This is a genomic window from Micromonospora chersina, assembly GCF_900091475.1.
Classification (GTDB): Bacteria; Actinomycetota; Actinomycetes; order Mycobacteriales; family Micromonosporaceae; genus Micromonospora; species Micromonospora chersina.
Genome location: NZ_FMIB01000002.1, coordinates 508059 through 564017 on the forward strand (window position 1 = coordinate 508059; position 55959 = coordinate 564017).

The 55959-nt window shown below is 72.9% G+C and carries 53 protein-coding genes (2 of these 53 running past the window's edge); 26 read left to right on the forward strand and 27 right to left on the reverse strand.

The features are described from left to right. Nucleotides 1–211: the 3' end of an SDR family NAD(P)-dependent oxidoreductase gene (locus GA0070603_RS02180; protein ID WP_091306283.1), read on the forward strand. The gene continues 656 nt to the left of window position 1, outside the view; only the last 211 of its 867 coding nucleotides appear in the window; the start codon falls outside the window, past its left edge; it ends in the stop codon at nt 209–211. An 86-nt stretch (nt 212–297) separates the two neighbouring features. Here the strand turns inward: GA0070603_RS02180 and GA0070603_RS02185 are convergent, their stop codons facing one another. The 5 genes from GA0070603_RS02185 to GA0070603_RS02205 are packed head-to-tail and all read right to left on the reverse strand — an operon-like array spanning nt 298 to nt 4113. Continuing rightward, the gene (locus GA0070603_RS02185) at nt 298–1536 is read right to left on the reverse strand and encodes a styrene monooxygenase/indole monooxygenase family protein (RefSeq protein WP_091306286.1); all 1239 of its coding nucleotides are present in this window, start codon (nt 1534–1536) and stop codon (nt 298–300) included. Nucleotides 1537–1555: 19 nt separating this feature from the next. After that, a complete protein-coding gene (locus GA0070603_RS02190) occupies nt 1556–2161 on the reverse strand; it encodes a GTP-binding protein (RefSeq protein ID WP_208862782.1) in 606 nt (201 codons plus the stop codon). Then, nucleotides 2139–2480, reverse strand: coding sequence for a DUF742 domain-containing protein (locus GA0070603_RS02195; RefSeq protein ID WP_091306288.1), 342 nt, complete (start codon nt 2478–2480; stop codon nt 2139–2141). Before GA0070603_RS02195 ends, GA0070603_RS02190 begins: the two co-directional genes overlap by 23 nt. A 20-nt stretch (nt 2481–2500) precedes the next feature. After that, nucleotides 2501–2950, reverse strand: coding sequence for a roadblock/LC7 domain-containing protein (locus GA0070603_RS02200; RefSeq protein WP_091306291.1), 450 nt, complete (start codon nt 2948–2950; stop codon nt 2501–2503). Beyond that, nucleotides 2950–4113: a sensor histidine kinase gene (locus tag GA0070603_RS02205; RefSeq protein WP_139131787.1), complete on the reverse strand. Its 1164-nt coding sequence runs from the start codon at nt 4111–4113 to the stop codon at nt 2950–2952. Before GA0070603_RS02205 ends, GA0070603_RS02200 begins: the two co-directional genes overlap by 1 nt. 285 nt (nt 4114–4398) lie before the next feature. On the opposite strand from GA0070603_RS02205, the gene GA0070603_RS02210 reads away from it, so the two are divergent. Together GA0070603_RS02210 and GA0070603_RS02215 are read left to right on the forward strand one after the other, a co-directional pair. Further along, complete coding sequence (locus GA0070603_RS02210) at nt 4399–5025, forward strand: SGNH/GDSL hydrolase family protein (protein ID WP_091306297.1); 627 nt, start codon at nt 4399–4401, stop codon at nt 5023–5025. Nucleotides 5026–5062: 37 nt separating this feature from the next. Continuing rightward, a complete protein-coding gene (locus GA0070603_RS02215) occupies nt 5063–5443 on the forward strand; it encodes a VOC family protein (RefSeq protein ID WP_091306300.1) in 381 nt (126 codons plus the stop codon). A 43-nt stretch (nt 5444–5486) separates the two neighbouring features. Here GA0070603_RS02215 and GA0070603_RS02220 read toward each other — a convergent pair whose 3' ends face one another. After that, nucleotides 5487–8966 carry a glycosyl hydrolase gene (locus GA0070603_RS02220; RefSeq protein ID WP_244282356.1) on the reverse strand — a complete coding sequence of 1160 codons (3480 nt, stop codon included), beginning with the start codon at nt 8964–8966 and terminating at the stop codon, nt 5487–5489. Nucleotides 8967–9229: 263 nt separating this feature from the next. Here GA0070603_RS02220 and GA0070603_RS02225 point away from each other — a divergent pair, with 263 nt between their 5' ends. Further along, complete coding sequence (locus GA0070603_RS02225) at nt 9230–11014, forward strand: N-acetylglutaminylglutamine amidotransferase (RefSeq protein WP_091306302.1); 1785 nt, start codon at nt 9230–9232, stop codon at nt 11012–11014. A 45-nt stretch (nt 11015–11059) separates the two neighbouring features. Further along, nucleotides 11060–11335, forward strand: a complete 276-nt coding sequence (locus GA0070603_RS02230; protein WP_091306305.1) for a YegP family protein — start codon at nt 11060–11062, stop codon at nt 11333–11335. An 11-nt stretch (nt 11336–11346) separates the two neighbouring features. Here GA0070603_RS02230 and GA0070603_RS02235 read toward each other — a convergent pair whose 3' ends face one another. Further along, nucleotides 11347–12456 (reverse strand): carboxylate-amine ligase, encoded by a 1110-nt coding sequence (locus GA0070603_RS02235; protein ID WP_091306308.1) that lies wholly within the window; start codon nt 12454–12456, stop codon nt 11347–11349. Nucleotides 12457–12640: 184 nt separating this feature from the next. Next, nucleotides 12641–12964 carry a hypothetical protein gene (locus GA0070603_RS02240; RefSeq protein WP_091306310.1) on the reverse strand — a complete coding sequence of 108 codons (324 nt, stop codon included), beginning with the start codon at nt 12962–12964 and terminating at the stop codon, nt 12641–12643. Between the two features lie 119 nt (nt 12965–13083). On the opposite strand from GA0070603_RS02240, the gene GA0070603_RS02245 reads away from it, so the two are divergent. From GA0070603_RS02245 to GA0070603_RS02255, 3 genes are all read left to right on the forward strand, one after another. Then, nucleotides 13084–13704 carry an L-threonylcarbamoyladenylate synthase gene (locus tag GA0070603_RS02245; protein WP_091306313.1) on the forward strand — a complete coding sequence of 207 codons (621 nt, stop codon included), beginning with the start codon at nt 13084–13086 and terminating at the stop codon, nt 13702–13704. Between the two features lie 77 nt (nt 13705–13781). Next, the gene (locus GA0070603_RS02250; protein ID WP_167544470.1) at nt 13782–15356 is read left to right on the forward strand and encodes a Na+/H+ antiporter; all 1575 of its coding nucleotides are present in this window, start codon (nt 13782–13784) and stop codon (nt 15354–15356) included. 106 nt (nt 15357–15462) lie between these two features. After that, nucleotides 15463–16302, forward strand: coding sequence for a S1 family peptidase (locus tag GA0070603_RS02255; RefSeq protein ID WP_091306315.1), 840 nt, complete (start codon nt 15463–15465; stop codon nt 16300–16302). A 47-nt stretch (nt 16303–16349) separates the two neighbouring features. Here the strand turns inward: GA0070603_RS02255 and GA0070603_RS02260 are convergent, their stop codons facing one another. The 3 genes from GA0070603_RS02260 to GA0070603_RS02270 form a co-directional block, all read right to left on the reverse strand. Next, nucleotides 16350–16709 carry a hypothetical protein gene (locus tag GA0070603_RS02260; RefSeq protein WP_091306317.1) on the reverse strand — a complete coding sequence of 120 codons (360 nt, stop codon included), beginning with the start codon at nt 16707–16709 and terminating at the stop codon, nt 16350–16352. A 129-nt stretch (nt 16710–16838) separates the two neighbouring features. Continuing rightward, nucleotides 16839–17171 carry a putative quinol monooxygenase gene (locus tag GA0070603_RS02265; RefSeq protein ID WP_091306319.1) on the reverse strand — a complete coding sequence of 111 codons (333 nt, stop codon included), beginning with the start codon at nt 17169–17171 and terminating at the stop codon, nt 16839–16841. Nucleotides 17172–17227: 56 nt separating this feature from the next. Next, entirely contained in the window at nt 17228–18298 is a 1071-nt protein-coding gene (locus GA0070603_RS02270; protein ID WP_244282357.1) for a hypothetical protein, read from the reverse strand. Between the two features lie 295 nt (nt 18299–18593). Between GA0070603_RS02270 and GA0070603_RS02275 the strand changes: the two genes are divergently transcribed. After that, complete coding sequence (locus tag GA0070603_RS02275) at nt 18594–19667, forward strand: DUF6081 family protein (RefSeq protein ID WP_139131788.1); 1074 nt, start codon at nt 18594–18596, stop codon at nt 19665–19667. Between the two features lie 62 nt (nt 19668–19729). Next, nucleotides 19730–20035: a DUF1330 domain-containing protein gene (locus GA0070603_RS02280; RefSeq protein ID WP_091306322.1), complete on the forward strand. Its 306-nt coding sequence runs from the start codon at nt 19730–19732 to the stop codon at nt 20033–20035. A 9-nt stretch (nt 20036–20044) separates the two neighbouring features. On the opposite strand, the gene GA0070603_RS02285 is transcribed toward GA0070603_RS02280, so the two are convergent. The 3 genes from GA0070603_RS02285 to GA0070603_RS02295 form a co-directional block, all read right to left on the reverse strand. Then, nucleotides 20045–20788 (reverse strand): N-acetyltransferase, encoded by a 744-nt coding sequence (locus GA0070603_RS02285; protein WP_244282358.1) that lies wholly within the window; start codon nt 20786–20788, stop codon nt 20045–20047. A 104-nt stretch (nt 20789–20892) separates the two neighbouring features. Then, entirely contained in the window at nt 20893–24036 is a 3144-nt protein-coding gene (locus GA0070603_RS02290; protein ID WP_091306324.1) for a GH92 family glycosyl hydrolase, read from the reverse strand. A gap of 105 nt (nt 24037–24141) precedes the next feature. Beyond that, on the reverse strand, nt 24142–25179 hold the full coding sequence (locus GA0070603_RS02295) for a LacI family DNA-binding transcriptional regulator (protein ID WP_091306326.1): 1038 nt from the start codon (nt 25177–25179) through the stop codon (nt 24142–24144). A gap of 362 nt (nt 25180–25541) precedes the next feature. On the opposite strand from GA0070603_RS02295, the gene mmsA reads away from it, so the two are divergent. Genes mmsA through GA0070603_RS02310 form a run of 3 tightly spaced genes read left to right on the forward strand, consistent with a single transcriptional unit; the run spans nt 25542 to nt 29545 of the window. Next, a complete protein-coding gene (gene mmsA / locus GA0070603_RS02300; RefSeq protein WP_091306328.1) occupies nt 25542–27089 on the forward strand; it encodes a multiple monosaccharide ABC transporter ATP-binding protein in 1548 nt (515 codons plus the stop codon). Continuing rightward, complete coding sequence (mmsB, locus tag GA0070603_RS02305) at nt 27086–28384, forward strand: multiple monosaccharide ABC transporter permease (RefSeq protein WP_091306330.1); 1299 nt, start codon at nt 27086–27088, stop codon at nt 28382–28384. The genes mmsA and mmsB overlap by 4 nt, the downstream gene beginning before the upstream one ends. A 54-nt stretch (nt 28385–28438) precedes the next feature. After that, on the forward strand, nt 28439–29545 hold the full coding sequence (locus GA0070603_RS02310; RefSeq protein WP_091306331.1) for a substrate-binding domain-containing protein: 1107 nt from the start codon (nt 28439–28441) through the stop codon (nt 29543–29545). A 99-nt stretch (nt 29546–29644) separates the two neighbouring features. On the opposite strand, the gene GA0070603_RS02315 is transcribed toward GA0070603_RS02310, so the two are convergent. After that, complete coding sequence (locus tag GA0070603_RS02315; protein ID WP_091306333.1) at nt 29645–35104, reverse strand: ATP-binding protein; 5460 nt, start codon at nt 35102–35104, stop codon at nt 29645–29647. A 163-nt stretch (nt 35105–35267) separates the two neighbouring features. Continuing rightward, nucleotides 35268–36020, reverse strand: coding sequence for a GAF and ANTAR domain-containing protein (locus tag GA0070603_RS02320; RefSeq protein WP_167544471.1), 753 nt, complete (start codon nt 36018–36020; stop codon nt 35268–35270). A 257-nt stretch (nt 36021–36277) separates the two neighbouring features. Here GA0070603_RS02320 and GA0070603_RS02325 point away from each other — a divergent pair, with 257 nt between their 5' ends. Next, nucleotides 36278–36640 (forward strand): STAS domain-containing protein, encoded by a 363-nt coding sequence (locus tag GA0070603_RS02325; protein ID WP_091306337.1) that lies wholly within the window; start codon nt 36278–36280, stop codon nt 36638–36640. A gap of 144 nt (nt 36641–36784) precedes the next feature. Here the strand turns inward: GA0070603_RS02325 and GA0070603_RS02330 are convergent, their stop codons facing one another. The 8 genes from GA0070603_RS02330 to GA0070603_RS02365 are packed head-to-tail and all read right to left on the reverse strand — an operon-like array spanning nt 36785 to nt 44108. Continuing rightward, nucleotides 36785–38029 (reverse strand): MalY/PatB family protein, encoded by a 1245-nt coding sequence (locus tag GA0070603_RS02330; protein ID WP_091321419.1) that lies wholly within the window; start codon nt 38027–38029, stop codon nt 36785–36787. Between the two features lie 10 nt (nt 38030–38039). Then, nucleotides 38040–39290, reverse strand: a complete 1251-nt coding sequence (locus GA0070603_RS02335) for an acyl-CoA dehydrogenase family protein (RefSeq protein ID WP_091306339.1) — start codon at nt 39288–39290, stop codon at nt 38040–38042. Further along, nucleotides 39290–40318, reverse strand: coding sequence for a phosphotransferase family protein (locus GA0070603_RS02340; RefSeq protein ID WP_091306341.1), 1029 nt, complete (start codon nt 40316–40318; stop codon nt 39290–39292). The genes GA0070603_RS02335 and GA0070603_RS02340 overlap by 1 nt, the downstream gene beginning before the upstream one ends. Beyond that, nucleotides 40315–40767, reverse strand: coding sequence for a MaoC family dehydratase (locus GA0070603_RS02345; RefSeq protein WP_091306343.1), 453 nt, complete (start codon nt 40765–40767; stop codon nt 40315–40317). The genes GA0070603_RS02340 and GA0070603_RS02345 overlap by 4 nt, the downstream gene beginning before the upstream one ends. Nucleotides 40768–40784: 17 nt before the next feature. Then, the gene (gene fabG / locus GA0070603_RS02350) at nt 40785–41540 is read right to left on the reverse strand and encodes a 3-oxoacyl-ACP reductase FabG (protein ID WP_091306345.1); all 756 of its coding nucleotides are present in this window, start codon (nt 41538–41540) and stop codon (nt 40785–40787) included. Further along, complete coding sequence (locus tag GA0070603_RS02355; RefSeq protein WP_091306346.1) at nt 41537–42559, reverse strand: NADPH:quinone oxidoreductase family protein; 1023 nt, start codon at nt 42557–42559, stop codon at nt 41537–41539. The genes fabG and GA0070603_RS02355 overlap by 4 nt, the downstream gene beginning before the upstream one ends. Then, entirely contained in the window at nt 42556–43338 is a 783-nt protein-coding gene (locus GA0070603_RS02360) for an SDR family NAD(P)-dependent oxidoreductase (protein ID WP_091306348.1), read from the reverse strand. The genes GA0070603_RS02355 and GA0070603_RS02360 overlap by 4 nt, the downstream gene beginning before the upstream one ends. Then, a complete protein-coding gene (locus GA0070603_RS02365) occupies nt 43338–44108 on the reverse strand; it encodes an SDR family oxidoreductase (RefSeq protein WP_244282359.1) in 771 nt (256 codons plus the stop codon). The genes GA0070603_RS02360 and GA0070603_RS02365 overlap by 1 nt, the downstream gene beginning before the upstream one ends. A gap of 138 nt (nt 44109–44246) precedes the next feature. Here GA0070603_RS02365 and GA0070603_RS02370 point away from each other — a divergent pair, with 138 nt between their 5' ends. After that, on the forward strand, nt 44247–44846 hold the full coding sequence (locus GA0070603_RS02370; RefSeq protein ID WP_208862783.1) for a TetR-type transcription factor C-terminal domain-containing protein: 600 nt from the start codon (nt 44247–44249) through the stop codon (nt 44844–44846). Nucleotides 44847–44853: 7 nt separating this feature from the next. On the opposite strand, the gene GA0070603_RS02375 is transcribed toward GA0070603_RS02370, so the two are convergent. Beyond that, nucleotides 44854–45669 carry a hypothetical protein gene (locus tag GA0070603_RS02375; protein ID WP_139131789.1) on the reverse strand — a complete coding sequence of 272 codons (816 nt, stop codon included), beginning with the start codon at nt 45667–45669 and terminating at the stop codon, nt 44854–44856. A gap of 102 nt (nt 45670–45771) precedes the next feature. On the opposite strand from GA0070603_RS02375, the gene GA0070603_RS02380 reads away from it, so the two are divergent. Together GA0070603_RS02380 and GA0070603_RS02385 are read left to right on the forward strand one after the other, a co-directional pair. Continuing rightward, nucleotides 45772–46077 (forward strand): hypothetical protein, encoded by a 306-nt coding sequence (locus GA0070603_RS02380; protein WP_208862784.1) that lies wholly within the window; start codon nt 45772–45774, stop codon nt 46075–46077. Beyond that, entirely contained in the window at nt 46071–46373 is a 303-nt protein-coding gene (locus tag GA0070603_RS02385) for a hypothetical protein (protein WP_091306352.1), read from the forward strand. Before GA0070603_RS02380 ends, GA0070603_RS02385 begins: the two co-directional genes overlap by 7 nt. A 22-nt stretch (nt 46374–46395) precedes the next feature. On the opposite strand, the gene GA0070603_RS02390 is transcribed toward GA0070603_RS02385, so the two are convergent. Both GA0070603_RS02390 and GA0070603_RS02395 read right to left on the reverse strand, forming a co-directional pair. Beyond that, nucleotides 46396–48024 carry an acyl-CoA dehydrogenase family protein gene (locus GA0070603_RS02390; RefSeq protein ID WP_091306354.1) on the reverse strand — a complete coding sequence of 543 codons (1629 nt, stop codon included), beginning with the start codon at nt 48022–48024 and terminating at the stop codon, nt 46396–46398. Then, nucleotides 48021–48596, reverse strand: coding sequence for a TetR/AcrR family transcriptional regulator (locus tag GA0070603_RS02395; protein ID WP_244282360.1), 576 nt, complete (start codon nt 48594–48596; stop codon nt 48021–48023). Before GA0070603_RS02395 ends, GA0070603_RS02390 begins: the two co-directional genes overlap by 4 nt. A gap of 237 nt (nt 48597–48833) precedes the next feature. Between GA0070603_RS02395 and GA0070603_RS02400 the strand changes: the two genes are divergently transcribed. The 9 genes from GA0070603_RS02400 to GA0070603_RS02440 form a co-directional block, all read left to right on the forward strand. After that, entirely contained in the window at nt 48834–49652 is an 819-nt protein-coding gene (locus tag GA0070603_RS02400) for a basic amino acid ABC transporter substrate-binding protein (protein ID WP_091306358.1), read from the forward strand. Nucleotides 49653–49720: 68 nt separating this feature from the next. After that, on the forward strand, nt 49721–50515 hold the full coding sequence (locus GA0070603_RS02405; RefSeq protein WP_091306361.1) for an amino acid ABC transporter permease: 795 nt from the start codon (nt 49721–49723) through the stop codon (nt 50513–50515). Between the two features lie 4 nt (nt 50516–50519). Continuing rightward, nucleotides 50520–51314: an amino acid ABC transporter ATP-binding protein gene (locus GA0070603_RS02410; protein WP_091306363.1), complete on the forward strand. Its 795-nt coding sequence runs from the start codon at nt 50520–50522 to the stop codon at nt 51312–51314. 28 nt (nt 51315–51342) lie between these two features. Continuing rightward, entirely contained in the window at nt 51343–51765 is a 423-nt protein-coding gene (locus GA0070603_RS02415) for an acyl-CoA thioesterase (protein WP_091306366.1), read from the forward strand. Further along, nucleotides 51765–52052 carry a DUF1905 domain-containing protein gene (locus tag GA0070603_RS02420; RefSeq protein ID WP_091306369.1) on the forward strand — a complete coding sequence of 96 codons (288 nt, stop codon included), beginning with the start codon at nt 51765–51767 and terminating at the stop codon, nt 52050–52052. Before GA0070603_RS02415 ends, GA0070603_RS02420 begins: the two co-directional genes overlap by 1 nt. A 23-nt stretch (nt 52053–52075) precedes the next feature. After that, entirely contained in the window at nt 52076–52843 is a 768-nt protein-coding gene (locus tag GA0070603_RS02425) for an SIR2 family NAD-dependent protein deacylase (RefSeq protein ID WP_091306372.1), read from the forward strand. A 173-nt stretch (nt 52844–53016) separates the two neighbouring features. Further along, complete coding sequence (locus GA0070603_RS02430; RefSeq protein WP_244282361.1) at nt 53017–54171, forward strand: low temperature requirement protein A; 1155 nt, start codon at nt 53017–53019, stop codon at nt 54169–54171. 94 nt (nt 54172–54265) lie between these two features. Continuing rightward, entirely contained in the window at nt 54266–55618 is a 1353-nt protein-coding gene (locus tag GA0070603_RS02435; RefSeq protein ID WP_091306378.1) for an extracellular solute-binding protein, read from the forward strand. Nucleotides 55619–55626: 8 nt separating this feature from the next. After that, nucleotides 55627–55959 carry the beginning of a carbohydrate ABC transporter permease gene (locus GA0070603_RS02440; protein ID WP_091306381.1) on the forward strand. Its footprint extends 618 nt past the window's final position, so 333 of the gene's 951 nt are visible here — the first part of the coding sequence; it begins with the start codon at nt 55627–55629; its stop codon lies off the right edge, out of view.

Sequence of the window (55959 nt, forward strand, 5' to 3'; positions counted from 1 at the left end):
CGAGGGCGGGAAGACGCCGTCCGGGGACCCCGCCGCCGACGAGCGGAGCGCCGTGGAGGCGCTACGGGCGAAGACCCCGCTCGGCGTGCCGTGGGTCCGGCCGGAGGACGTCGCGCCGCTCGTGGTGTTCCTCGCCTCGGACGCCGCCCGGATGGTCAGCGGCACCTCCTTCGCCGCCACGGCCGGCGACAGCGCCCATGTGACGGCCTGACCGGCACCTCGGCGCCCGCTCCACGGGGCCGAGGCGGCCGGGTCGGGAGCCACCAGAGGGCGGCGGCTCCCGACCGTCGGGGGGCATCAGCCGGCGACCGAGGCCAGGTAGCGCTCGGCGGCGTCCGGGGTGAGGAACCAGTCCCGGAAGTCGTTCGGGTCGCTGAACCCGTTGGCGAACCGACGGGCCACCACCGGGTTGCCGGCGGCCGCGCCGAGCAGCTGCTGCACGTGCGGCGGCAGCGGTTGCAGCATGGCGTTCGTCCAGCCGGTGACGGCCTCCCCGGTCTCCGCCCAGAACCGCTCGAACGTCCGCGTCATCCAGTCCCGGTCGAACGGCCGGTCGCCGTGCTCCAGGATCGACCCCAGGTACGCGGACGCGCACTTCGCCGCGGTGTTGCTGCCCTGGCCGGTGATCGGGTCGTTGGCCACCACCACGTCGGCCATGCCGAGCACCAGCCCGCCCGAGGGCAGCTCCGCCACCGGTCGGCGCACCGTCGGGGTGTACCGCCCGGCCAGGGTGGCCCGCCCGTCGGTCAGCTCCACGTCGACGCACCGCTCGTAGATCCACGGGGTGTAGCGGCGGGCCAGGTCCAGGGTGAGCTTCAGGTGCTCGGCCGGGTCGCGCCGCTCGGTCCACAGGTCCAGCGGCCCGCCGGGCACCGCCTCCCAGAACAGGATCTCGCAGGGACCGGAGTGGGTCAGCGCGGGGATGACGAACAGCTCGCCGAGCCCGGGCACCGCGTTGAAGCTGACGTGCGGCACGGGCAGCAGCGGGTCCGGGGTCATCCCGTGCACGTACGCCACGGCCAGCCCGCGCTGCGGCGCCTCGTACACGGAGCGGGCCGGGTCGCGGTCGAAGACGCCGACCAGGTCGCCCTTGCCGGCGGCCACCACGGTCAGGTCGTAGCGGCCGAGCCGGGCCAGCCCGTCCAGGTCGCTGGTGGTGACCGTCTGGTAGAGCACCGTCCCGCCGCGCACCTCGAACAGCTCCAGCCAGTCGGCCATCTTGACCCGCTGGTCGGTGCTCTGCGCCGGCTCGTCCAGCGGGCACGCGATGCGCAGCGCCCGCTCGCCGGGCGGCGCGGAGAGCGAGACGTGCAGCCCTTCGATCCGGGGCGACCGGTCCTTCCACAGGTCCAGCCCGTACCGGCGTTCGGTGGCGAGCGCGGTGCCGAACATGGCCTGGGTGCTCATCACCCACCCCCGGCGGATCTCGTCGGGCGTCCGGGCGGACATCACGGTGACGTCGTACCCCTCCGACTGCAGGCTGAGGGCGAGCTGGAGCCCGGACTGTCCGGCCCCGACGATCAGGATTCTGCGCATGGTTCCTCCAGGGGTTGAGCTACCGCGCCGCGAGCGCGCCCGCGGTGGGCCGGGGGGTGCGGGACATGGCGTGTTCCACGACCGTCAGCAGCGCCCGCGCCACCGACGACGGGTCGCGGGCGTCGCAGGCGGTCAGGGGTACGCGGGCCGGCAGCGCGAGCGCGGCGCGGACGTCCTCGAGCGGGTGGTGCAGCACCCCGTCGAAGAGGTTCACGCAGACCACGAAGGGCACGTCGCTGTCCTGCTCGAAGTAGTTGACGGCCGGGAAGGAGGCGGCCAGGTCGCGGGTGTCGGCGAGCACCAGGGCGCCGACGGCGCCCCGGCACAGGTCGTCCCACATCGGCCAGAACCGGGGCTGGCCCGGCGTGCCGAACAGGTAGAGCACCAGGTCGGGGCCGATGGTGAGCCGGCCGAAGTCCATGGCCACGGTGGTGGTCGTCTTGTCGATGCCGGGGTCCAGCCGGTCGACGGTCTCGCTGGCCGCCGTCATCCACGCCTCGGTGTTGACGGGCGGGATCTCGGAGATGGCGCCGACGCAGGTGGTCTTGCCGACCCCGAAGCCGCCGGCGATGACGATCTTCGCCGAGGTCAGCAGCGGGCTGTCAGGCAAGCTTGCGGAGGCCATCGCGCAGTCTCTCCAGGAGGCGGAAGTCGACGTTGTCGTGGTCGGTGTGGACCAGCAGCCGGTCGGTGGCGGCCAGGTCGTCGACGACGACCCGGGTCACCCCCAGCGAGATCCCGCACACCGCGGAGAGCTCGGCCACCGAGCGCGCCGTCCGGCGGGCCTGCTCGTACAGGGAGCGGGCCTCGGGCAGCAGGCCGGCGGCGAACACGGCGTCGTAGTACGGGACCGACACCAGCGTGTGCACGAGCAGCGGCCGCCGGGTGCGGGTGCGGCCGGCGGTCAGCACGTACGGCCGGACCTTCCAGTACCTGAGCTGCATGATCCTCGTCCTCCGGCCGGTCAGCGGGCCTGGGTGGCGGTCATGCGGTGCAACTCGTGCCGGACGGCCGGGGTGAGGGCGTGCCACACGGCGCCGACGAACTGCGTCATCCGGTACGACACGACCCGCAGGTCGCAGCCGGGCGCGGCGGCCACCGCGAGGCCCGCGGACTCGCCCACCCGCATGAACAGCAGGTGCCCGCGGGGCAGCCGGACGGTCAGGTACTCGGCGGCGCCCAGGTCCAGCAGGGCGGCGCTGCGGTCGGCCATGCTGAGCAGTCCGGCGGTCAGCGCGGCGAGCTGGTCGCCCAGGTCGCGGCCGACGCCCCGCGAGGCGGCCAGTTGCAGGCCATCCAGCGACACCAGCATGGCGTGGCTGACCCCGGGCACGTCCTCGACGAACTGCCGGATCAGCCAGGCGCAGTCGGGCGTCCCGTTGCCCGCGCCGGTTCCCGGGTACGCGTGGGTCATCACTGCCGTCCTTCTCCGTCGGTGGGGGTGCGGGCGTCGCTGACGCCGGCCGCGAAGGCGGCCGTCTCGTCGGGCCACGCCTCGGGTGGGGAGCCCGTGCCGGTGTCGGCGGCGGGTCGGGGCGCCGGGACCCGGTCGCGGACGCTCTCGGGCACCCGCCGGGGCAGCCCGGTGGTGGGCGGCCCGGCGGTGGGCGGCGGCTCGCCGGCCGGCGCGTCGAGGGTGGCCAGCCGGACGGTCGGGGTGTCGGCGCCGTGGTGGGGCGTGGCCATCGGCGTGCTCCAGGGATCGGTTCGGTGCCCGGCCGGCGGCCAGGCCGGCGGCGGCGCGGGCGCCGCGGCGGCCGGGCCGGGGGCGGGGATCTCGCAGAGCAGCGCGCCGGGGACGGCCACGGTCGCGGTGGTCCCGCCGGCGGGCCGGGTGGTGAGGGCGACCCGCAGCCGGTGGGCGACGGCCAGGTGGGCGACCACGGCGAGCCCGAGGTGGGCCGCGGGGTCGAGGGCGACCGGGGTGGCGGGCCGGCCGCTGAGCAGGGCGTTGAGCTGGGTCAGGTGGTCGGGGTGCAGCCCCACCCCGGCGTCCTCGACCCGCAGCAGGACGCCGCCGTCCTCGGTGACGAACGCCGACACGGTCACCGGGGCGGTGGGCGGGGAGAACCGGGTGGCGTTGTCCAGCAGTTCGGTGAGCACCCGGATCACGTCGTCGGCGGCGAACTCGACCACTGCCAGTTCGACCACGTGTCCGACCCGGATGCGCGGGTAGTGCTCGACCGCCGAGGCGGCGGCCCGGACCACGTCCACGAGGGGGACGGTCTGCGGGTCGGCGTCCTCGACCCGGCGGCCCAGCAGCACCTGGAGGTTCTCCGCGTGCCGCCGGATCCGGGTGTTCGCGTGGTCGATGCGGTAGAGCCGCTCCAGCCGTTCCGGGTCCTGCTCGTCGGCCTCGACGGCCTCCAGGTGGGCGCCCATCTGGTACGCCGAGGCGAGGATCCGGAGGGCGAACTGCTCGCAGATCGCGGGCCACGGGCCGGGTCCGCGCTCCTCCGGCGGTGGTGCTTCCGGTGTCTCAGGTGGAGCGACGTCCCACCGGGCGACAGTCGGATCCAACCAGCGTGCCGCCCGCTGCCGCCAGGTGCTCCGCCGGCTGATGTCGGTGCTTCTCACGAAAAAACCGGCCTGTCCGTGATCTTCGGCTCTGGCATGGTGCAGCAGTCAACCACCGGGTGTGCGCCGATTGCAACGGTGCAGACCAACTTGGGAAGGTTTTCACACACCGGTCGCCGCGCTGCCACAGTTGGGTCATCGGTCCCCGGCCGCGAAACGCAACAGCCGGACGGCGGATTTTTCCCGGCGGGTCGGCCGTGAGTCGGCCGGGTGCCCGGTGCGATTCGCGGCAGCGGCGTGCGGCATGATCATGGAGAAGGCGTCGAGCGGGCGGGGGACGGGCGGATGACGGTGGAGGTGCCGCGCGGCGGCCGGGTGCTCTTCATCGGCGACAGCATCACCGACGCCGGCCGGGACCGGTCCTGCGCCGACGACCTCGGCACCGGGTACGCCATGATGGCCTCCGCCTGGTTCACCGCCCGCCACCCCCACCACGGGGCCACCTTCCTGAACCGGGGGATCAGCGGCGACCGGGTACGCGACCTGCGGGACCGCTGGGCGGCCGACTGCCTGGCCCTCGCCCCGCAGGTGGTGTCGGTGCTCATCGGCATCAACGACACCTGGCGGCGTTACACCCGCGACGATCCGACAAGCGCCGCCGACTTCGCCCGCGACTACCGGCACGTGCTGGAGGCCACCCGGCCGCTCGACGCCCGGCTGGTGCTCGTCGAGCCGTTCGTGGTTCCGCTCGACGACGCGCAGCACGCGTGGCGGGAGGACCTCGACCCGAAGGTCGCGGTGGTCCGCGAGCTCGCCGCCGAGTTCGGCGCGACGCTGGTGGCGGTGGACGAGCTGTTCCAGGCCGCCGATGTGGACGGGCGGGTGTGGACCCGCGACGGGGTGCACCCCACCCCGTTCGGCCACGCGCTGATCGCCCAGGCGTGGCTGCGGGCGGTGACCCCGTCGGCCTGAGCCCGCCATCGACGACGATCGTGGTTAAGCTCGACCGATGCACCGTTCCCGGCTGTACGCCCTGATCCTCGACGCCCCCCGCGACGCCGCCGCGCCGGCGGTCGAGTTCTGGTCCGCGGCGCTGGGCGCGCGGACCCGCACCGTCCCGGACGAGCCGCAGTTCACCGGCCTGGCCGACGTGGTGCCCGGGCTGGTCACCGCCGTCCAGTCGGTGGACGACGCGCCCCGGCACCACCTGGACATCGAGACCGACGACGTGGCCGCCGAGGTGGACCGGCTGGTCCGCCTCGGCGCCACGCCGGTCTCCCGGTGGCTCGACTGCCACGTGCTGCGGGCGCCGGGCGGTCACCTGCTCTGCGTGATCCCGGTGGCCAGCGACCCCGAGCTGTTCGCCGCGACCGCCACCCGGTGGGACTGACGCGGCGCCCCGGCCGCCGTGGGCCGGGGCGCCGCCGGAGCCGTCAGGCGGTGTACGGCAGGGTGAGCTTCGAGCGGTTGCCGGTGCCCAGGGTGGTGGCGCCGCCGCCGATGGCGTTCCACACCTCCACCTTCACCGTGCCGCCCGCCAGGTTGCCGAGCGTGCCCACGCCCGAGTAGAGCCCGCGGGCCTCGGTGTAGTGCTCCCACCCGGTGACGGGGTCGGTGGCGAAGTACTGGTACGTCTCCACCCGGTCGAAGGTGCCGTCGCCGGTCAGGTCGTAGGAGACCCGTGCCTGTGTGCCGTTCCCGACGGTCGTGCCGGCGTCGAGGAACAGGTCGAAGCGGGTCTGCCCGCCGGCGTAGGCCGCGGTGACCCCGGTGGCCGTGAAGACCAGCGGGTTGTGCGGGCTGCCGACCCAGCTGCCGTTGGCCGCGGGCACCGGCACGCTGGCCGCGGCGCCCGCCGCGCCGCTCAGCGTCTGACCGGTCAGGTACAGGTCCGCGGCGAAGCCGCCCGGCGGCGGCGTGGTCGGGGCGGTTCCGGTGTACGGGAGCACGAGCTGGGAGGAGTTGCCGACGCCCAGCGTGGTGGCCCCGCTGCCGATGGCGTTCCAGACCTCGACCTTCACGGTGCCGCCCGCGAGGTTGCCGAGCGTCCCGGTGGCCGACTTCAGGCCCTGGGTCTGCCGGTAGTGCTCGACCCCCGTCACGGGGTCGGTGGCGTAGTAGGAGTAGGTCTCCACCCGGTCGGCGGTACCGTCGCCGGTCAGGTCGTACGAGACCCGGGCCTGCACGCCGTTGCCGACCGCGGTGCCGGCGTCCACGGCCAGGTCGAACACGGTCGACCCGCCGTTGTACGCCCCGGTCAGACCGGTGGCGGTGAACACCTGCGGGTTGGTCGGGACGCCGTCGTGGTTGCCGTTCGCGGCGGCCACCGACACCGTGCCGGCCGCGCCGGCCGTGCCGCCGAGCGCCCCGCCCGGAAGTAGGTACTGGGTCGGCGAGAACGACGGGGGCGGGGTGGTGGGCGACGGGCTGGGGCTGGTCGGCGAGGGACTGGGGCTGGTCGGCGACGGCGTGGGCGTGGGTGAACCCGTCGGCGGCGGGCCGGTGGGGACGACGACGCCGCCGGTGGCGTTGCCGCCGCTCCAGGTGAGCGCGCCCGAGGTGGCGGTCCGGCCGGCCGGGACGGCGAGCGTCGTGCCGTCGGAGAAGGTGACGGTCAACGGCTGGGCGGTGATGTTCGACGCCACGTACGTGCGGGCGGTGCCCTTCCTGAAGACCTTGGCGAGGGGGTGGTTCGCGGTGACCGTCGGGTCCACGGTGCCCAGTGCGGCCAGGTTGCGGATCCAGTGGAAGGTGTGTGCCTTGCTCTCCCCTTCCTCGCTGGCGAACGTGCTGCTGGCGCGGAAATTCTGCAGCGCCTGGTCCCCGTCGCCGAGGGCCAGGAACTCCCAGAGGATGTCCTGCCACACCGTCGGCGGGCCGCCCTTGTTGGTGACCAGCTCGTTGTAGTTGGCCTTCACGTAGGCGGGGTCGTTCCCGAGGTAGAAGTGGCCGCCGGTGATCGGCAGCATGTTGATGCCCTGGATCATCTCCGGTGCGGCGGAGAACCAGGTGGAGTAGGAACCGCCGTCGCCCCACACCATGCCGACGGTCCGGTGGCCGAAGCCGGCCGGGAAGTTCTCGTCGCGCACGTCGAACCAGTACTCGGCGATGGCCGCGGCCTGCGTGGTCCAGATGAAGACCCCGGCGTCGCGGACGGCGGTGTCACCGGTCGCCTGTCCCCACTGGATCAGGGCGTTGGCGAAGTTCATCCCCTCGGAGGAGGACTCCTGGTTGTTGCCGGCGAAGAAGGGGGCGAGGCCGGAGGCCCAGTCGTGGCCGGCGTAGATGTCGAAGTCGCGCAGGTAGGGGAAGCGGCTGTCGGCGCGGTCGTAGTTGTTCGCGTCGCGGATGAGCAGGTCCACCATGCCGCCGTAACGGGTGTCGTCGGCCCAGGCCGGGTCGAACTTGGCGACGGTGGCGGCGGCGGCCACGAAGTAGCCGTAGTGGAAGTGGTGGTCGTTGAGGTCCTCGTCGGAGCCGTACGAGGCGGGGTAGCCGATCAGCGTGCCCCAGTTCCGGTCGTAGTGGAAGAGCTGGCCGGTCTCGCCGGCGCTCGCGGTGAGCCAGTTGGTGAGCCGGGCCCTCATTGCGGCGACCGCCGCGTCGCGGACCGTGGTGAGACCGAGCTGGTCGGCGATCTCCGCGATCCGGGCGGCCCGCCCGAGACCCTTGCCGGCCCAGTAGGTGTCCTTGCCGCTGATCCCCTCCGGGTTGGCGAGTTCGGCGTTGAGGTAGTTGGTGACCGTGGTGAGGTCGGCGCCGGACGAGTCCCCGACGGCCGGCACCTCCGGCAGCACGCCGGTGTATCTCATGCTGGTGGTGAACGAGGAGACGCCGGTGAGGACCCGCATGGCGCCGCGCGCCGAGACGTACGTCGGGGTGATCGGGGTGGCGCCGGTCAGGCTGCGCCACTGGTGCGGGTAGAGCGCCACCACCGACCGGGTCTCGGTGCCCTCGCGCGGGGTGGTGGTGACGGCGTACGTGGTGCGCACGGTGGCCGTCGCCGGGTCGTACGCGTAGGTCATCTTCGTGCCGGTGACGTGCGCGTGGGCGTAGCGGCCGTACTCGGTGGCGAGGGCGGCCCGGTCGCCTCCGCCGGGCAGCACGGCCACCGAGAAGTAGCCCTTGCCGGCCAGGGCGGAGCTGATGCCGGCGCCGCTGACGCTCCAGGTCGCGCCGGTTGGCGCGTACGCCACGTAGTCGTGGCCGCGGACCGTGAAGCCGATGGTCGAGCCGGAGTTGGTCCACACCGTGGGCGTGGCCGCGGCGGTGAGCTGGGCTGCGCCGCCGCTGACGGTGTAGTAGCTGAACGGCAGGCCGTGCCCGATCGTGGCACGCATGGTCCGCGTGCCGTCGCTCCAGTCGGCGGTGACCGTCCAGTCCGTCCAGCCGGCGGCCTTGACGACCGGCGCGGCGAGCCCGGCCACCCCGACCCGGACGTCCTCGGTGTACGGGAAGTGGTACTCGCCGACCCCGGTGGCGGTGCCGCTGATCGCCGGCGTGGTCGTGTACGACAGCCCGAGCCCGTTGTTCTCCGCGTGGTAGGCCAACGGGTGGGCCTGCATGTTCTCGCTGGTGGCGCAGTTGTTGCGCTTCCAGATCAGCGACGACCACCAGTCGTTGGTCGGGATCGCACCCTTAGGGGCGTCGGCGGTCGTGAACAGTCGGGGGTTGGTGCTGATGTCGCCGCAGCCCCTGGGCAGGACGGCGCCGGGCGGCAGCGTCTCGGTGTAGCTGCCCGCGCCGACCGTGCCGGCGGTGGCGGTGCCGCCGCCGGCCACCACGACGCCGAGCACGCCGGCCGCGAGGACGGACGCGGCGGCGAGGGCGAGCGCACGCCGGCCGCCGGTGCGCCAGGTGGGGGTCGCCAGTGGAGGATCACCGGGCGAGAGGTCCCGGAGGGGGAGTGTCATGGGGGTTCCCTTCACCATGGGGGAGTGGAGGTGCGGGTGTGGTCCGGCCGGTCGTGAGAGCGCTCTCTTGAGGAGCGAGGTTAGGTTCCGGTTACGCGCTCGTCAATGTTTCGTGACGAAAGAGAGCGCTCTCCGAAACCGTCGGGTCCATGCCGGCGAACCACTCGGAAGCCGCGTGACCAGGACGATCAGGTTTCCCGTACGCCGCCGCGGGTAGTCGCGGCCCGCCGACCGGTACCGAGCGACGGGGGTGGCCGCCGACCATGTGCGGCATCAGTGGGGAGGCCCGCTTCGACGGGTCGCGGCCGGACACCGCCGCCGTCGAGCGGATGACCGGGGCCATGCGCTCCCGCGGCCCGGACGGCGAGGGGCTGCGCCCCGCGGGCTGGGTGACGCTGGGGCACCGCCGGCTGACCGTGATCGACCTGTCGGACGCGGCGGCGCAGCCGATGACCCGCGAGGACCTGGGGCTGACGCTCGTCTTCAACGGCTGCGTCTACAACTACCCGGAGCTGCGCGAGGAGCTGATCTCGGCCGGTCACACCTTCCGCTCCACCGGGGACACCGAGGTGATCCTCGTGGCGTACGCCCAGTGGGGCGAACGCTTCGTCGAGCACCTCGTCGGGATGTTCGCGGTGGCCCTGGTCGACCACCGGCGCGACCGCCTCGTGCTGGCCCGCGACCGGCTCGGCATCAAGCCCCTCTACCTGGCCGAGTCGCCCGCCCGGCTGCGGTTCGCCTCCACGCTGCCCGCGCTGCTGCGGGCCGGCGAGGTGGACACCGACATCGACCCGGTGGCCCTGCACCACTACCTGTCCTGGCACTCGATCGTGCCGGCGCCGCGCACCGTCCTGCGCGGGGTGCGCAAGCTGCCGCCGGCCACCCTGCGGATCGTCGAGGCCGACGGCCGGTCCCGCGAGCGTGTCTACTGGCAGCCCGACTACGTCCGCGACCCCGCGCACGCCGGTCTGACCGCCGAGGACTGGACGGCGGCTGTCGGGGACGCGCTGCGGACGGCCGTGCGGCGGCGGCTGGTGGCCGACGTGCCCGTCGGGGTGCTGCTCTCGGGTGGCCTCGACTCCAGCATGATCGTGGCGCTGCTCGCCGAGGCCGGCCAGCACCACCTCCAGACCTTCAGCATCGGCTTCAGCGGCCGCGACGGCGAGGCCGGCGACGAGTTCCACTACTCGGATCTCGTGGCGGCCGCCTTCGACACCGACCACCAGCGGATCCGGCTCGGCGACGAGGACCTCGTCCCCGCCGTCCGCCGCGCCGTGACGGCCATGACCGAGCCGATGGGCAGCCACGACGTGGTCGCGTTCCACCTGCTCTCCGAGCAGGTCGCCCGGCACGTCAAGGTGGCCCAGTCCGGCCAGGGCGCGGACGAGGTCTTCGCCGGCTACGGCTACCACCAGCCGCTGGTGGACGTGGCCCGGGACGCGGTGGCCGACGCCTTCGCCGAGGCCTTCTTCGACCGTACGCACGACGAACTGGCCCGGGTGGTCGGCCCGGCCCACGCCTGCCCGCGGGACGCCAGCCGGGAGGTGCTGGCGGCACACCTGGCCGCACCCGGCGCCGAGACGGCGCTGGACGCCGTGCTGCGCCTGGACACCCACCTGATGCTGCCCGACGACCCGGTCAAACGCGTCGACAGCATGAGCATGGCCTGGGGGCTGGAGGTGCGTACGCCCTTCCTGGACCAGGACCTCGTCACCCTCGCCGCCGCCTGCCCGCCGGAGCACAAGACCGCCCAGGGCGGCAAGGGCGTGCTCAAGGAGGTCGCCCGGTCGGTGCTGCCGGCCGAGGTGATCGACCGGCCCAAGGGCTACTTTCCGGTCCCGGCGCTGCGCAACGTCGACGGCCCGGTCCGCGACCTGGTCGCCGAGGCCCTCGCCGCGCCGGCCGCCCGGCGGCGGGGGCTGTTCCGGCCGGAGTACGTGGCGGAACTGCTCGCCGAGCCCGACCGCGCGCGGGCCGCCGCCGGCAGCAACAAGCTCTGGCAGCTCGGGCTGCTGGAGCTGTGGTTGCAGGCGCACGGCATCGACTGAGGCGGGCCGGGGTGTCGCCGCCCGCCGCCCGGGTAAGGGGCGGGGGTGAAGTTCCTCATCGCCGCCGTCGACACCGGCGGCTACCGGTTCACGCTGGTGGGCGACGACGGCCAGGTCATCGCCACCGGCCGGGAGTACGCCGACAAGGCCACCGCCCTCGCCGTCGTGGCGGACCTGATGCGCGAGGTCGGCGGCGCCGCCATCGAGGACCGGACCGAGTCGACCGAGCCGGCCGGGCCGACCGCCGCGCCGCCCAGCCGGACGGTCGACGGCGAACCCGACCTGGCCCGGATCGGGCGGTCCGGCATCCCGCCCGTCTGACCGCCGGCCGCTCAGGCGTCGAGGGTGCGGGCGGCGAGCTCGTCCAGGACCGCCCCGACGTCCCCGCCGGTGTCCGCCAGGATCCGCCGCTGCCGGGTCGCCCCGCTGCCGTCGCGGCGCAGCCGGTCGAGCTGGTGGTGCACCACGTCCAGGTCCCCGTAGCTTTTCAGCGCGGGTGTCACGGCGGCGACCATGTCGTCGATCAGTTCCCAGGCCGGCCGGGACCCGCCCGCGCGCAGGTCGACCAGGTCCCCGTCCACGCCGTCGTGCGCGGCGCGCCAGTGCGCGGCGGCTACCAGGCAGTCCCGGATCCGCGGCGCGGCCCGGCCGGCGCGCACGTCCTCCGCCGTCGTGGCGACCAGGGCCCGCAGCAGGGCGGCCACCAGCACCGTGTCGTCGACGGTCGGGCAGACGTCGCCCACCCGGATCTCCACCGTCGGGTAGGCGACGGACGGGCGGGCGTACCAGTAGACCATCTGGGCGTCCAGCATGATGCCGGCGTCGACGAGATCCCGGACCGTGCGGTCGTAGTCGGCCGCGGAGTCGAAGTGCGGGGTCGGCCCGACGCTGGGCCAGCGGTCGAACTGGATCGCGCGCCAGCTCGCGTGACCGGTGTCCCGCCCGTCGTGCAGCGGCGAGTTGGTGGTGAGCGCCTGCACCACCGGCAGCCAGGCCCGCAGGTGGTTGCAGACCTGCACGGCGAGTTCGCGGTCGGGCACCCCGACGTGGACGTGACAGCCGCAGACCGCGGGGTCGTGCGCCACCGGCCCGAACCGGTGCGACATGGCCCGGTAGCGGTCCTTGTCCGGCACCGACCGGTGCGGCTCGCACACCGGCGTCGCCGCCACCGCCACCAGCCGCGCTCCCGCCGCCTCGGCCGCCTCGGCCGCCGCCCGGCGGAGCGTCACCAGGTGCTCCCGCAGCTCGGCCAGCTCGGTGCAGATGGGCGTCACCATCTCGACCATGCTGTGCCGGAACTCCTGCCGGCTCTGCTCCCGGCTCGGGCCGGCGAGCGCGGCGAGCACCCGGTCGGCCACGGGCAGGCTCTGCCCGGTCACCGGATCCAGGAGCAGGTACTCCTCCTCGACGCCGAGCGTGCGGACCGCCGGGACGGGCGCCACGGGCTCACCTCCGGGGTGCGGCGGGCGCACGGCGCGGCGGCGGTCGGACGCGTGCCGGCATGCCGCGCGGGCAGGTCGGCGACGGACGCACCGCCGGGCGCGCCGGCCGCCTCACCTCGACGGTACGGCGCATCCCAACGTGCCGGTGGATGTTTCCCGGGCAGTCCCCGGTCGGGTGGCGCGGTCAGGCGGCGCTGACGGCGAGTGCCTCCGACCGGGCGGCCGGCACCAGGTCGGTGGACCAGCCGGTCAGCGGGTCGCCGTGGTCCGGCTCCCCGGTCGTGGCGGCGGCCGGCGGCGCGGGACGCGGAGCCCGGGCGGCGCGCAGCCCCTCCTGGGCGTTGTTCCAGGCGGCGCAGGGCCAGGCCGCGCCGACGCAGCTCGGGCTGGTGCAGACCCGGTCCTCGTCGGGCTGGTGTGCGTCGGCCACCGCGGTGGACAGGCCCCACAGCAGCGGGTCGGTCACCTCGGCCGGACGGTCGGCGCGGTCTGTGCTGGCTTCGGACATGGAAAGGTCCCCCCTCATTCGAGCCGCCCCTCTGTTTCCAGAACGCCCGTACGCCAAACCTGGTCACGCGAGATCTTTACCGCTCGCCTCCGCCCGGCCCGCGGAATAGGCTCGTCGACGTGGCGAGGTACTACGACGTGCACCCGGACAATCCCCAACCGCGGGTGCTCCGGCAGCTCGTGGACCTGCTCCGCGACGACGGCGTGATCGCCTACCCGACGGACTCCTGCTACGCCCTGGGCTGCCGGCTGGGCAACCGGGCCGGCGTCGAGCGGATCCGGGAGATCCGCCGGCTCGACGCGCGGCACCCGTTCACCCTGGTGTGCGCCGACTTCGCCCAGCTCGGCCAGTTCGTCAAGCTCAGCAACGCGGTCTTCCGCCAGGTCAAGGCCGCGATCCCGGGCAGCTGGACGTTCATCCTGCCGGCCACCGCCGAGGTGCCCCGGCGCCTCCAGGACCCGCGGCGGCGGGTCGTCGGGGTCCGCGTACCGAAGCACACGGTGACCCAGGCGTTGCTTGCCGAACTCGGCGAGCCGCTGCTGTCCAGCACCCTGCTGCTCCCCGGCGAGGAGGAGCCGCTGACCCAGGGCTGGGAGATCAAGGAACGGCTCGACCACCTGGTCGACGCCGTGGTCGACGCGGGGGACTGCGGCCTGGAGCCGACCACAGTGGTCGACCTGTCCGGGCCGGAACCGGAGATCCTGCGCCGCGGCGCCGCCGACCCGTCCCGCTTCGAGTAGCGATCGGCCGTTCCACCCCGCCGCGCCGCGCCCGTGCGGCACCGTGGGAGCCGGCGGACGGGTGACGGGGGTACGGCATGAGCGCACTCGTGCTGATCGCGGTGCTCGGCGCCACCGTGCTCATCGGCACCACCATCGGCGGGCGGTACAGCGTCGCGCCGCCCGTGCTGCTCATCGCCATGGGGGCGGGGCTCGGCCTGCTGCCGCCGTTCGACAACGTGATCCTCGAGCCCGAGGTGGTGCTGCTGCTCTTCCTCCCGGCGATCCTCTACCGGGAGAGCCTGGCCATCAGCCTCCGGGAGATCCGGGCCAACCTCGTGGTGATCGCGCTGCTCGCCGTCGCGCTGGTGATCATCACGATGGTCGCCGTGGCGTACGTGGCCCAGGCCCTCGGCGTCGAGCCGGCCGCCGCCTGGGTGCTCGGCGCGGTCCTCGCGCCCACCGACGCCGCCGCGGTGGCCGGCCTGGCCAAGCGGATGCCCCGCGGCATCCTCACCACGCTGCGCACGGAGAGCCTGGTCAACGACGGCACGGCGCTGGTGCTCTTCTCGGTGGCCGTCGGGGTGATCGCCGGCGGGGCGGTGCCCAACGCGCTGGAGCTGGGCGGCCAGTTCGTCGGCAAGGCGCTCGGGGGGATCCTCTCCGGCCTGGTCGTCGGGGCCGCGGTCGTCCTGATCCGCAAGCACGTCGACGACCCGATGCGCGAGGGCGGGCTGAGCATCCTCACCCCGTTCGTCGCCTTCCTGCTGGCCGACGCCGTGCACGCCAGCGGCGTGCTCGGGGTCGTGGTCGCCGGCCTCGTGCTCTCCTACGCGGGGCCCCGGGTGATCCGGGCCCGCTCGCGGGTCACCGCGTACGCGTTCTGGGACCTGTCCACCTTCATGATCAACGGCAGCCTCTTCGTGCTGCTGGGCATGCAGGTGCCCCGGTCGCTGCGCAGCATCACCAGCCACTCGCCGCTGGAGTCGTTGGGCATCGCGGTGCTGATCGTCCTGGTCGTGACCGCCACCCGGATGATCTGGGTGCACCTGTCGGTGGCCGGGTTGCAGGGCCTGGACCGACGGGAGTCCCGCCGCGCCCGCCGCTTCGACGCCCGGGTCCGCACCGCCGCCGGGTGGGCCGGGTTCCGGGGCGCGGTCTCCCTCGCCGCCGCGCTGGCCGTTCCGGTCACCACGCACGCCGGGACCCCGGTGTACGAGCGCGACCTGATCATCTTCGTCACCGTGGTGGTGATCGTGCTGATCATGCTGGTGCAGGGCACCACCCTGCCGGCCGTCGTCAAGTGGGCCCGCCTCATGGGGGACCGGGAGCGGGAGGACGAGGTGCGGAGGGCCCGGATCCGGGCCACCGAGGCGGCGCTGGACGCGCTGCCCCAGGTCGCCGCCGAACTCGGCGCGTCGCCGGACACCGTCGACCGGCTCCGCACCGACTACCAGGACCACCTGGACGACGTCCGGTCCCCCCGCAGTGAGGCGGCCGACGAGGAGGCCGAGATGGCCCGGCGGTTGCGCCTGGGCGTGCTGGACCGCAAGCGGCAGGAGGTCACCCGGCTGCGCAACCGGAACGAGATCGACGACGTCGTGCTGCGGCAACTCCAGGCCGCCATCGACATCGAGGAGATCCGGCTGCTCGGCCCGGAGCCGGAGGACTGATCGTCGGGGGCTCGGGTGTCCGGTGCCGGACGCCGGGTTGAACCGGGGGCGACCGGGGCGGATGCTGGACAGGCATCGATCCTCGACGATGGAGGAGGCATCCCGGATGCGCCGATCGCTCGCCGTCCTCGCCCTGACCGCCCTGCTCGCCGGCGTCCCGACCGCCGCGCGGGCCGCCACCGCACCGGAACCCGGGCCCGCGGGCCTCGCCGCGGTGCGTACCCCCGGCACCGCCTGGGGTGTCGATCCCGCCGCCGGCCGGCTCACCCTCACCGTCGACGACACGGTCACCGGCGCCGACCTGGCCGCGCTGCGGCGCGCCGCCACCCGCGCCGGCGCGGTGCTCCGCCACGAACCCGGCCGGCTGCGCACCCTGATCGCCGGCGGCCAGGCCATCTACGGCGGGGCCGGTCGCTGCTCGCTCGGCGCGAACGTGCGCAGTGGCAGCACCTACTACTTCGTCACGGCCGGGCACTGCACCAACCTGGCCGGCACCTGGTACGCCGACAGCGCCCGCACCACGGTGCTCGGCAGCCGGACCGGCACCAGCTTCCCCGGCAACGACTACGGCGTGGTCCGCTACACGGGGACGGTGGCCCACCCCAGCGCCGTGTACACCTACCCCGGCCAGGTCACCCTCTACGGCGCCGGCAACGCGTACGTCGGCCAGGCGGTCTGCCGCAGCGGCGCCACCACAGGGGTGCGGTGCGGCTCGGTCACCGGCCTCAACCAGACCGTCAACTACGCCGAGGGCACCGTGTACGGGCTGATCCGCACCAACATCTGCGCCGAACCGGGGGACAGCGGCGGCCCGCTCTACGTGGCGTCGACCGGCACGGTGCTCGGGATCCTCTCCGGCGGCAGCGGCAACTGCACCAGCGGTGGCACCAGCTACTACCAGCCGATCACCGAGATCCTCGCCGCGTACGGCCTCACCCTCCCGTGACGGGGCCGGGCGGGGGCGCGGCAGGCGTCCCCGCCCGATCCGTGGGGTCAGCCGGCGCAGTTGTCGTTGCGCGCGGGCTGGGTGAGCTTCTCCTGGGTGCCGAACTTCGCGTACAGCCGCAGGTAGCACGGCAGCTCGACGTCGCCGTAGTAGCTGACGGTCTGGTTGTCGTAGTGCGTCGTGCCGCTCTCGGCGACCTGCCAGCCGCCGCCGTCGCCCGACTGGATCTCCCAGTAGACGTCGCCGGAGCAGCCCTCCAGGCCCCGCGCCCAGGCGATCATGTTGGCCCCGTTGTAGATCTCGGACTGCACCAGGGTGCAGCCCGCCGCCTGCGCCGGTGCGGCGCCGACGAACAGCCCCGCCGTCAGCAACGCCCCCGCACCGACCGCCGACATCAGCTTGCGCATGGTCCGAACCCTCCAAGGTGGATAGTGGATCACTTCTCCGGAGGGTAGCCGCAGATGCAAACAAGCTTCAATGCCTAACCCGGCGTCCGTTGGAAAGTTTCAGGAGGGACGCCGGGGCCGGCCCGCCCGTCAGCTGCCCGCGGGGACGGCCATCTCGCCGAGCCGCGACCAGTCCTCGCCCGGCACTGTCGTGTTGACGATCCGGGGCGTCTCGGCCAGGTGCGGCGGGAGCGTGCGCTGCGCCTCGCGGAAGTGCGCCGACTGCACGTGCGCCGCGCCGGCCTCGTCGTCCCGGAACGCCTCGACCAGCACGTACTCCGTCGGGTCGTCGAGGCTGCGGGACCAGTCGAACCAGAGGCAGCCGGCCTCGGCCCGGGTGGCCTCGGTGAACTCGGCGGCGATCTGCGGCCAGCGGTCGGCGTCCTCGGGCCGGACCCGGAACTTCGCGGTAATGAAGATCATGCGCTTCAGGCTACCCAGGCCGGCGGCGCGCGGCAGCGGCTCGCCGTCGCCCCCGCTCAGCTCTTCGTGACCGGGGTGAGCAGCTCGGACGCCCGGCGATCGGCGAAGGCGGTGACCGCCTGCTGCCCGGCGCCGAAGACGATGGCGACGCCCAGCAGGGCGGCGGTGCTGTTCACCGTGGTCTCCACCAGACCACCGATCACCAGCATGATCCCGACGACCGCGACCAGCGGGCCGATGGCCAGCTTCAGCAGGCCCTGCTGGAACGGGAGCTTGTAGGGCAGGCCGCCGGAGCGCGAATTGATCATCGAGGGCAGGGCGCTGATGAACGCCCCGAGCGCCCCGGCGATGAGCACGAAGAAGAGCAGCCGCCAGGCCGGCACGCCGGCAGCGTCGGTCGGCGGCTTGAGCAGCTGCACGTCACGGCTGCGCCACTGCGCCAGCACCATCAGCGCCTCGGCGACCAGCGCGAAGACGGACAGCCCCAGCATGCGGTTGCGCAACCGGCGCACCGACTCGTGGAACTCGTCCGACGCCGAGTGGTACTGCTGCAGCAGCGCCCGCACCTTGGCCTGGAACAGCGCCGGCGCCCCGACGTCGGTCGACGCGTCGAAGGCGGTCAGCACCTTGTCGTCGGCCTTCAGGAACTGCGCGGCCGCGGCCTGGTACGCCGGCAGTAGGCCGAGCAGCTCCGCCGGCGTCCGCAGCTCCACCATGGCGCGCTCCACCGCGTGGATGCTCTGCCAGGCGTACTCCAGCCTGCCGCCGCGCAGCCACTCGACCACGCCGCTGCGGCCGAGGACGGCCTCCACGCCGGACAGCTGGGCGCGCAGCGCGGCGACCCGGGCGGCGTTCCCGGCGCCGCGGGCCGCCAGAAAGCTCAGCTGCTGATGCAGGTCGTCGAGCTTGGTGCGCACCCGCACCTGCCACACCGCGGCGGGCACGCTGCCGCCTCCGCCGCCCCCACCACCTCCGCCGCTCCCGTACCCGGTTCCTGCGCCCCCGGCCCCGGCCGCCGGGTCGGGCGCTGCCGGGTCGGGGGCTGCCGGGTGGGGCGCTGCCGGGTCGGGCGTCGCCGGGGTGGGCGTGCCGGCCGCGCCCTCGGGCTGGGTCGCTCGGTCCACCATGGTGACTCCCCCCACCGGCGCGGCTCACCCGCTGCCCTCTGTTCCAGTATCCGCAGGCCAGAGGCGGTATGGCCAGGGCGGATCGGGCAGTTGACAGCTCCCGTGCCGCAGCCGTTCCCGACCCGACGGTCCACCGTGGCGCGGCCCGGCGTCGGCCCGGCGGCGCCGCCCCGGTAGGACGGCCCGCCGTCCGGGCCGCCGGGCTGCGCCATGCGGTGGATGCCCGTCCGGCATCGATCTCGCACGATGGTTCGAGGTGGAGCGGACGCGCCGCCACGGCCCCGGGGAGGACGACGTGCGCGGACAGGACGGGCTCCGCCGGCTGCTGGGGGCCGCGACGGCCGTGGTCGTGGTCGGCTGCCCGGGAACGGCCTCGCCGGCCACGGCGGCGCCGGGGTCGCGCCCGAGCGTGGTGCGCTACGACTCGGCCGACCTGGCCGAGTACGAGCGGAAGTGGTCGAACATCTACGGCCCGCTGGACGGGGCGACCCGCAGCCTCGACGGCGGGGTGCTCACCGTCAGCGACGTGCCGTTCAAGACCGGGGTGGACTACAGCGTCTACGACCATCTCAAGTACATGGCCGTCAGCAACCGGACCTTCCCGGCGCCGCGCCAGGGCTCGGTCGAGTTCTCCGTGGACATCACCGCCCGCACGCCCGGCGCGACGGGCGGGCACGTGGTGCACGGCCGGTACGGCCCACCCGGTTCCGCCACGCTCGCCGACCCGACCGCGCGCCTCTACGCCAGCCCGGTGCTGGAGGGGCAGCAGGCGGCCGTGGTGCTCAACATGATCGACTTCTGCACCGGGCAGCTCTTCGACTGGTTCGTCTCCGGCACCCGCGCCTTCCCGCTGATCGAGCGGCTGCCGAGCACCGTCACCGGCAACACCACCAACCCGGACTGTCCGGGCGCCACGGAGGTCGGCCTGGATCGGGCGTACACGCAGATCGTCCGGGAGGTACCGATCACGCCGGGCGTGCCGCACCGGGCGGCGATCCGCTACCGGCAGGCCGGCGGGCACGCCAGCGTGACGTACCTGCTCGACGGCGTCGTGGTCGCGCGGGTCGACCGGGTGGGCGTGCCGCTGGACCGGCAGGGCGTCCCCTACACCGGCAGCTATCCGTCGCTCGGCGCCGGCGAGCCGCTGGCCGGCAGGATCCGGTCGTTCAGCATGGCGCACGGCCTGTTCAGCCTGCTCGACGCGTTCCCGTTCCAGTACGGGTGCACCCCGCCGGACGCCACCGGGCCCGGCGCCTGCGACCCCCGGTACGCGCCCTGGAGCGTGTCCATCGCGCCCGCCGAGCGGGCCTTCGGCCAGGGGGCGATCGGCTCGTTCCGCGACTTCACCGTCCGCACCGTCGGCCGGTAGGCCGCCCGGTGCTGCCGGGCCGGGGGACACCGGGGACGCCTACCGGTCCGTAACCTGGGCCGGTGACCGTCTACGCCCTCGCGCAGATCACCATCCACGACCGGGAACGCTACGACCGGTACGTGGCCGCCTTCCTGCCCGTCCTGGCGCGGCACGGTGGCCGGCTGCTCGCCGCCGACGGGTCCCCGCAGGTGGTCGAGGGGAGCTGGCCGCACGAGAAGGCGGTGCTCATGTCCTTCGACAACCGCGAGGACTTCGAGCGCTGGTCCACCTCGCCGGAATACCGGGAGATCTCCCGGGACCGGGAGGCGGCCACCGAGGGAGTCGTCATCCTGCTCGACGGGATCGGCCACGCCTGGCCGGCCTGACCGCCGGCGCTACAGCCGGTGCCGCACCCAGACGTTCGGCTCGACGTAGGCGGCGTGGTCGTGCGCCACGTCGACGAGCACCGGCGCCAGCGCGCCCGGCACGTGCACCGGCCCGCTGGTGTCGAACGGCAGCCCGGTCCACCGCCGCCAGTCGGCGAGGGTGCCGGTGACCGCCATCGACCGGGGCGCGACCCGCTCGATCACCCCGCCGGCCCGCACGTGCACCCGCAGCCACGGGTCGACCGGCAGGCCGTCGGGGCGGACCCGCGCCGCGTACTCGGTCATCGGCACCTCGGGGAGGGCGGCCTTGCCGTTCGGGCGCACCGGCGCGACCAGGGTGTCGAAGCCGTGGCGGGCCGCCGCCTCGCGCATCGCCGCGAGCATCAGCCCGGACACGCCGCCGCCGCGCCGGTCCGGCCGCACGCAGATCTCCAGCGCGGAGACCAGGTTCGGGGTCGCGCCGGTGAGGCGGTTGACGGTGGCCCGCTGGATCATCCGGTCCCACCCGCCGTCGGGCAGCTCGTCCTCCGTCCAGCGCAGTGGCACGGCGTACGCGCGGGCGACGGCGCGGCCCGGCTCGGCCGGGTCGACCGCGGCGAAGACGAACTCCGGGTAGAGGTCGTGGGCGACGCTGTAGTACACCGAGCCCATCGGGTCCCAGATCATGAACTGCGGCCAGGCGCCGTCGAAGTCGCGGTCGAGCAGCGGGGCCAGGTCGGGGCGCTGCGCGAGGCTCACGATGTCCAGGGTCACGCCGGGCAGGGTAGAGGCAGCCGACCGGTCCGCCCCACCCGTTTTCGCGCGACCGTGGCCGGCGCCACGCCCGGCGCCGGCCACGGTACGAGCCGCGGGCTCGGTCAGACGCCGAACACCTCGACCTCGTAGAGGCGGGCGGCCGGGTCGGTGGTCTGGGTGGGGGTGAGCACCTTGACCAGCACGTAGCGGCCGTCGACGGCCATCGGATGGTTGCTCACGCCCGCGGTGTTGCCGCGGACCTGGGCGACGGTCGTCCATGCCGATCCGTCGGCGGAGACCTGCAGGTCGAAGTCCCGCGTGTTCCAGGCGGGATCCTCCCCGCCGGCGGCGGCGTGGTGGACGGTGATCGACTCGATCCGGTGGGCGGAGCCCAGGTCGATGCGGAGGAACCTGGTCCCGCCGACCGAGCACCACTTGTCGGAGTTGCCGCCGGAGGTGCTGCCGTTGACGGCCTTCTCCGGCCCCTCCGCGCTCGCGCACTGCGAGTCGGCGGTGGCGGGCCGGTTCAGCGCCAGGTTCGTCGCGCCTGCGGTGCCGTACACCTCGAACTCGTCGATCCGGGCGGCCGCGTTGCCGTTGTTGGTGGCCGTGGTGATGCTGAGCCGGACGTACCGGGCCGTCACGGCGGGGATGGGGTGGTAGGTACGGCTCGCGCGGTTGCCGGAGACCGTGGCGCGGGTCGTCCACGCGCTGCCGTCGGTGCTGGTCTGGATGGTGAAGTCGCCGGTGTTCCAGCCGGTGGTCTCCCCGCCGAGCCCGGCGTGCTTGACCACGAAGGAGCGGACGGTCTGGTTCGCGCCGAGGTCGACCTGGAGGAACTTGGTGCCCGCGGCGAGCGAGCACCACTTGCTGGCGCTGCCGAGCCGCGCGTCGAACGCCTTCTCCGGACCCTCGGTGGTGTTGCACGCGGCCGAGCCGCTGGCCGGCCTGCCGGCGGCCAGGTTGGTGCCCAGGTCCGGTGCGGCGGCCGGGGGCGTCGAGCCGTCGCCGAACGACGGCGGCACATCGGCGGGATCGGTGCCCCACGCGGACGGCGTGCCGCCCATCGTGTACGACAGGGTGGCCCCGCCCGCGAGGTCGCCGTAGCGCAGCCAGGTGCGCCGGCTGGTCGACCCGTTGACGGCGAGGCTCTGCACGTACTGGTTGCCCTGGCCGGCGTTGGTGGCGGTGATCTGGACGTCACCCGCCGGCCGGTCGACGAGGATCGACGGGAAGACCGGGCCGTGCAGGGCGAGGGTGTCCGCGCCCGGGGTGGGTGGGTACATGCCGAGCGCGGACCAGACGTACCAGGCGGAGGTGGCTCCCAGGTCGTCGTTGCCGGGCAGGCCGCCGGGGCCGGTGGTGAACGACTCGTTCATGATCCGCCGGACCGCGGCGCTGGTGCCGGCGGGCGCCGCGGCGAAGTGGTAGGCCCAGGGGACGCCGTGCTCCGGCTCGTTGCCGATGTAGAAGTACGGCTGCGACTGGCCGCCGTTGGTCTGGGTGAAGTGGTGGTCGAGCCGTTGGACGGCGGTCTGCCGCCCGCCCATCAGGTCGATCAGGGCGGCGAGGTTGTACGGGACCATCCAGGTGTACTGCGAGGCGTTGCCCTCGACGTAGTTCGACTGGCTGGCGGGGTCGAGCGGCCACGGCCAGGTGCCGTCGGCGTTGCGCGGGTGGATGTAGCCCGACTCGGTGTTGAACGTGTTGCGCCACCACTGCGCTCGGGCCATGTGATTGTCGTACGTGGCGGTGTCACCCAGGGCGAGGGCGAACCGGGCCACGGCGAAGTCGCTGGCGGAATACTCCAGCGAGTCGGACGGGTCGCCGTCGATGTACTGGCGTTGCACGTAGCCGCTCTGCCGGCCCCGGATCGGGCTGCCCTGCATGGTGCCGCCGGAGGAACTCTTCTTCATCAGGGCGAGGGCCGCCGCCGTGTCGAAGGTCCGCACGCCGAACTGGTACATGCTGTCGACGATGATCGGGCCGGGGTCGCCGGTCATGACGAACGCCTCGTTGGTGTTGTGCGACCACTTCGGCAGCAGGCCGCCCTGCTGCCCGTCGAGCACCATGGACCGGGCGATGTCGGTCGCCTCGGCGGGCGCCAGGAAGGCGATCAGCGCCGCCCACGAGCGGTAGATGTCCCAGCCGGAGTAGTTCTGGTAGACCGAGTGGCCGGCCGTGTGGATGGCGTTGTCGAAGCCGCGGTACTGCCCGTCGACGTCGTTGGCCAGGTTGGGGTTGATGAACACCCGGTACAGCGCGGTGTAGAACTTCTGCAGGTCGGCGGCGGAGCCACCGCTGACCTGCACCCGATTGAGGATCGCGTTCCACTGCGCGTCGGCGTTGGCGCGGACGGTGTCGAAGGCGAAGCCGGACTGTTCGGCGGCGAGGTTGGCCTGCGCGCCCGCCTGGCTGACGAAGGAGATGCCGACCTTGACCTGCACCACCGGGTTGGCGGAGGTGTCGAAGGTCAGGTACCCGCCGGAGTTGGTGCCGCTGGCGCTCGTGGAGCCGGTGGTGACGGTGCCGCCGAGCCAGGTGCCGACACCGCTCGGGGCGCGGTCGAACTCCATCCGGTAGAAGATCTGGTAAGTCTTGCTGTTGCCGCAGAAGCCGCCGCCGGTGACGCTGCCGGTCACCGTGGAGCCGTTGATCTGGATCGAACCGGCGCGGCTGCCGGTGGCACTGCGGCTGGTGTTGATGAGTACCCGGGCGGTGCTGGTCGCGGGATAGGTCAGGCGCAGGATGGCGCTGCGTCTGGTGGCCGACGCCTCGACCCGGGTGTTGCCGTAGTTGGCGAGCACGGCACGGTAGAAGCCGGGGGCAGCCTGTTCCTGTGTCTTGTCCTGACTGGCGCGGTAGGACGTCCACGAGGTGCCGGGGGACGCGCCGAGCGCACCGGTGACGGGCAGGATCCCGAGGTCCTCGTTGTTGGCGCAGCCGGCGCCGTTGAAGTGGGTGAGGCTGAACTCCTCGATCTGGGTGTCGCTGAAGCGGTAGCCGGACGGTGAGGCGGTGGGGGTGTCCGGGCTCAGCTGCACCATGCCGAAGGGCTGCACCGGGCCGGGGACGGTGCTGCCGCCGGCACCGCCGCCGACGGGGTTCGGCGCGTTGCTGTCGTCGGTGCCGATGAACGGGTTGACGTACGGGGTGAGGTTGAGCGGCGCCGCCGTGGCGGGCGAGGCGACCGCGACGAGTGCGGACGCGGCGGTGACGGCGGTGGCCGCCAGGGAGAGCAGACGGGACGGGCCTGACCGGAGCATGAGGCGGTCCTCCTTCGAGGCGCGGACGACACCGGTGACATCGTTGTCATCGACGGATGTCAAGGTCCTGTGTAGAGCCTCGAAGAGGTGTGTGTCAATGGAAGGCTAGGAGGCTTGAGTCCCCGCCGAGGTCGGCGGCCGTTCGCCGGATCCGCGGGCCAGCAGCCGGGTCGGGATCACCACCTGCCGGGCCGGGCCGCGGTGGCCGTCGATCCGGTCGAGCAGCAGCCGTGCCGCCTGCCGACCCATGTCCTCCGGGTCGTGTGCGACGACGCTCACCCCCAGGATGTCGCCGAGATCCACCTCGTCGAAGCCGACAAGCGCCGGGGGAGCGGGGTGACCCCGCAGGGCCCGCAGGGCGCCGAGGGTGATCCGGTTGTTCATCGTGAACAGGGCGGTCGGAGCGGGCGTGCGGTCCAGCAGGTCGCGCACGGCCCGTTCGGCGGCGACGACGTCGTGCGCGTTCTCCACCAGGTAGTCCGCCCAGTTCTCGACGCCGGCCGCGCGCATGGCCTCGGCGAAGCCGTCCAGCCGGTCGCGGTGGGTGCTGAGCCGGGACAGGTCCCCGACCACGCCGATCCGCCGGTGGCCGAGCGTGCCCAGGTGGGCGCCGGCCAGCCGGGCGCCGTGGCGGTTGTCCAGCAGCACGGTGTCGGCGGCCAGGTCGACCGGTGGCCGGTCCACGAACACGAACGGGATGCCGTGGCGGTGTTCCGCCGCGAAGTGGGCGTGCTCGGTCGCGGTCGAGGCGATCACCAGCCCGCGGACCCGTCGCTCCAGCAGCGCGTCGGCGAGCCGCCGCTCCCACTCCGGGTCCTCGTCGGTGCTGGCGGTGATCAGTTGCAGGCCCCGCATGCGCAGCTCGCGCTCCAGCCCACCGGCCAGCCGCGAGTAGAACGGGTTCGCCAGGTCACCGATGAGCAGGCCGACAAGCGTGGAGGTGCTGGCGCCGCGCCGTAGTTCGCGGGCCACCCCGTTCAGCCGGTAGCCGAGCTGGTCGGCGGCCTCGCGCACTCGCGAGCGGGTGTCGGCGGCCACCCGGGGCTCGCCGCCCAGGGCCCGGGAAGCCGTCTTCACCGACACCCCGGACAGCGCCGCGACCTGCGCGAGGCTCGGTCGACCAGCCTTCGGGTCAGCGGTCATGGCCGCGATTATGACACCCGCACGGGGTCCGGTCGCCGGCTCGGGCGGGTGGCCCGCCGCACCCGTTCAGCAGGCGATCCGGGCCACGAGGGCGGTTCGCGAAACAGCGGTATACGATGCGCGTCAACGATGTCATTAGTTGATCAGTAGCACCACCTCGGCGCTTGTCGGCAAGCGCCGCGCGCGTCGCAAAGGTCACTGAGCGTGGCGGTCGATATTACCGACTTGTTACGAAAAAGAGTGACTTGAGCACTTGCGGAACAAGCCCCGGCGAGATTGGGTTGCCGACGACAACGAAACGTGAGCGAAGGTCATAACCCATCGCGGGAGGCGGCCATGACGTTGGCAAGGTGGTGGGAGCGATGAGCGATCTGCCCGTCCTCCTGGAGATGCGCTCCATCACCAAGGAGTTCCCCGGCGTCAAGGCCCTGGCCGACGTCAACCTGGTGGTCCGTGCCGGTGAGATCCACGCCATCGTGGGCGAGAACGGCGCCGGCAAGTCGACGCTGATGAAGGTGCTCAGCGGCGTCTACCCGTACGGCAGCTACGACGGCCAGATCGTCTACCAGGGCGCGGAGACCCGCTTCTCGGACATCCGGGCGAGCGAGAACGCCGGGATCGTGATCATCCACCAGGAGCTCGCGCTCATCCCGGACATGTCGATCACCGAGAACATCTTCCTCGGCAACGAGCCCCGCAAGCGGGGGGCGATCGACTGGAAGGCCGCCAACCGGATGGCGCTGGACCTGATGGCCCGGGTCGGCCTGCGCGAGGACCCGGACACCCTGATCAAGGACATCGGTGTCGGCAAGCAGCAGCTCGTGGAGATCGCCAAGGCGTTCGCCAAGGACGTCAAGCTGCTGATCCTGGACGAGCCGACGGCCGCGCTCAACGAGGCCGACTCGCAGCACCTGCTCGACCTGCTGCGCGGCTTCCGCTCGCGCGGCATCACCTCGATCATGATCTCGCACAAGCTGAACGAGATCGAGGCGATCGCCGACCGGATCACGGTCATCCGGGATGGCCGGACCGTCGAGACGCTGGACGTCAAGGCGGACGGCGTCGACGAGGACCGGATCGTGCGGGGCATGGTCGGCCGCGAGCTGAGCAGCCGGTTCCCGGACCACACCCCGAAGATCGGCGAGGTCTTCTTCGAGGTCCGGAACTGGAACGTCCGGCACCCGATCTCCGCCGAGCGGCAGGTCTGCAAGGACGAGAGCTTCACCGTACGGCGCGGCGAGATCGTGGGCTTCGCCGGCCTCATGGGCGCCGGCCGCACCGAGCTGGCCATGAGCGTCTTCGGCCGCTCCTACGGGGTGTACGAGTCGGGCACGATCATCAAGGACGGCAAGGAGATCGTCCTGAAGTCGGTGGCGGACGCGATCGCCCACGGGCTGGCGTACGTCAGCGAGGACCGCAAGGCGCTCGGCCTGAACCTCCTCGACGACATCAAGACCTCCACGGTGGCCGCCAAGCTGTCGAAGATCTCGCGCCACGGCGTCCTGGACGAGGTGGCCGAGTACAAGGCGGCCGAGGCCTACCGGCGGGACCTGCGCACCAAGGCGCCGACGGTCGACGAGGGCGTCTCCAAGCTCTCGGGCGGCAACCAGCAGAAGGTCGTTCTGGCGAAGTGGATGTTCACCGACCCGGACCTCCTGATCCTCGACGAGCCGACCCGCGGCATCGACGTGGGCGCCAAGTACGAGATCTACGGCATCATCCAGCGGCTCGCCGACCAGGGGAAGGGCGTCGTCGTCATCTCCTCGGAGCTGCCCGAGCTGATCGGGCTCTGCGACCGCATCTACACCGTGTTCGAAGGCGCCATCACCGGCGAGATCGCCCGGCAGGACGCGGACCCGGAAACCCTCATGAAGCAGATGACCTCGACGAAGAAGATGCAGACACGATGAGCCGAATCAAGGACCTGCAGAAGAACCTCTTCGGAGGGACCACGTCCAACGCCCGCCAGTTCGGGATGATCTTCACCCTGGTGGCGATCGTCGTCCTGTTCCAGATCCTCACGGACGGCCTGACCCTGCGGTCGGACAACCTGATCGCGCTGTTCAACCAGAACTCGTACATCCTCATCCTGGCCATCGGCATGCTCATGGTGATCGTCGCCGGGCACATCGACCTCTCGGTCGGCTCGATCGCCGCCTTCACCGGCATCCTGGTGGCCAAGTCGATGGCGGAGTGGTCGCTGCCCTGGCCCGCCGCCATCCTGTTCGGCCTGGTGATCGGCGCGATCATCGGCGCCTGGCAGGGGTTCTGGGTCGCCTACGTCGGGGTGCCGGCGTTCATCGTCACCCTGGCCGGCATGCTGCTCTTCCGGGGCGGCAACCAGTTCATCGGCAACGCGAACACCATCTCGGTGCCGGAGGGCTTCCGGGTGATCGGCTCGGGCTTCCTGCCCGAGGTCGGCCCGAACACCGGCTACAACAACCTGACGCTCCTGCTCGGCCTCGCCGCGTGTGTGGCAGTGGTGTGGCGGGAGTTCCAGGCCCGCAAGACCCGCCGGGAGATGGACGCCGAGCCGGCCCCGATGTGGATCTCGGTGCTCCGGATGGCCGTCATGGTCGGCGTCATCGTCTTCGCGTCGCTGCGGTTCGCCAGCGGCCGGGTCGGCACGAGCTTCCCGGTCTCCGGCATCATCCTGGTGGCGCTGGTCCTGGCCTACTCCTTCTACACCCGGAACACCGCCGGCGGCCGGCACATCTACGCCGTCGGTGGCAACTCCCGCGCCGCGGAACTGTCCGGTGTGAAGCTCAAGCGGGTCAACTTCTTCGTCATGATGAACATGGCCGTCCTGGCCTCCCTGGCCGGCATGATCTTCGTGGCCCGCTCCGCGGCCTCCGGGCCGCAGGACGGCAACGGCTGGGAGCTGGACGCGATCGCCGCGGTCTTCATCGGTGGCGCCGCCGTCGCCGGCGGCATCGGCACCATCAGCGGCTCGATCGTCGGCGGTCTGGTCATGGCCGTGCTGAACAACGGCCTCCAGCTGCTCGGCGTCGGCACCGACCGGGTCCAGATCATCAAGGGCCTCGTGCTGCTGCTGGCCGTCGCGCTCGACGTCTACAACAAGAAGCAGGGCAAGTTCTCCGTCATCGGCAGCCTCACCCGCTCGTTCCGCCGGGACACGCCCGCCCCGCCCACGGCACCGCCCGGCGCTGACCGGGAAACCGCCCGCACGGCCGTGCCGAGCTGACGTTCCACCCCGCCTCACACCCCGTAACACCTCTCCAGAAGGGCACCACCAGCCATGCGTAAACTGATCGGCAAGTCGATGGCCATCGGCGCCATCGCCGCGCTGGCCCTCACCGCCACCGCCTGCGGCTCCGGCCGCGACGGCGACACCGGCGGCTCGAAGGGCGACACCAAGGGCTTCGCGGCCGACTCCCTGATCGGCGTCGCCCTGCCGTCGAAGACCTCGGAGAACTGGGTCCTCGCCGGTGACCTGTTCACCAACGGCCTCAAGGAGGCCGGCTTCAAGAGCGACGTCCAGTACGCCGGCGCGTCGACCACCGTCGCGGACCAGCAGGCCCAGATCACCGCCATGGTGACCAAGGGCGCCAAGGTCATCGTCATCGGCGCGACCGACGCCGCGCAGCTGTCGACCCAGGTCGCCGCGGCGCACGCCGCCGGCGCGAAGGTGATCGCGTACGACCGCCTGATCACCAACACCCCGGACCTCGACTACTACGTCGCGTTCGACAACTTCAAGGTCGGCCAGCTCCAGGGCCAGGCCCTGCTGGACGGCATGAAGGCCAAGAAGCCGAACGGCCCGTACAACATCGAGCTGTTCTCCGGCTCGCCGGACGACAACAACGCCGGTGTCTTCTTCAACGGCGCCATGAGCGTGCTCAAGCCGGAGATCGACAAGGGCAACGTGGTCGTCGCCTCGAAGCAGACCGACGTCAAGCAGACCGCCATCCAGGGCTGGAAGGCCGAGGGTGCCCAGGCCCGCATGGACCAGCTGCTGACCTCGACGTACGGCAACAAGGAGCTGGACGGCGTCCTCTCCCCGAACGACACCCTGGCCCGCGCGATCATCACGTCGATCAAGGGTGCCGGCAAGAAGATCCCGGTCGTCACCGGCCAGGACTCCGAGGTCGAGTCGGTCAAGTCGATCATGGCTGGCGAGCAGTACATGACGATCAACAAGGACACCCGGAACCTGGTCAAGCAGACCATCGCGATGGTGAAGGCCCTGCAGGCCGGTAACACCCCCGAGGTGAACGACACCAAGTCGTACAACAACGGCGTCAAGGTCGTGGACACCTACCTGCTCCCGCCGGTGGCGGTCACCAAGGCCAACGCGGCCGAGGCGTACGCCAACGACCCGAAGCTGGCCCCGCTCACCAAGTAATCCCCTCGCACCACGGAAGGGCCCCGGAGTTCGCTCCGGGGCCCTTCCTCGTGCTCGTGCGGCGCGGCCCGGGGCGAGCGCCCCCGGCCGCGCCGGGCGTCACCGCAGGCGCGCCTCGATGGCCTCGATGACCCGGGGGCGGAGTTCCGCCGCGCGGACGACCGCGTCGACGGACCCGACCTCGACGGCGCGCTGGATGCTGTGCACCCGGTCGAACTCCGTGGCCACCTCGCCCAGCTTCTCCGCCCGCACCGACGAGCGCAGCTCGTCCAGCTCCGCGGTGAGCGCGGCGCGGTCGGCGCCGGTCGCGGCCGCCACGCGGGCCTCCAGGTCACGCACTCGGGGGTCGGCCGCCGTGCGGGCGTTGACGTCGCCCGAGAAGACCACCGCCGCGGCCGGGGCCCCGCCGAGCACCGAGGCGAACGAGCCCTCCAGCGCCAGCACTGTCATGTCGGGGTTCAGCGCCTTCGAGAACACCACGAACGCGCCGCCGTGGTAGCGCGAGATCACGCAGAACACGATGGGCCCGCGGAAGTTCACGATGGCGCGGCCGATCTCGGCCCCGTACTCCAGTTGCAGCTTGCGCATGGACTCGGGCGAGCCGTCGAAGCCGGACAGGTTCGCCAGCACCACCAGCGGCCGGTTGCCGCTGGCCGCGTTGATCGCCCGCGCGGCCTTCTTCGACGAGCGCGGGAACAGGGTGCCGGCCGTGTACGTGTCCGGGCCGTCGGTGGGCGGGAAGCCGCGGCGCGGCACCGACCGGGACTCGATGCCGAGCAGGCACACCGGGATGCCGCCGAGGTGCACGTCCTGCACCACCGCGGTCTCCGCGTCGGCCATGCCGGCCCAGCGCTCCAGCACCGGGTGATCCTGGTCGGCGAGGGCCCGCATCACGGTCCGGATGTCGAACGGCTTCTTCCGGTCCGGGTTCGCCGTGGCGGAGAAGATCTCGCCGACCGTGGTGAAGTCGCTGCCCGCCACGGTGTGCGGGAAGTCCGAGATGTCCCGGTCGACGGGGTCGGTCGTCACCGCCCGCCGCGGCGCCGACTCGCCCGGCGCCACGTACGTGTGGTCGTAGTGCGCCATCAGCACGTCGCGCGCGGCGGGCAGGTTCGGCGCCCAGTACTGGGCCTGCCCGTTCGGGCCCATCACCCGGTCGTAGCCGCCGATGCCGAAGTTGTCCTCGGCCGACACGCCGCCGGAGAAGTCGAGCGACTGCTTGCCCGTGAGCACCATGGCCGAGTCCGGCGTCATCACCAGAACGCCCCTGGTGTGCATGAGCATCGTCGCCTCGGCGTTCCAGTACGGCTGCGCGCCGACGTTGATGCCGGCCACGACGATGTTGATCTCCCCGCCGTCCTGGGTGAACTCGACGATCCGCTTGAGCGCGGCCGCCACCCAGTCCATGTTCTCCGTGCCGGAGGTCATGGAGATCCGGGCGCCGGCGGACAGCGCGTACCACTCCAGCGGCACGCCCATCCGCTCGGCCAGGTCCAGCGCGGCGATCACCCGCCGGCACTCCGGCTCGGACAGCGCGCCGAGCGACTTCGTGGGGTCGCCGAGCAGCACGACCCGGGTGACGCCCTGCGGGTGCCGCGGGGTCGGCGTGGTGACGACCCCCGCGACGATCGCCGCGGTGTTGCGCCCCCTCGGCCGGTCGACCGGCACCAGCGCGTGCTTCTCGTCGAGGTCGTGCTCGACGAAGTCGCCGAGCAGGCCGGTCAGCTCGTACGGGTACACCGTGTTGCGGCTGCTCGCGCGCAGCACCTTCAGCCGGTAGTCGTCCAGCGGCTCGACCGGCTCGGTCGGCGGCTCACCGACGCTCAGCTCGGCGCCGCCGGTGGCGGTGAAGGAGATCCGGACGGCGATCTTGGTCAGCTCGCCGGTCCGGCGGTCGCGCTGCCGCGCGATGAACAGGATCTCCTCCAGCCCGGCCCCCGCGGTCGTCGGCCGCACCCGCCCGGCGATCATCTCCATCTCCTCGCGGGTGAGCTCGCTCGGGGGCCAGACGTAGATCACGATGCGGTTGGTCTGGAAGCGTGACTTCGACGGCCGCCGCGACTGCGCGCGACGGATCGAGTCGAGGCAGGCGGCGACCGTGTCCTCGGTCGTCGGCAGCGCGACCAGCCGTCCGTCCTGCTCGCGCAGCTCGGTCAGGTCGCGCACCTGCGCGAACGCCACGAGGCGCTGGTCCGACGGGTTCTCCCGGGCGACGCACTGGAAGAGGTAGACCTCCTCGTCCGCCGACGGCAGCCGGGTCAGGTCGAACTTGCTGAGCCGCTCCAGCTGCATCCGCTGCGCGATGTACGGGTGCAGGCCGCGGATCAGCCGGTCCTCGACCATCCCGGTGTCCGACGCCCGGAAGGTGAAGTGGTGGTGCATGACCGCGCCGGCGCGGCCCGCGACGGTGGCGGTGACCCGGCGGACCTGCCGCGGCAGCGGGTGCGCGGCGACGACCTCGTCCAGCGCGGCCGCCATGGCGTCGAAGCCCTCCGGCTGGTCCTCCCACGCCAGGTAGATGTCCGCGTCGACGGCGTCCGTGCCGCCCGCCAGCTCCGCGAGCCCGCGCAGCGCGCCGCCGAGCGCGTCGAAGCGCACCGCGGCGGAGACCACAGTCGAGTCCGCGCGCTCGGCGACCACGAACGTGCAGCCCGCGACCTCGCGGGTGTGGACGTCGGTGAGCCCCTTGTTGCCGTAGTAGCGCCGGGTCAGCACCTCCAGCATGACCGCGTTGTCCAGGTGGTCGCGCACGAGCCGCTGGCCGAGCAGCCGTACGAGGGGCTCGGTGCTGCGGACCATGGCCGCGATCCGGTCGGCGCGGTCCGGCGCGTCCGGGTGCGCGTCGAGGTGGCGCAGGTGCCGGCGGACCTCGGCGTAGACGCGGGCGCGGTTGCGGCGCAGCAGCGGCTGGGCGAACCAGGCGAACACCACGCCCCGCGCGAGGTCGGCGACCACCGGGAAGCGGACCTGCGTCGCGGCCACCAGCCGCTCCAGCGCGAGGCCGGCCGGCTCCCGCAGCGTCTCGTCCGGCGGCGGCTCCCGCAGCCACGACCGCAGCAGCGTCGCGACGACAGTGGCGTCGGCGGACGCGCGCTGTTGGGCCAGGAAGATCCGGAAGACGGCGGCTTCCAGGGCGGGGGAGCGCTCCAGGTCGGTGACCCCGTAGTGGCCGAGGGCCTTGCCGAGCTTGGCCTGGAACGCGGCCGGCAGCCCGGCCCGCTCGATGTCGAGGCTCTGGAGGTAGGTGTGGAAGTACTCGCGGGCGCTGGGGACGTGGCCGTCGCCGTCCTCGCCCGTCGGCCGGTTGCGGCTCAGCTCGGCAAGGTCGGCGAAGACGTTTACCAGCTCCAGTTCCGCGGCCAACGGCCGGTGGCCGTCCTCGGTGGCCGCCTGGCGGGCGGCGAGGTAGTCGTCGAGCACCCGGCGGTCGTCGTGCGGGTCGACGTCGAAGCCCAGCAGCAGGCCGCGCAGGTCCTCCTGGCCGCGGGCGGCGCGCTGCCGCGCCGGGACATCGGCCGGCCCGGCGGGCAGGTCCAGCTCGACGGCGGTCGCGGCCGGGTCGTCGGCGGTCTCCGCGCCGGAGTCGGCGAGCGGCTCCAGCCGCAGCAGCGGCGCGCCGGCCTCCACCTGGGTGCCCACAGCGACGGCGCACTCCTTGAGCCGCGCCCGGAACGGCGCCCGCAGCACCGTCTCCATCTTCATGGCCTCCAGCACCAGCACCGGCGCGCCCGCCTCGACCTCGGCGCCGATCGCGAGCGGCGTGGCGACGACGAGCGCCGGCATGGGGGAGCGGAGCACGCCGCCCTCGTCGCGGCTGACCCGGTGCGTGACGCCGTCCACCTCGACCAGGTGGGTCGGCCCGTACGTGTCGGTGAGCACGCGGTACCGCACGCCGTTGACCACGATCTGCCCGGTGTGCCGGTCGAAGCGGTCCAGCTCGACGTCGGCCGTGCGGACACCGTCGCCCGCCTCGATGCCGACCCGGAACCGGTGCGCGCCGACCCGTGCCACGCGCATGCGGTAGCTGACGCCGCGCAGCTTGAGGTCCAGTGGCCGGCCACTGGAGTGCTGCACCTGCGGGCGGCCACCGGACGCCGTCGCCAGCAGCCGCTGCCGCTCGACGCGCTCCTCCTCCTCGTACGCCTCGATGGCGGCGGTCGCCAGCGCGACGGCGGAGTGCCGGTGCGCGACGAGCCGGCCCTCGCCGCGGACCCGGTCGATCCAGCCGGTGTCCGCGCTGGCGTCGATCACCTCGGGCTGGTCGAGCAGGTCGAGCACGAAGCTCTTGTTCGTGGCGCCGCCCTCGATGACCACCGTGGTGTTGGCCATGGCCCGGCGCAGCCGGCCGAGCGCCTCGTCGCGGTCCCGGCCGTACGCGATGATCTTCGCGATCATCGAGTCGAAGTCGGCGGGGATGGTGTCGCCCTCGCTGACGCCGGTGTCCACCCGGATGCCGGGCCCGGCGGGCAGGTCCAGCCGGGCGATGCGGCCGGGGGAGGGCGCGAAGTCGCGGTCCGGGTCCTCCGCGTTCAACCGGGCCTCGATGGCGTGCCCACGCTCCACGGGCGGCTCGCCGAGCAGGCGCCCGCCGGCGGCCACGTGGAGCTGCGCCTTGACCAGGTCGAACCCGGTGGTGGACTCGGTGATCGGGTGCTCCACCTGGAGGCGGGTGTTGACCTCCAGGAAGGCGAACAGCCGGTCGCCCGGGTGGTAGAGGAACTCGACGGTGGCCGCGCCGCGGTAGCCGACCGCGACGGCCAGTCGCTCGGCCGACGCCTTGAGCTCGGCGGCCTGCTCCGGGCTGAGCACCGGCGACGCCGACTCCTCGATGACCTTCTGGTTGCGCCGCTGCACCGAGCAGTCCCGGACGCCGAGCGCCCACGCGGTGCCCTGGCCGTCGGCGATCACCTGGACCTCGACGTGCCGGGCGCCGGTGACCAGGCGCTCCAGGAACACGATGCCGCTGCCGAAGGCCCGCGCCGCCTCCTGGCTGGTGCGCTCGTACGCGTCGTCCAGCTCGGCCTCGTTGGTGATCACGCGGATGCCGCGACCGCCGCCGCCCGCGGTCGCCTTCAGCATCAGCGGGTAGCCGATCTCGGCCGCCGCCGCCCGGGCCGCGTCCAGCGTCTCGACCGCGCCGCGGCTCCACGGCGCGACCGGCACGCCGACCTCCTCGGCGATCAGCTTCGCGCCGATCTTGTCCCCGAGCTGGCGCATGGCCTCGGGGCTCGGCCCGACGAAGGTGACCCCGATCTTGTCGCACAGCTCGGCGAACGCCGGATCCTCGGCGACGAAACCCCAGCCCACCCAGGCGGCGTCCGCCCGGGTCTCCACGAGCGCGCGCTCCAGCACCGCCAGGTTCAGGTACGGGCGCGCCGACGCCGGCCCGAGGTCGTACGCGACGTCCGCCTCGCGCACGAACGTGGCGTCGCGGTCGACGTCGGTGTGCAGGGCGACGGTCTCGATCCGGGTCCCGGTCTCCGCGGCCAGCTCCCGGACGGCGTGGATGAGCCGCATCGCGGCCTCTCCACGGTTGACGATGGCGACACGGCTGAACACCCGACCGACCCCTCCGTTGGACCCACGATGTACACGCCGCGAGGCGACAACCCCCGGCAGTGATCACCTTTCCGCGTGCCGGCCGGCGGCGCCATGTCGTAACCGCCGAACCCTGAGCGGCGCGGGTTGTAGGAACCGAACAAAACTTTTTGGCGTCCCGCGCTCAGGCGTGGTGCCGGGGCGTCACGAATCCGGGGGCCCGCTGCGGGGACTCGCCGGTGACCTGGGTGATGATCTCCGCGGCCACGTCCCGGAGCTTCCGGTTGCGGTTCTGGGACGCCTGCCGCAGCAGGGTGAACGCCTCCGTGGCGGTGCACCGCTGCTGACCCATGATCACTCCGAGGGCCTGGTCGATCACGCTGCGTGAGGCCATCGCGTCGGTGAGCTGCTGGTGGAGCAGCGCCTGGTCGGTCTGCCGCAGGATGACGGTCAGCGCCACCGACGCCTGCTCGGTGAACGCCAGGGCGTGCCGGTGCGCCGTGTCGCCGAAGGCGTGCGGCTGGGTGGCGTAGAGGTTCAACGCGCCGACGGTCTCGCGGTCGACAGTCACCGGCAGCGACAGCGAACTGAGGATGCCGAGGCGGAGCGCGTGTTCCCGGTAGCCGCGCCAGCGTCGGTCGTCGCGCAGGTCGGTCACCTCGACGACCTGACCCTGCCGCAGCGCCGCGAGGCACGGGCCCTCGTCGGCCCCGTACTGGATCTCGTCGCCCTGCGCCGCGAGGTCGCCGCTGCTCGCGACCGTCATGGCACCGCCGTCGCCGCGCACGGTCAGCCCGCACGCCACCGCGGGGGCGACGACCTCCGCCGCCACCCGGACGATCTGGTCCAGGAACACGTCGACGTGCGGCGAGTCGGCGAGCAGCGCCAACAGTCGGCCGTACGCCGAGGCCAGAGACGGGTCAGCAGAACCGGACACCACCGCTACCTCCTGTAATCCACGTGCCCGTTCGGTCGCACCGACGGTGATGCCACTGCTCCGGCCCGCCCTGGTGGGCGTGGCCGGTGCCTTTCCTGTCGAGGAGCCCACTTTTCCCCGGTCGGCGGGGGTGCCAATCGGGCGGAACGGGGCTAGGGTCGGGGTGGGTTCGGACATGAGCCCAGGACCAGCGCCGCGCCGCCGATGGTGGGCGGCCGCATCAACCCGGTCTGACGTCCTCACCGGAGGAGCAGCTCATGTCCGTCGACCACGCGCAGCATCCCGAGATCCGCGAGACCGCCCGCCCGGAGGCTCTGTCCCTGGCGCTCGCCCGGGAGGGTCCGGCGGCGGTGGTGCGGGTCGGCGGCCCGCTCGACCTGGCGTCCGTCGACCGGCTCGTCGGCCTTGTTGACCGGCTGATGGGCGGCAGGCCGCCCCCAATCCTGGTGCTCGACCTGAGCGCGGTCAGCTTCTTCTGCGCCGCCGGCGTCAACGCGCTGCTCACGGTTCGCCGGCGGGTCGCCTCGGCGGGCTGCACCCTGATGGTGCGCGAGCCCTCGCCGATCACCGTCAAGGTCCTCGACATCGTCGGCCTCACGGACGAATTCATCACCGAGTGACCTGCCTTTCCCTCCACGCCTGTCCGCGGAGGGCAGCGGTCACATCGGACTGCCGCCCGCCGGCCTGCCGCAGATACCCGTGGTGGATCAGTCCGAAACGGCCCCGTGAGCGCAGCCACGCGCCGCCTGGCCGCGACCGCGGGCTCAGCCCGTGGGGCGGCGCGCGTCGACGGCCCGGCCCATCCGGGTGACGGCCTCGGTGAGGATCGCGGGCGAGGTGGCGAAGTTGAGGCGTGCGAAGCCGGCCCCGCCGGTGCCGAAGACGTGCCCGGAGCTGAGGGCGACCCGTGCGTGGTCGAGGAACCACTTCGCGGGCCCCGCGAGGTCGCTGGCCACCCCGGGCCCGCCGGCCGGCTCCTCGGCGGGAAGGCCCAACCTGGTGCAGTCCAGCCAGGCGAGGTAGGTGCCCTCGGGCGGCCGGTGGGTGACGGCCGGCAGGTGCTTCGCCAGCAGGGTCTCCAGCAGGGTGCGGTTGGCGTCGAGGCCGTCGAGGAGGAGGTCGAGCCACGGCCCGCCGGCACGGAACGCGGCGGTGTGCGCCAGGACGCCCAGGTGGCTGGGCCCGTGGCTGACCTCTTCGGGCATGCGGCGCAGGTCGGCGGTGGCCTCCGGCCCGGCGACGGCGAGCGCCGCCTTGAGGCCGGCGAGGTTCCACGCCTTGGAGGCGGAGGTGAGGGCGAACGCGTCCTCGGCGCCGGACACCGTGAGGTACGGGGTGAAACGCGCCCCGGGCAGCACCAGCGGGGCGTGGATCTCGTCGGAGACCACCCGCACCCCGTGCCGCCGGGCCAGCTCGGCGACCGCCTCCAACTCGTCGCGGCGGTGGACCACACCGGTCGGGTTGTGCGGGTTGCACAGCAGGAAAGCCGGCCGGCTCCCGCAGGCCCGGGCCCGGCGGAACGCCTCGTCGAGCGCGGCGGGGTCCATCCGCAGGTCGGGGCCGAGCGGGGCCTCGACCACCCGCCTGTCGGCGTGCTCGACGAACGCGTAGAAGGGCGGGTAGACGGGGGAACAGACGACCACGGCGTCACCGGGACCGGTCACCAGCCGGAGCACCTCGACGACGCCCATCATCACGTCGGGAACGACGCTGGTGCGGTCGACCTGGAAGTCCTGCCAGCCCCAGCGGCCGGCGGCGAACTCGCCGAGCGCCTCGGCGTACGCCGTGCCGTGCGAGTAGCCGGTGTCGCCGAGGTCGACCGCGCGGCGCAGCACGTCGGCCACCGGCGCGGCCAGGGGCACGTCCTGCTCCGCGACCCAGAGGGGAAGCACGTCCGGCGGGTGCATCCGCCACTTCACGCTGCTGCGCTGCCGGAGGTCGTCCAGCGTGAGCACGGTGAGCGGGTTCCGGGCCGCGGAGCCGTCGGCCGAGGGGTCGGGGCCTGCCATGCCCACCACCCTAGGCCGTACCCCTTCCGCTGTCGTTCCGCCGCCGGGCCGCGGCCTGGCGGCGCAGCTCGTGGCGGGCCAGGGCGTTGCGGTGCACCTCGTCCGGTCCGTCGGCGAAGCGCAGCGTGCGGATGCCGGCGTAGGCCCGCGCCAGCGGGAAGTCCTGGGAAAGCCCCGCGGCGCCATGCACCTGGATCGCCTTGTCCAGGATCCACTGGACGGTGGCCGGGGTGGCGATCTTGATGGCCTGGATCTCGGTGTGCGCGCCCTTGTTGCCGACGGTGTCCATGAGCCAGGCCGTCTTGAGCACCAGCAGGCGCAGCTGCTCGATCCGCACCCGGGACTCGGCGATCCACTCCCGGATCACGCCCTGCTCGGCCAGCGGCCGGCCGAACGCGACCCGCTGCTCGGCGCGGGCGCACATCAGCTCAATGGCCCGCTCCGCGAGGCCGATGGAGCGCATGCAGTGGTGGATGCGGCCGGGGCCGAGCCGGGCCTGGGCGATTGCGAAGCCCTCGCCCTCGGCGCCGATCAGGTTCTCGACCGGCACCCGTACGTCGTGGAACGCCAGCTCGGCGTGGCCGCCGTGGTCGTGGTCGTCGTACCCGAACACCTCCATGCCCCGGGTGATCTCCAGGCCCGGGGTGTCCCGCGGGACCAGCACCATGGACTGCTGGCGGTGCCGCTCGGCGTGCGGATCGGTCTTGCCCATCACGATGAGGATCCGGGCGTTCGGGTTCATGGCGCCGGTGATCCACCACTTCCGGCCGTTGATCACGTAGTGGTCGCCGTCGCGCTCGATCCGGGTGGCGATGTTCGTGGCGTCCGACGACGCCACGTCGGGCTCCGTCATGGCGAACGAGGACCGGATCTCGCCGTCCAGCAACGGCTCCAGCCACCGCTCGCGCTGCTGGGCGGTGCCGAACATCGCCAGCACCTCCATGTTGCCGGTGTCCGGCGCGGCGCAGTTCACCGCGGCCGGCGCCAGGTGGCTGCGCCCGGTGATCTCGGCGAGCGGGGCGTACTGGAGGTTGGTCAGGCCGGCGCCGTGCTCACCGGGCAGGAAGAGGTTCCACAGCCCCCGCTTCCGCGCCGCGGCGCGCAACTCCGCGAGCACCGGCACCGAGTCCCAGGCCCAGCGGTCGTCGAGTTGCCCGAGCTGCTCGTGGAAGACCTGCTCGGCCGGGTGGACGTGGCTGTCCATGAAGTCCAGAAGGTTGTCGCGCAGCCCCTCGGTCCGCGGGTCCAGGGCGAAGTCCATCAGTGCTCCTTCAGGTAGGTCAGGCCGGCGTCGAGCAGCAGTTCGGTGACCTCGCCGACGTGCTCGAAGCCGGCGCCGACGGTCTGGCCGCGCAGGTGGCGGACGTGGATGCCCTCGAGGATCACGGCCAGTTTGAAGGCCGCCAGGCCGAGATGGAAACCGAGCGGTGGGAGGGCGTGCCCGCGGGCGGTCGCGTACCGGTCGAGGATCTCGTCCTCGGTCAGGAAGCCGGGCGCGGACGACGCCTCGGCCACCGCGGTGCCGACGAGCCGGCCGAGGCGCTGGTAGAGCACCAGCAGCGCGAGGTCGGTGAGCGGGTCGCCGAGGGTGGCCATCTCCCAGTCGATGACCGCGGCGAGACGGTCGCCGTCATCGACGAGGACGTTGTCGAGGCGGTAGTCGCCGTGCACGATGCCCGGCGCCGAATCGGCCGGCACGTCGGCCGCGAGGCGGGCGTGCAGCTCGTCGGCGGCCGGCAGGTCCCGGCAGTACGACGCGTCGAGCTGCGTGCGCCACCGCCGCACCTGCCGGGCCAGGAACCCCTCGGGCCGGCCGAAGTCGGCCAGCCCCACGGCCGCGGGGTCGACCGCGTGCAGGGTGGCCAGGGTGTCGACCAGCCGCGTCGAGATCGCCCGGGTGCGTTCCGGGCCGAGCCGTTCGAGTTCGGCCGCGTGCCGGTACGCCGTGCCGGCAACCCGCTCCATGACGTAGAACGGCGCGCCGAGCACGTCGGTGTCCGCGCAGAGCGCGTAGGTCGCCGGGACCGGCACGTCGGTGGCGTGCAGGGCCGACATGACCCGGTACTCCCGGGCCATGTCGTGCGCGGTCGACAGCACGTGCCCCAGCGGCGGCCGCCGCACGATCCAGGTCTTCTGCCCGTCGCCGACCTCGTAGGTGAGGTTGGACTTCCCGCCGGCGATCAGCCGGGCGGTCGACAGCCCCGCCGCGCCGGGCACCGAGGCGGCGAACCAGCCGGCGAGCCGGGCCAGGTCGAGGCCCGGCGGGTCCGGGAGCGTCGGGGCGGTCACGGGACGAGGACGCTGACGGTCTCGACGACGCAGGCGGGCTTCGCGGCGCCCTTCAGCTCGACGGTCACCGTCGCGGTCAGCTGGTAGCCGCCGGCGCCGGGCGCCAGCGACAGCAGCTCCACGCCGGCCCGTACCTCGGACTCGACCGGGACCGGAGCGGGGAAGCGGAGCTTGTTGGCGCCGTAGTTCACGCCCATGGTGAGCCCTTCGACCCGGTAGACCTGCCAGACCAGCATGGGCACCAGCGACAGCGTCAGGTACCCGTGTGCGATGGTCCCGCCGAACGGGCTGCGGGCGGCCCGCACCGGGTCGACGTGGATCCACTGGTGGTCGCCCGTCGCCTCGGCGAAGGCGTCGATCTGCCGCTGCGTGATCCGGTGCCAGGCGGAATACCCGAGGTGGGTGCCGACCGCCTGCTCCAGCTCCTCGATGCCCTGGAAGACCCTCATCGTTCCGTCCCTCCCACTCAGGCCTTCGGCCCGCCGGCCACGTACAGCACCTGGCCGTTCACGAAGCCGGCACCCTCGCTGACGAAGAACGACACGGCGTGCGCGATGTCCTCCGGCGTGCCGGTGCGGGCGACCGGGATCTGCGCCGCGGCGGCCCGCTTGAACTCCTCGAACGGCACGTTGAGCCGGGCCGCGGTGGCGGCGGTCATCTCGGTCTCGATGAAGCCCGGGGCGATCGCGTTCGCCGTGACCCCGAACTTCCCGAGTTCGAGGGCGAGGGTCTTGGTGAAGCCCTGGAGCCCCGCCTTCGCCGCCGCGTAGTTGGCCTGGCCGCGGTTGCCCAGCGCGGACGTGCTGGACAGGTTGACGATCCGCCCCCAGCCGGCGCCGGTCATGTGACCCTGCACGGCGCGGGTCATCAGGAACGAGCCCCGCAGGTGCACGTTCACGACGGCGTCCCAGTCGTCGGCGGTCATCTTGAACAGCAGGTTGTCCCGGGTGATGCCGGCGTTGTTGACGAGGACGGTGGGCTCGCCCAGCTCGCCGGCGATCCGGTCCACGGCCGCCCGTACCGCCTGCTCGTCGGCGACGTCGGCGCCGACGGCCAGGGCCCGGCCGCCCGCGGCCTCGATCTCGTCGACGAGCGGCTGGGCCGCCGCCTCGTCCAGGTCGACGACGGCGACGGCGAAGCCGTCGCGGGCCAGTCGCCTCGCGACGCCGGCCCCGATGCCACGGGCCGCTCCGGTGACGACGGCGGTGCGGGTGCTGGTCATGGGACCTCAACTCCTCGGTGGGTGGGGACGGGGCCGGTCGGGACGTACGCCACCCGGCCGACGGTGGCGCCGTCGGCGAGCCGCTGCACCCCGGCGGCCACCTCGTCGAGCGGGAGGCGCTCGCTGACCAGGGGCCGTACGGCGCCCCGGGCGGCCAGCTCGGTGAGGGCGCGGTGGCACTCGGCGACGGCGGCCGGGTCGTGGCGCTGGTAGAGGCCCCAGTGGAGGCCGACGATCGAGTAGTTCTTCACGAGGGCGTGGTTGAGCGGGGCGGACTGGATCCGGCCACCGGCGAAGCCGACCACGAGGATCCGGCCCTCGAAAGCCACGCACTTGGTCGACCGCTGGTAGGTGTCCCCGCCGACCGGGTCGTAGACGACGTCGGCGCCCCGGCCCCCGGTCTCGGCGCGGACGACCTCGACGAAGTCCTCGTCGCGGCGGTCCACCACCACGTCGGCGCCGAGCGCGCGGGCCACCGCCGCCTTCTCCGGACCGCCCACGACGCCGATCACCCGGGCGCCGGCCGCCTTGCCGAGCTGGACCGCCGCGCTGCCGACGCCGCCGGCCGCCGCGTGCACCAGCAGCGTCTCGCCGGCACGCAGCGCGGCCCGCCGGTGCAGGCCGAACCAGCCGGTCTGGTAGCCGATGTGGAGGGCGGACGCCTCGGCGTCGTCGAGCGCCGCGGGCGCCGGGAACGTGGTCGCGGCGTCCAGCAGCGCGAACTCCCCGAAGCCGCCGTGCGGCAGCGCGGCGCCGCCGAGCACCCGCTCGCCTGGGGCGAACCCGGCCACCCCCGCGCCGAGCGCGACGACCTCGCCGCACAGCTCGACCCCGGGCGTGAACGGCAGGTCCGGCCGGACCTGGTACTCGCCGCGGCACATGAGGACGTCGGGGAAGTTGGCCGGCGACGCCAGCACGCGGACCACGAGCTGCCCGGGGCCCGGCTCCGGGTCGGGCACGTCGACGAGCCGCAGCACGTCGCGCGGCTCGCCGAGCTCGGTCACCTGCCATGCCTTCACCGGAACGCCCCCTCGTCCTCGAGCTGTCGCTGGATCCTGTTCATGCCGCCCAGCCAGCGGTCCGGGTCGGTGGCGCGGTGCGCGTAGTAGTCGGCCACCCGGGGGTGCGGCAGGACCAGGAACCGGTCGTCGTGCAGGGCCCGCCACGTCGCCTCGGCCACGTCCTCAGGGGTGAGGGCCCCGTCGCGGCTGAGCAGGTCCCGCAGCGGCCCGGAGTCGTCGAGCATCCGGGTGCGCACGCCCTGCGGGCAGACGGCCTGCACCACGATCCCGCGATGCCGGTACGTCGCCGACAGCCACTCCGCGAACGCCACGCAGCCGTGCTTGCTGACCGCGTACGCCGGGTTCCCGAGCGTGGTGAGCAGCCCGGCCGCGGACGCGGTCACCACGAAGCGGCCCGCGCCGCGCTCGACCCAGGTGGGGACCAGCAGTCGCGCGGCCCGTACGTGGGCCATGACGTTCACCTCGTGGCTGGCGGCCCACTCCGCCTCGGCGGCGTCCAGCCCGCGCCCCCTGTCGATCCCGGCGTTGCCGATCCAGACGTCGATGTCACCGAGGTGGCCGCGGGCCGTCTCGACAAGCGCGGCGACGCCCGGCTCGCTGGCGGCGTCGCCGGGGGCGGCCCAGCCGCCGATCTCCTCGGCCACCGCCCGGGCCGCCGCGCCGTCGAGGTCGTTGACCACGACCCGCGCACCCTCGGCGGCGAGCCGGGTGGCCAGCGCGCGGCCGATGCCGTGCCCGGCGCCGGTGACCACGACGCCCCTGTCCCGTACCGGCATCAGACACCTCCGGTCAGGGTGAGACCGCCGTCGACGACGAGCAGCTGACCGGTGATCCAGGCGGCGTCCTCGGAGAGCAGGAACGCGACGGCGCCGCCGACGTCCGTGGGCACGCCGAGCCGCTTGAGCGGGTACGCGGCCGCCACCTGCTCCTCGCGGCCCTCGTAGAGGGCTGTGGCGAACGTCGTCTTCACCACGGCCGGGGCGACGGCGTTCACCCGGATGTCCGGGCCCAGCTCGACGGCGAGCTGCTGGGTGAGGTGGGTGAGCATGGCCTTGCTGGCGCCGTAGAAGCCGATGCCGGACGCCGGCCGGATGCCGGCCACCGAGGAGACGTTGACCACGGCGCCCCCGTGCCCGGCCATCCAGGCCCGGTGGACCTGCTGCACCCAGGACAGCGCGGCGAGGCAGTTCACCTCGAAGACCTTGCGGGCCGCGGCCAGGTCCAGCTCGACCAGCGGGCCGTACGCCGGGTTGATGCCGGTGTTGTTGACCAGGAAGTCGGCGCTGCCGAAGGTGTCGACGGCCCGTGCCACCACCTCGGCCTGGTGGTCGGGGTCGTCAGCGTGCCCGGCGACACCGATCGCGTGCTCGGCGCCCAGCCGGGCGACCGCCTGGTCCAGCGCCTCCCGTCTGCGTGCCGTGACGACGACCTTGGCGCCGTCGGCGACCAGCCGCTCGGCGACGGCCAGGCCGATGCCGCGGCTGGCACCGGTGACGATCGCCGTACGACCGGCGAATCTGCGCGACGCGGCCTCCGACACGGCCACCCCCTCCGAAGTTACTAAGCGCTTGCTTAGAATGTGTCTGAGGGAGTGTGCGACAGCCTGGCGGGCGTCGTCAACAGGTCGCCGCCGGGTGGTCGTGGTACTAATGCCGGCCGAGGCTCAGGAGGGAAGGGTGGACGCGTGGTGACCGACAGCGCCGAGCAGTCCCGCGCCGACGCGACCCGCGCCCGGCTGCTCGAGGCGGCCGTCACCGCCTTCGCCGAGCGGGGCTTCCACGGCACGACGACCCGCGACATCGCGGCCGCGGCCGGTCTGAGCCCCGCCGCGCTCTACGTGCACCACAAGTCCAAGGAGGAGCTGCTCTACCTGATCTCGCGCTCGGGGCACGAGCACGTGCTGCGGCTGGTGCGGGAGGCGGTCGCCTCGTCCACCGACCCGGCCGCCGCGCTGCGGCGGGTGGTCCACGACTTCGTGGTGACCCACGCCCGGGACCACACCACCACCCGGGTGGTGAACTACGAGCTGGCCGCGCTCAGCCCCGCCCACCTCGCCGAGATCCGGGAGATCCGCCACCACATCGAGCAGGCGATCCGGCAGCTCGTGGAGGCCGGCGTGAGCGCGGGGGTCTTCGAGACCCCGGATCCGCGGATGGCGGCCGCCGCCCTGCTGTCACTCGGCGTCGACGTGGGCCGGTGGTACCGGGACGGCGGCGACCTGGTCCCCGAGTACATCGCCGCCCGCTACGCCGAGATGGCGCTGCGCATCGTCGGCGCCCGCTGAGTTACCGTCACCACACGCAGGATCGGGGCAGGAACGCCCACGCGATGCCGGCGGCGAAGCGGTTCCCGTGCCACTTCGCCATGATCCACTGACGGTCCCTGGTGACGTAGCGGATGTCGATCTGCGCGCCGGCGGGGGCCGTGCCGAGCGGGTGGACGGCGACGGCGGGTCCCGACCCGTACGCCGCGGCGGCACCGATGTTGCCGTACGCGCCGCAGGTCGTGCGGGCGGTGGTGGACTTGAGCCCGCCGCCCTTGTTCTCGCTCCACACGCCGTAGGGGCTGCAGAGCGGGTCCACGCCGTTCGCGGTGCAGAAGACCTGCTCGGAGTGCCACCAGCGCAGTTGGTCCGGGGAGCCGTCGGCGTTGCTGGAGCCGACCACGGTGGGACCGCCGGCGCAGCTCGACGACATGAACCCGGTGCGCTCGATGGCGAACTTGCGCGTGCCGTAGGCGTAGGCGCACCCGTCGAAGCTGCCGCCGGCGTAGCCCCAGGGCCAGTGGGTGATGCCCTCGGTGTTGCCGGCGCTGGCGTCGCCGGTGTCGCGGATGTCCATGTGGTCGAAGCTGGATTTGACGACGCCGTCGGCGAAGGCGAAGTCACGGGCGAACAGGTAGCCGACCATCGGCCCGTTGGCCTTGTAGCTGAGCAGCACCCAGCCCGGACCCATGCCGGTCTGCGCCCAGGAGTCCTCCGCCCCCGTCTGCACCCGGTTGACGCCGTATCCCCAGGCGGCGGCGGGGGACGGGGCGGTCAGGGCGGTGACCGCCAGGACGGCGGCCAGCACCATCGCGGACCGGGTCACGCCACGCCACTGAGCCATCGCCACTCCTCGATTCGTTTGGCGAAAACCTACATCGTTGTAGCCGACTCTGGCAATCTGCTACGTTGCGCGGACCATCTAGCGAAAGAGTTGAATATGCGAATGGCCACCAGGGCGGTCGCGCTGGCGACGGCAGTGGGCATCGTGCTGGGCGCACCGCCCGCCGCCCAGGCGTACGTGGTGCCGCGCCACGCCGTCAACATCTGCCAGAGCGCCAGCTTCTACGACAACTACGACTCGGCCTCGGGCCCCTACGGCCTCAAGCGGGTGCTGGAGTACGGCAACAAGGTCGGGCACACGCCCGGCGCCCACCCGGTCTACAACGGCTGGGCGGCCACCTTCGACTTCGGCCCGAACGACTGGGGCTACATGCGCATCGAGTGCATCGGAGGCTACGACTCATGGTGACCTCCTCGTCCCGGTCCACGCGGCTGGCCCGCCTGGGCGTCGCCGCCGCGATGGCTGTCGCGCTGCTGGCGGTGTCGTCGCCGGCGCAGGCCGCCAACGGCACCATCGGCGTGCGGGAGACCGTGTGCGCCGAGTCGTTGTTCGTCCGCACCGAACCGCTGGGCGCCTGGATGGGAACCCTGTATGCCGGGCAGACCTTCCTGGTGAAGGGACCCAGGAGCGGAGGCTACGTCTACGGATTCGCCTACGGCCACGTCAACCGCAACGGGTGGGTGCAGGACGGCTGGTTCTGCTGACCCCCGGGCGCCGCGGTTCCGGTCACCCCACCTTCGGTGTGGCGCGGGAGATGATCGCGGCGAAGTCGACGCCGCTCGGCAGGGTGCCGAACGCCTGGCCGTGGTCGCCGCCGAGGCGGGAGGCGCAGAACGCGTCCGCGACGGCCGGGTGGCCGTGCCGGACCAGCAGCGAGCCCTGGAGGACCAGGGCGAGCCGCTCGACGACCCGGCGGGCCCGCAGTTCCAGGTCGTCGCGGTCGGACAGGTCGGCCCGCAGCCGGCGCACCGCGGCGTCGAGCCGCGGGTCGGCGCCCTCGGCGGCGCCCACCTCCGCCTGGAACGCCTCCATGACCTGCGGCTCCCTGGCGACCGCGCGCAGGACGTCCAGCGCGGCGACGTTGCCCGAGCCCTCCCAGATGGAGTTCAGCGGCGACTCCCGGAACAGCCGCGGCATGCCCGACTCCTCGACGTAGCCGTTGCCGCCCAGGCATTCGAGCGCCTCGGCGGCGTGTGCCGGCCAGCGCTTGCACACCCAGTACTTGCCGACGGCGAGCGCGAGCCGCTTGAACGCCGTCTCGCAGGCGTCGCCGCGCGCGGACCGGTCGGTCGCTCCGGCGAGCCGCATCATGAGGACGGTGGCGGCCTCGGACTCGACCGCGAGGTCGGCGAGCACGTTGCGCATCAGCGGCTGGTCGACCAGGTACCGGCCGAAGGCCGCCCGGTGGGTGGCGTGGTGGACGGCGGTGATCACTCCCTGTCGCATCCCGGCCGCCGCGCCGATCACGCAGTCGAGGCGGGTCAGGTTGACCATGTCGATGATGGTGCGCACGCCACGGCCCTCGTCCCCGACGCGCCAGGCGACCGCCTGCTCGTACTCGATCTCGGCCGAGGCGTTGGAGCGGTTGCCGAGCTTGTCCTTGAGGCGCATGAGCCGCATCGGGTTGCGCGTGCCGTCGGGCAGGACCCGGGGGACGAGGAAGCAGGTCAGCCCGCCCGGCGCCTGGGCGAGGGTGAGGAAGATGTCGCACATCGGGGCCGAGGTGAACCACTTGTGCCCCACGAGCCGGTAGGTGCCGTCCGGGTCGGGGTGCGCGACGGTGGAGTTGGCGCGTACGTCCGAGCCACCCTGCTTCTCCGTCATCGACATGCCGGCCAGCAGCCCCCGCTTGGTCAGCGGCGCGCGCAGCCCGAAGTCGTACGCCGTCGCGGTGAGCAGCGGCTCGTAGCCTGCGGCCAGGTCCGGGGCGTGCCGCAGCGCCGGCACGGCCGCGTAGGTCATCGAGATCGGGCAGCCGTGCCCGGCGTCGGGGCGCCACGTGTAGAACTTGGCCGCCCGGGCCACGTGCGCGCCTGGCCGGTCGTCCGCCCACGGCGCGGCGTGCAGGCCGTGGGTGACCGCGGTGCGCATCAGCTCGTGCCAGGCCGGGTGGAACTCCACCTCGTCGATCCGGTGGCCGTAGCGGTCGTGGGTGCGCAGGACCGGCGGGTGCTCGTTGGCCAGCCGACCGTGCTCGATGGCCGGCGCGGCCCCGCCGAGCCGGCCGAGTTCGTGCAGCTCCGCGGTGGCCCAGCCGGCGCCCTCGCGGGTCAGCCCGTCGAGCAGCGCCGGGTCGTCCGCCGCGTCGTAGCCGGCCAGCGGGGGAACCTGGTTGCGGACCTCGTGTGTGGTCACGGCGACACTCCCAGCGCGCGGTGGATGAACCTGATCAGGTCGGGGATGGTGCCCGGGCCGGCGACGCCGGCGGCCAGCGGGCCGACCATGGCCTCGGCCAGGGCGCCGACCAGCGCGGTCGCGGTCAGCTCGGGGTCCTGCGGGGGTAGTTCGCGGCTCGCCACGCCGGCCGCGACGTAGCCGGCGATCAGGTCGGCGTACGCGCGGCGGAAGGTGAGCCGCTCGGCGTCGACCGCCGGGTCGACCGGCTCGGCGAGCAGGGCGTACGCCAGCCGCGGAGACCGCAGCGCGCGACCGGAGAACGTCTCGACGACGGCGGACACCTGCGCGGCGGCGGTGGCTTCCAGGGCGGCGGCGCGTGCGACGGCGTCCACCTCGCGCTGCGAGGCGGTGCGGAACACCTCGGCGAACAGGTGGGCCTTGGTGGGGAAGTGGCGGTAGACGCTCCCGGTGGCCACGCCGGCCCGCTCGGCGACGGCCGCGACCGAGCAGCCGGCGTAGCCGTGCCCGGCCATGATCGCCAGCGCGGCCGCGATGATCCGCTCGCGTGAGGCGCTCAGCCGAGCCTTCACGCGCTCGGTGCTCCGGTAGGCCACGCAAGAAGTGAACCATCATTCAGTCCTTGCCGGCAAGGCCGCCCGGTTGCGTGCCGGGTGCCGGATTCACCGGCCGGATCGGTCACAGCTTGGGCGCGGACGCTCGCGGTGATCTTGGTGTGCCTCCCCCGATCGGGTACCGTCCCCTGGCACATCGTCTTTGCACCACCCCTGGCTGCCTGTCACACCGGGGTCGATCGGAGGGACACTGCCGTGACTTTCTCCAGCGCGGTCCGCAGGGCTGGCGTCATCGTGGCGATCGCCGCACTCGCGGCCACCGCGGGATGCGCCAAGAAGGAGGACGGCGAGACCCAGGCGAGCGGGGTCAAGCTCGTCGAGAAGGGCAAGCTCACCGTCTGCACCCACCTGCCGTACGCGCCGTTCCAGTCCAAGGACAGCGCCGGCAAGGTGGTCGGGTTCGACGTCGACGTGATGGACCTGGTCGCCAAGGACCTGGGCGTCGAGCAGAAGATCGTCGACACCCCGTTCGAGGGGATCAAGTCCGGCCAGGACCTGAACACCGGCAAGTGCGACGCCGCCGCCGCCGGCATGACCATCACCGAGGAACGGCAGAAGGTCATGAACTTCTCCGATCCCTACTTCGACGCCACCCAGGCCCTGCTGGTGAAGACCGGCAAGGCGTACAAGTCGCTCGACGACCTCAAGGGCAAGAAGGTCGGCGTCCAGGCCGCGACCACCGGCCGCGACTACGCCAAGAAGTTCGAGAAGGAGAAGGGCCTCCAGCTCGTCGAGTTCGAGGACCTCGCCGCCGAGCAGCAGGCCCTGGCCAACGGCCAGATCGAGGCCGCCATCAACGACCTGCCGGTCTGGACCGAGTACATCAAGGAGCACCCGGGCGGGTTCGAGGTGACCGCCGAGTTCGACACCGGTGAGCAGTACGGCTTCTCGGTGAAGAAGGACGGCAACCCGGAGCTGCTCAAGAAGATCAACGAGGTGCTCGCCAAGGCGAAGCAGGACGGCACCTACGACACGATCTACGAGAAGTGGATCGGCAAGAAGCCGAACGCCTGAGCCACCCACCCGGCCGGAGGGCGCGCGCCCCGCGCGCGCCCTCCGCACCTGCCTAGGAGAGCCGAACCGTGAAGCTGCGACGCCGCCAACGGGAGCGGCTGTCCCTCGGGCTCCAGTACCTGGCCTTCGTGGCCGTCATCGCCGTGGTGATCCTCGCGGCGGACTGGGGTCGGCTGAGGGAAGCGTTCTTCCGCGTCGACATCATCGAGTCGATGTTCCCGACGATCATCACCGTCGCGCTGCGCAACACGATCCTCTACACGCTGGGCGCGTTCGCCTTCGGCCTGGTCTTCGGCACCGTCCTCGCGCTGATGCGGCTGTCCCGCGTCGCTCCCTACCGCTGGGTGGCCACGGCGTACATCGAGCTGTTCCGGGGTCTGCCCGCGCTGCTGGTCCTCTTCCTCGTCGGGTACGGCATCCCCATCGCCTTCCCAGAGCGCGAGATCCCCGGCGGCGTGTTCGGGTCGATCACCATCGGTCTCGGACTGACCGCGGCGGCCTACATGGCCGAGACCATCCGGGCCGGCATCCAGGCCGTGCCGAAGGGGCAGATGGAGGCGGCGCGCACCCTCGGCATGTCGCACTTCACCGCGATGCGCACCATCGTCATCCCCCAGGCGTTCCGGATCGTGATCCCGCCCCTGACCAACGAACTGATCCTGCTCACCAAGGACTCGTCGCTCGCCTACGTGCTCGGCGTGACGGCGCAGACCATCGAGGTGACCAAGTTCGGCCGGGACACGCTCAACGACCGGGTGAACGCCACCCCGCTGCTGGTGGCCGGCCTCACCTACCTGATCATCACCCTGCCCCTGTCCCAGGTGGTACGCCGCCTCGAACTCCGCTACGCCAAGGCTCGGTGACCCCATGACGACCAGCCAGTCCCAGCCCGCCGTCGAGATCCGCGACCTGCACAAGTCCTTCGGCCCGCTCGAAGTGCTCAAGGGCATCGACTTCGAGGTCGGCCACGGTGAGGTGGTCTGCGTCATCGGGCCGTCCGGGTCCGGCAAGTCGACGCTGCTGCGGTGCGTCAACCTGCTGGAGGAGCCGACCGCCGGGAAGATCTGGGTGAACGGCACCGAGATGACCGACCCGGACGTCGAGATCGACGCGGTCCGCCGCGGCATCGGCATGGTCTTCCAGTCGTTCAACCTCTTCCCGCACCTGACCGTGCTGGACAACCTCACCGTCGCCCAGCGCCGCGTGCTGCGGCGCGGACGCGCCGAGGCGGAGCGGGTCGCGCGCGCCAACCTGGACCGCGTGGGCCTGAGCGACAAGGCCGGCGCATTCCCGGCCCAGCTCTCCGGCGGGCAGCAGCAGCGGGTCGCCATCGCCCGGTCGCTGTCGATGGACCCCAAGCTGATGCTCTTCGACGAGCCGACCTCCGCGCTCGACCCCGAGCTGGTCGGCGACGTCCTCACCGTCATGCGCAAGCTCGCCGAGGACGGCATGACCATGATGGTCGTGACCCACGAGATGGCGTTCGCCCGCGACGTCGCCGACCGGGTCGTCTTCATGGACGGCGGGGTCGTGGTCGAGCAGGGGCCACCGCAGGAGGTGCTGGGCGCGCCGCGGCACGAGCGGACCCGCTCGTTCCTCTCCCGGGTCCTCGACCCGACCCACGTCGCGCAGCTCGGTCAGCCCGGCGAGACCGCCGAGTGATGTCGTAACCGGTGTCTAGTCTCGGGGCATGGCAGATCCGTTCCGGGTGCGCGTCACCGTCCGCGGCTACGAGCTGGACACGCAGGGCCACCTGAACCAGGCCGTCTACCTCCAGTACGGCGAGCACGCCCGGTGGGAGTGCCTGCGCGCCGCCGGAATCCCACAGGACCGGCTCCTCGCCGGCGGGGTGGGGCCGGTGGCCCTGGAGGTCACCGTGCGCTACCTGCGGGAGCTACGCGGCGGCGACGAGGTGGACGTGTCCTGCGAGTTCCGGTGGGGCGAGGGGAAGACCTTCCAGATCGTGCAGGACCTCACCCGCCCCGACGGCACCCAGGTCGCCACCATCACCGGGGTGGGCGGCCTGCTGGACCTGGCCTCCCGGCGGCTGGTGCCCGACCCGCGCGTGCGGTTCCGCCAGCTCGCCACCGACCCCGCCCCGATGAACCTCTGATGGAACTGGAGTTCAGCGGCGAGGTGTGGTTCTGGCGGGGGCCGGCCCCCTGGCACTTCGTCACCGTCCCCGACGAGCTGTGCGCCGAGCTGGAGGCGGCCTCCGCGTCGGTCACGTACGGCTGGGGGATGATCCCGGTGACCGCGCGGATCGGCGCCACTGGCTGGCAGACGTCGCTCTGGCCGAAGGACGGGCGGTACGTGGTGCCGCTGAAGACGGCGGTGCGCCGGGCCGAAGGGATCGCCCTCGGTGACCGGGTGGACGTCCACCTGACCGTCGCGCGGTGACCGGTCGACGGGAGCGGGAGCGGATGGATCTGGCGGATGCGGCGACGCTGCTCGCGCGGGCGCGGCGGCTGGTGGTCTTCACCGGCGCCGGCATGTCGGCCGAGAGCGGCATCGCCACCTTCCGGGACGCCGGCACCGGGCTCTGGGCGCGGTTCGACCCGCGGACCCTCGCCACCCCGGAGGCGTTCCGGGCCGACCCCGCGCTGGTCTGGGGCTGGTACGAGTGGCGGCGCGCCGCCGTCCGGCGTGCCGAACCGAACCCGGGGCACCTCGCCGTGGCCGCCATGGCGGCCCGCGTCCCGGACACGGTGGTGGTCACCCAGAACGTCGACGACCTGCACGAGCGCGCCGGCTCCGCCGCGCCGGTCCACCTGCACGGCAGCCTGTTCGCGCCCCGCTGTTCGGCCTGCGCCGAGCCGGCGCCCGTGCCCGACGGCGCGGCGGAGCCGGGGGAGGGCCGGCGGCTGGCGCCGCCCCGCTGTGGGCGCTGCGCCGCCCCGGTGCGACCCGGTGTGGTGTGGTTCGGCGAGGCGCTGCCGGAGCGGGCCCTCGAGGCCGCCGTCGAGGCGGCGTACCGCTGCGACATGCTGCTCACCGTCGGCACGTCCGGCCTGGTGTATCCCGCCGCCGAGATCCCGCAGGTCGCGGCCCGCCGGGGCGGGACCGTGATCCAGGTCAACCCGGAGGAGACACCGCTGGACGCGGTGTGCGAGCTGAACCTGCGCGGACCGGCCGCCGTGGTGCTCCCGGCCCTGGTCCGGGCCGCCTGGGGCGACGCCGCCCGAGTGTGACCCGGCGCCGGGCCGATCACCGGAATCCACGCACCGTTTCCGCCGGGCCGCCTACCGTCGGCGGAGGCGACCGGTCGGTCGGGTGACGGAGGGGCGGCGACGTGAGGCGGGACGGGGCAGGGCGGCGTCCGGCGTGGCCGCGGCCGCCCGGTCCGGCGCCGGCCGGGCGGCGGGTGACGCCGTTCGAGATCTTCTTCGACCTGGTCTTCGTCTTCGCGCTCACCCGGATCATGGCGCTGATCGGGCCGGAGTCCACCCCGAGCACCATGGGGCAGGGGCTGATCCTGCTCGTGCTGCTCTGGTTCGCCTGGTCGTCGTACACCTGGTTGGGCAACCACACGCGGGCCGAGGTCGGGGTGGTGCGCGGCGGGTTCCTGGTCGCGATGGCGGCGCTGTTCGTGGCCGCGCTGGCCATGCCGGAGGCGTGGACGCCGGGCCCGGGACTGGACGGCCCGCTGCTCGTCGCGCTCGCCTACGTGCTGCTCCGCGCCGTCCACCTGGCGCTCTACCACTGGGCGGCGGCGGGTGTGCCCGGCCTGCGGGCGCGGATCCGGTTCTTCGCGGCGGTCAGCGCCGCCGGCTGGGTGCCGCTGCTGCTCGGCGCGCTGCTGGCCGGGGCGGCGCACGCGGTGCTGTGGGTGGTGGCGTTCGTCGTCGAGATCGGCGGGCAACGCCTGTCGTACGGGCGGCGCGGCGCCTGGCCGCTGCGCAGCGCCAGCCACTTCACCGAGCGGCACGGTCTGGTCCTGATCATCGCGCTCGGGGAGTCGGTCGTCGCCGCCGGCGTCGGCGCGGCGTCGGCGGTCACCGCGCCACCGGTTCTCGGCGTGGCGCTGCTCGGCTTCGCGGTCACCGTCTGCCTCTGGTGGCTGTACTTCGACCGGGTCGCACCCACCGCCGCCGGAGTTCTCGCCGCCGCCACGGGGGAGCGGCGGGACCGGATCGCGGCGGACGCCTACAGCCAGACCCACCTGCTGCTGATCACCGCGGTGATCTACCTGGCGCTCGGCATCGAGCAGGTGCTGGCGCATGTGGCCGGGGCGCACGGGGGCGCCGGGCACGCCGTCGACGCCACGCTGAGCTGGTCCGCCTCGGTCGCCCTGTACGGCGGCGCCGCCCTCTACCTGGGCGGCCGGCTGCTGTTCCTCCGGCTCACCGGGCAGCCGGTCCCGCCGGCCCAGCCGGCCCTGGCCGCCCTCACCCTGCTCCTGCTGCCCCTCGGGGTGCTGCTGCCGCCCGCCGCGGCGCTCGCCGTGCTCGCCCTGCTCCTGCTCGTCGCCGTCGCCGTCGAGCGGCGGTCCGGGCGGCGGCCCACGGATATCGAATGATCAACGACTTCCCGCACCGGGTTTGAAACTCCGGCGAACCGGAGAAGTGCAGGTCGCGCGGGCACTGTGGCCCGCGCGTTCACGGGAGGTGGCCATGTCACGGAGACTGCGGGCGACCGCGCTGGCCGGGGTGCTCGCCCTGGCCGTCAGCGGCTGCGGCGGGGTGGGCGGCGGAGGAGACTCCGGCGGCGGGGGCGCCAAGGGCAGCGGTGCGCTGAGCACCATGGGTTTCGGCCTGTCGGACGAGATCGCCAAGACGCGGGTGGACGCCTTCAAGAAGGACCACCCGGACGTCCAGCTGAACATCACCGAGGGCGCCTTCGACGAGCAGCAGTTCCTCTCCGCGGTGGCCTCGGGCAACCCGCCGGACCTCGTCTACATGGACCGCAAGCTGATCGGCACGTACGCCAAGCGCGGCTCGATCCAGCCGCTGACCGACTGCGTCGAGAAGCAGAAGATCGACCTGGGGCAGTACCGGCAGGCCGCCAAGGACCAGGTGACCCTCGACGGCACCGTCTACGGCATCCCCGAGTTCTCCCAGGTGCGGGTGCTCTACCTCAACGAGGCGCTGCTCAAGCAGGCCGGTCTCACCGCCGACGACGTGAACCTCGCCGACTGGGCGGGCCTGCCCGCGGTCAACGCGAAGCTGGCCAAGGTGTCCGGCGGCCGGCTCAGCCGGATCGGCATCGACCCGAAGATCCCCGAGTTCCTGCCCATGTGGGCCAAGGCCAACGGCGCCGAGATGATCTCGGCCGACGGCGCCAAGGCCAACCTCACCGACCCGAAGGTGGTCGAGGCGCTGACCACCGGCGTGAAGCTCATCCAGGACCAGGGCGGCTGGGGCAAGTTCAAGTCGTTCCGGGACACCTTCGACTTCTTCGGCGCCGAGAACCCCCTCGCCAAGAACCAGATCGCCGCGTGGCCGATGGAGGAGTGGTTCCTCAACCAGGCCGCCAAGAACAGCCCCAAGGCCGAGCTCGTGGTCAAGCCCTTCGTGGACCGGCAGGGCAAGCCGCTGACCATGTCCTCCGGCCAGGCGTGGGTGATCACCAAGGGGGCGAAGAACCCGGAGGCGGCCTGCGCCTTCGTCAAGCAGATGACCGCCACCGACACCTGGTTCGCCGCCGCCAAGGCGCGGGCCGAGGCCCGCAAGGCCGCCAACCTGCCGTTCACCGGCGTCTGGACCGGCAACACGGCCGCCGACAAGAAGATCTTCGACGAGCTGTACCAGCCGACCGGCAACAAGCGCTTCGACGACGCGGTGACCACCATCCGCGAGGCCCAGGATGCGGCGTTCGCCATGCCGGCCTCGCCGGCCGGCGCCGAGTTCGACAAGGCGTGGACCGACGCGGTGAACCGGGTGCTCTCCGGTCAGGCGCAGCCGGCCGAGGCGCTGGCCCGGGCCCAGCAGGAGGCGACCGCCGCGCTGGACAAGGCCGCGGGCTGACCCCGGCCATGGCCACCACCGTCACACCACCCGTCCCGGGCCGGCGGCGCCGCACGCCGCTGGCCCGGCGGGAGGCCCGCTGGGCGTACGTCTTCCTGGCGCCCTGGATCGTCGGTTTCCTGGTGTTCACCGCCGGTCCGATGGTCGCCAGCCTCTGGCTCAGCTTCACCGAGTACGACGTCATCAACGCGCCGCGCTGGACCGGGCTGGACAACTACCGACAGCTCGTGTCGGACCCGCAGGTGGCGCGCAGCCTCGGCAACACCGTCTACTACGCGGCGCTGCACGTGCCGCTGGTGATGCTGATCTCGCTCGGGCTGGCGCTGCTGCTCAAACGGGTC

What these genes read in the sequence shown, in the direction of transcription:
- GA0070603_RS02310 (WP_091306331.1), top strand. Translation starts at nt 28,439, where the DNA reads ATGCGTAAACTGATCGGCAAGTCGATGGCCATCGGCGCCATCGCCGCG.
- GA0070603_RS02415 (WP_091306366.1), top strand. Translation starts at nt 51,343, where the DNA reads ATGGCAGATCCGTTCCGGGTGCGCGTCACCGTCCGCGGCTACGAGCTG.
- GA0070603_RS02295 (WP_091306326.1), bottom strand. Translation starts at nt 25,179, where the DNA reads ATGACCGCTGACCCGAAGGCTGGTCGACCGAGCCTCGCGCAGGTCGCG.
- GA0070603_RS02330 (WP_091321419.1), bottom strand. Translation starts at nt 38,029, where the DNA reads ATGGCAGGCCCCGACCCCTCGGCCGACGGCTCCGCGGCCCGGAACCCG.
- GA0070603_RS02410 (WP_091306363.1), top strand. Translation starts at nt 50,520, where the DNA reads ATGACGACCAGCCAGTCCCAGCCCGCCGTCGAGATCCGCGACCTGCAC.
- GA0070603_RS02185 (WP_091306286.1), bottom strand. Translation starts at nt 1,536, where the DNA reads ATGCGCAGAATCCTGATCGTCGGGGCCGGACAGTCCGGGCTCCAGCTC.
- GA0070603_RS02360 (WP_091306348.1), bottom strand. Translation starts at nt 43,338, where the DNA reads ATGCCGGTACGGGACAGGGGCGTCGTGGTCACCGGCGCCGGGCACGGC.
- GA0070603_RS02385 (WP_091306352.1), top strand. Translation starts at nt 46,071, where the DNA reads ATGGTGACCTCCTCGTCCCGGTCCACGCGGCTGGCCCGCCTGGGCGTC.
- GA0070603_RS02195 (WP_091306288.1), bottom strand. Translation starts at nt 2,480, where the DNA reads ATGCAGCTCAGGTACTGGAAGGTCCGGCCGTACGTGCTGACCGCCGGC.
- GA0070603_RS02325 (WP_091306337.1), top strand. Translation starts at nt 36,278, where the DNA reads ATGTCCGTCGACCACGCGCAGCATCCCGAGATCCGCGAGACCGCCCGC.
- GA0070603_RS02425 (WP_091306372.1), top strand. Translation starts at nt 52,076, where the DNA reads ATGGATCTGGCGGATGCGGCGACGCTGCTCGCGCGGGCGCGGCGGCTG.
- mmsB (WP_091306330.1), top strand. Translation starts at nt 27,086, where the DNA reads ATGAGCCGAATCAAGGACCTGCAGAAGAACCTCTTCGGAGGGACCACG.
- GA0070603_RS02225 (WP_091306302.1), top strand. Translation starts at nt 9,230, where the DNA reads ATGTGCGGCATCAGTGGGGAGGCCCGCTTCGACGGGTCGCGGCCGGAC.
- GA0070603_RS02255 (WP_091306315.1), top strand. Translation starts at nt 15,463, where the DNA reads ATGCGCCGATCGCTCGCCGTCCTCGCCCTGACCGCCCTGCTCGCCGGC.
- GA0070603_RS02260 (WP_091306317.1), bottom strand. Translation starts at nt 16,709, where the DNA reads ATGCGCAAGCTGATGTCGGCGGTCGGTGCGGGGGCGTTGCTGACGGCG.
- GA0070603_RS02435 (WP_091306378.1), top strand. Translation starts at nt 54,266, where the DNA reads ATGTCACGGAGACTGCGGGCGACCGCGCTGGCCGGGGTGCTCGCCCTG.
- GA0070603_RS02270 (WP_244282357.1), bottom strand. Translation starts at nt 18,298, where the DNA reads ATGGTGGACCGAGCGACCCAGCCCGAGGGCGCGGCCGGCACGCCCACC.
- GA0070603_RS02265 (WP_091306319.1), bottom strand. Translation starts at nt 17,171, where the DNA reads ATGATCTTCATTACCGCGAAGTTCCGGGTCCGGCCCGAGGACGCCGAC.
- GA0070603_RS02250 (WP_167544470.1), top strand. Translation starts at nt 13,782, where the DNA reads ATGAGCGCACTCGTGCTGATCGCGGTGCTCGGCGCCACCGTGCTCATC.
- GA0070603_RS02290 (WP_091306324.1), bottom strand. Translation starts at nt 24,036, where the DNA reads ATGCTCCGGTCAGGCCCGTCCCGTCTGCTCTCCCTGGCGGCCACCGCC.
- GA0070603_RS02420 (WP_091306369.1), top strand. Translation starts at nt 51,765, where the DNA reads ATGGAACTGGAGTTCAGCGGCGAGGTGTGGTTCTGGCGGGGGCCGGCC.
- GA0070603_RS02240 (WP_091306310.1), bottom strand. Translation starts at nt 12,964, where the DNA reads ATGTCCGAAGCCAGCACAGACCGCGCCGACCGTCCGGCCGAGGTGACC.
- GA0070603_RS02220 (WP_244282356.1), bottom strand. Translation starts at nt 8,966, where the DNA reads ATGACACTCCCCCTCCGGGACCTCTCGCCCGGTGATCCTCCACTGGCG.
- GA0070603_RS02375 (WP_139131789.1), bottom strand. Translation starts at nt 45,669, where the DNA reads ATGGCTCAGTGGCGTGGCGTGACCCGGTCCGCGATGGTGCTGGCCGCC.
- GA0070603_RS02190 (WP_208862782.1), bottom strand. Translation starts at nt 2,161, where the DNA reads ATGGCCTCCGCAAGCTTGCCTGACAGCCCGCTGCTGACCTCGGCGAAG.
- GA0070603_RS02345 (WP_091306343.1), bottom strand. Translation starts at nt 40,767, where the DNA reads ATGAGGGTCTTCCAGGGCATCGAGGAGCTGGAGCAGGCGGTCGGCACC.
- mmsA (WP_091306328.1), top strand. Translation starts at nt 25,542, where the DNA reads ATGAGCGATCTGCCCGTCCTCCTGGAGATGCGCTCCATCACCAAGGAG.
- fabG (WP_091306345.1), bottom strand. Translation starts at nt 41,540, where the DNA reads ATGACCAGCACCCGCACCGCCGTCGTCACCGGAGCGGCCCGTGGCATC.
- GA0070603_RS02335 (WP_091306339.1), bottom strand. Translation starts at nt 39,290, where the DNA reads ATGGACTTCGCCCTGGACCCGCGGACCGAGGGGCTGCGCGACAACCTT.
- GA0070603_RS02210 (WP_091306297.1), top strand. Translation starts at nt 4,399, where the DNA reads ATGACGGTGGAGGTGCCGCGCGGCGGCCGGGTGCTCTTCATCGGCGAC.
- GA0070603_RS02215 (WP_091306300.1), top strand. Translation starts at nt 5,063, where the DNA reads ATGCACCGTTCCCGGCTGTACGCCCTGATCCTCGACGCCCCCCGCGAC.
- GA0070603_RS02200 (WP_091306291.1), bottom strand. Translation starts at nt 2,950, where the DNA reads ATGACCCACGCGTACCCGGGAACCGGCGCGGGCAACGGGACGCCCGAC.
- GA0070603_RS02380 (WP_208862784.1), top strand. Translation starts at nt 45,772, where the DNA reads ATGGCCACCAGGGCGGTCGCGCTGGCGACGGCAGTGGGCATCGTGCTG.